44 protein-coding genes, 3 tRNA genes and 1 pseudogene (1 of these 48 running past the window's edge) are annotated in these 57,495 nt (G+C 68.4%); 16 read left to right on the top strand and 32 right to left on the bottom strand.

The features are described 5' to 3' along the window. From GWK18_RS03750 to GWK18_RS03690, 13 genes are all read right to left on the bottom strand, one after another. The coding region (locus GWK18_RS03750) for an MFS transporter (protein WP_209280896.1) at positions 1-1,177 on the bottom strand (1,177 nt) is incomplete at its 3' end. Next, complete coding sequence (locus GWK18_RS03745) at positions 1,174-1,653, bottom strand: MaoC/PaaZ C-terminal domain-containing protein (RefSeq protein WP_166833310.1); 480 nt, start codon at positions 1,651-1,653, stop codon at positions 1,174-1,176. The genes GWK18_RS03750 and GWK18_RS03745, both read right to left, overlap by 4 nt. Beyond that, positions 1,650-2,099 carry a MaoC family dehydratase N-terminal domain-containing protein gene (locus GWK18_RS03740; RefSeq protein WP_166833308.1) on the bottom strand — a complete coding sequence of 150 codons (450 nt, stop codon included), beginning with the start codon at positions 2,097-2,099 and terminating at the stop codon, positions 1,650-1,652. The genes GWK18_RS03745 and GWK18_RS03740 overlap by 4 nt, the downstream gene beginning before the upstream one ends. A gap of 95 nt (positions 2,100-2,194) precedes the next feature. Continuing rightward, positions 2,195-2,268: transfer RNA gene (locus GWK18_RS03735), tRNA-Met, on the bottom strand. A 63-nt stretch (positions 2,269-2,331) separates the two neighbouring features. Then, positions 2,332-2,403: transfer RNA gene (locus tag GWK18_RS03730), tRNA-Thr, on the bottom strand. Positions 2,404-2,520: 117 nt separating this feature from the next. Then, positions 2,521-3,045 (bottom strand): hypothetical protein, encoded by a 525-nt coding sequence (locus GWK18_RS03725; RefSeq protein WP_166833306.1) that lies wholly within the window; start codon positions 3,043-3,045, stop codon positions 2,521-2,523. Between the two features lie 107 nt (positions 3,046-3,152). Further along, positions 3,153-5,702, bottom strand: coding sequence for a phosphotransferase (locus GWK18_RS03720; RefSeq protein ID WP_166833304.1), 2,550 nt, complete (start codon positions 5,700-5,702; stop codon positions 3,153-3,155). Positions 5,703-5,707: 5 nt separating this feature from the next. After that, the gene (locus GWK18_RS03715; protein WP_166833302.1) at positions 5,708-7,549 is read right to left on the bottom strand and encodes an ABC transporter ATP-binding protein; all 1,842 of its coding nucleotides are present in this window, start codon (positions 7,547-7,549) and stop codon (positions 5,708-5,710) included. After that, the gene (locus GWK18_RS03710; protein WP_348535826.1) at positions 7,546-9,999 is read right to left on the bottom strand and encodes a glycosyltransferase family 4 protein; all 2,454 of its coding nucleotides are present in this window, start codon (positions 9,997-9,999) and stop codon (positions 7,546-7,548) included. Before GWK18_RS03710 ends, GWK18_RS03715 begins: the two co-directional genes overlap by 4 nt. Before the next feature lie 20 nt (positions 10,000-10,019). Beyond that, positions 10,020-11,231, bottom strand: coding sequence for a glycosyltransferase (locus GWK18_RS03705; protein WP_166833298.1), 1,212 nt, complete (start codon positions 11,229-11,231; stop codon positions 10,020-10,022). A 236-nt stretch (positions 11,232-11,467) separates the two neighbouring features. Then, the gene (locus tag GWK18_RS03700; RefSeq protein WP_166833296.1) at positions 11,468-12,178 is read right to left on the bottom strand and encodes a response regulator transcription factor; all 711 of its coding nucleotides are present in this window, start codon (positions 12,176-12,178) and stop codon (positions 11,468-11,470) included. A gap of 25 nt (positions 12,179-12,203) precedes the next feature. Then, positions 12,204-13,757: a HAMP domain-containing sensor histidine kinase gene (locus tag GWK18_RS03695; protein ID WP_166833294.1), complete on the bottom strand. Its 1,554-nt coding sequence runs from the start codon at positions 13,755-13,757 to the stop codon at positions 12,204-12,206. A 90-nt stretch (positions 13,758-13,847) separates the two neighbouring features. Further along, the gene (locus tag GWK18_RS03690) at positions 13,848-15,815 is read right to left on the bottom strand and encodes a DEAD/DEAH box helicase (RefSeq protein ID WP_166833292.1); all 1,968 of its coding nucleotides are present in this window, start codon (positions 15,813-15,815) and stop codon (positions 13,848-13,850) included. Positions 15,816-16,194: 379 nt separating this feature from the next. On the opposite strand from GWK18_RS03690, the gene GWK18_RS03685 reads away from it, so the two are divergent. Together GWK18_RS03685 and GWK18_RS03680 are read left to right on the top strand one after the other, a co-directional pair. After that, positions 16,195-17,154, top strand: a complete 960-nt coding sequence (locus GWK18_RS03685; RefSeq protein ID WP_166833290.1) for a hypothetical protein — start codon at positions 16,195-16,197, stop codon at positions 17,152-17,154. Positions 17,155-17,266: 112 nt separating this feature from the next. Then, complete coding sequence (locus tag GWK18_RS03680; RefSeq protein ID WP_166833288.1) at positions 17,267-18,037, top strand: VIT family protein; 771 nt, start codon at positions 17,267-17,269, stop codon at positions 18,035-18,037. Positions 18,038-18,112: 75 nt separating this feature from the next. Here GWK18_RS03680 and trxA read toward each other — a convergent pair whose 3' ends face one another. The 3 genes from trxA to GWK18_RS03665 all read right to left on the bottom strand — a co-directional run bounded on the left by trxA (position 18,113) and on the right by GWK18_RS03665 (position 19,271). Then, positions 18,113-18,487: a thioredoxin gene (trxA, locus tag GWK18_RS03675; protein ID WP_166833286.1), complete on the bottom strand. Its 375-nt coding sequence runs from the start codon at positions 18,485-18,487 to the stop codon at positions 18,113-18,115. A 180-nt stretch (positions 18,488-18,667) separates the two neighbouring features. Then, positions 18,668-18,749, bottom strand: a tRNA-Tyr gene (locus tag GWK18_RS03670). Positions 18,750-18,863: 114 nt separating this feature from the next. Next, positions 18,864-19,271, bottom strand: coding sequence for a hypothetical protein (locus tag GWK18_RS03665; protein ID WP_166833285.1), 408 nt, complete (start codon positions 19,269-19,271; stop codon positions 18,864-18,866). 218 nt (positions 19,272-19,489) lie between these two features. On the opposite strand from GWK18_RS03665, the gene GWK18_RS03660 reads away from it, so the two are divergent. Beyond that, positions 19,490-19,981 (top strand): YajQ family cyclic di-GMP-binding protein, encoded by a 492-nt coding sequence (locus tag GWK18_RS03660; RefSeq protein ID WP_123823428.1) that lies wholly within the window; start codon positions 19,490-19,492, stop codon positions 19,979-19,981. A 22-nt stretch (positions 19,982-20,003) separates the two neighbouring features. Here the strand turns inward: GWK18_RS03660 and htpX are convergent, their stop codons facing one another. Together htpX and GWK18_RS03650 are read right to left on the bottom strand one after the other, a co-directional pair. After that, positions 20,004-20,897, bottom strand: coding sequence for a zinc metalloprotease HtpX (htpX, locus tag GWK18_RS03655; RefSeq protein WP_166833284.1), 894 nt, complete (start codon positions 20,895-20,897; stop codon positions 20,004-20,006). A gap of 13 nt (positions 20,898-20,910) precedes the next feature. After that, on the bottom strand, positions 20,911-23,139 hold the full coding sequence (locus GWK18_RS03650; RefSeq protein ID WP_166833282.1) for a sigma-70 family RNA polymerase sigma factor: 2,229 nt from the start codon (positions 23,137-23,139) through the stop codon (positions 20,911-20,913). A gap of 321 nt (positions 23,140-23,460) precedes the next feature. Here GWK18_RS03650 and GWK18_RS03645 point away from each other — a divergent pair, with 321 nt between their 5' ends. Together GWK18_RS03645 and GWK18_RS03640 are read left to right on the top strand one after the other, a co-directional pair. Beyond that, positions 23,461-23,940 (top strand): Fur family transcriptional regulator, encoded by a 480-nt coding sequence (locus GWK18_RS03645; RefSeq protein WP_199732493.1) that lies wholly within the window; start codon positions 23,461-23,463, stop codon positions 23,938-23,940. Positions 23,941-23,995: 55 nt separating this feature from the next. Further along, positions 23,996-25,498, top strand: coding sequence for a catalase (locus tag GWK18_RS03640; RefSeq protein ID WP_166833390.1), 1,503 nt, complete (start codon positions 23,996-23,998; stop codon positions 25,496-25,498). Positions 25,499-25,516: 18 nt separating this feature from the next. Here the strand turns inward: GWK18_RS03640 and GWK18_RS03635 are convergent, their stop codons facing one another. Continuing rightward, a complete protein-coding gene (locus GWK18_RS03635) occupies positions 25,517-27,121 on the bottom strand; it encodes an SseB family protein (RefSeq protein ID WP_166833280.1) in 1,605 nt (534 codons plus the stop codon). 62 nt (positions 27,122-27,183) lie between these two features. Between GWK18_RS03635 and GWK18_RS03630 the strand changes: the two genes are divergently transcribed. Together GWK18_RS03630 and rarD are read left to right on the top strand one after the other, a co-directional pair. Continuing rightward, entirely contained in the window at positions 27,184-28,740 is a 1,557-nt protein-coding gene (locus GWK18_RS03630) for a DUF6882 domain-containing protein (RefSeq protein ID WP_166833279.1), read from the top strand. 15 nt (positions 28,741-28,755) lie between these two features. Further along, entirely contained in the window at positions 28,756-29,688 is a 933-nt protein-coding gene (gene rarD, locus GWK18_RS03625; protein ID WP_245192802.1) for an EamA family transporter RarD, read from the top strand. Positions 29,689-29,793: 105 nt separating this feature from the next. On the opposite strand, the gene GWK18_RS03620 is transcribed toward rarD, so the two are convergent. The 5 genes from GWK18_RS03620 to GWK18_RS03600 all read right to left on the bottom strand — a co-directional run bounded on the left by GWK18_RS03620 (position 29,794) and on the right by GWK18_RS03600 (position 34,882). Next, positions 29,794-29,907: a methionine/alanine import family NSS transporter small subunit gene (locus tag GWK18_RS03620; protein ID WP_123823434.1), complete on the bottom strand. Its 114-nt coding sequence runs from the start codon at positions 29,905-29,907 to the stop codon at positions 29,794-29,796. Further along, positions 29,904-31,622, bottom strand: coding sequence for a sodium-dependent transporter (locus tag GWK18_RS03615; protein ID WP_348535825.1), 1,719 nt, complete (start codon positions 31,620-31,622; stop codon positions 29,904-29,906). Before GWK18_RS03615 ends, GWK18_RS03620 begins: the two co-directional genes overlap by 4 nt. A 122-nt stretch (positions 31,623-31,744) precedes the next feature. Then, on the bottom strand, positions 31,745-32,734 hold the full coding sequence (locus GWK18_RS03610; protein ID WP_166833384.1) for a polyprenyl synthetase family protein: 990 nt from the start codon (positions 32,732-32,734) through the stop codon (positions 31,745-31,747). A 91-nt stretch (positions 32,735-32,825) separates the two neighbouring features. Further along, entirely contained in the window at positions 32,826-34,154 is a 1,329-nt protein-coding gene (locus GWK18_RS03605) for a geranylgeranyl reductase family protein (RefSeq protein WP_166833277.1), read from the bottom strand. Further along, positions 34,151-34,882: a demethylmenaquinone methyltransferase gene (locus GWK18_RS03600; protein WP_166833275.1), complete on the bottom strand. Its 732-nt coding sequence runs from the start codon at positions 34,880-34,882 to the stop codon at positions 34,151-34,153. Before GWK18_RS03600 ends, GWK18_RS03605 begins: the two co-directional genes overlap by 4 nt. Before the next feature lie 133 nt (positions 34,883-35,015). On the opposite strand from GWK18_RS03600, the gene GWK18_RS03595 reads away from it, so the two are divergent. The 6 genes from GWK18_RS03595 (at position 35,016) to GWK18_RS03570 (ending at position 41,625) form a co-directional block, all read left to right on the top strand. Beyond that, positions 35,016-36,518 (top strand): isochorismate synthase, encoded by a 1,503-nt coding sequence (locus GWK18_RS03595; protein ID WP_166833273.1) that lies wholly within the window; start codon positions 35,016-35,018, stop codon positions 36,516-36,518. A 222-nt stretch (positions 36,519-36,740) separates the two neighbouring features. After that, positions 36,741-37,520, top strand: coding sequence for an ABC transporter substrate-binding protein (locus tag GWK18_RS03590; protein WP_166833271.1), 780 nt, complete (start codon positions 36,741-36,743; stop codon positions 37,518-37,520). After that, complete coding sequence (locus GWK18_RS03585; RefSeq protein WP_348535824.1) at positions 37,517-38,305, top strand: ABC transporter substrate-binding protein; 789 nt, start codon at positions 37,517-37,519, stop codon at positions 38,303-38,305. The genes GWK18_RS03590 and GWK18_RS03585 overlap by 4 nt, the downstream gene beginning before the upstream one ends. Positions 38,306-38,421: 116 nt before the next feature. Beyond that, a complete protein-coding gene (locus tag GWK18_RS03580; protein WP_166833269.1) occupies positions 38,422-39,219 on the top strand; it encodes an amino acid ABC transporter permease in 798 nt (265 codons plus the stop codon). Between the two features lie 78 nt (positions 39,220-39,297). Then, on the top strand, positions 39,298-40,041 hold the full coding sequence (locus tag GWK18_RS03575; RefSeq protein WP_166833380.1) for an amino acid ABC transporter ATP-binding protein: 744 nt from the start codon (positions 39,298-39,300) through the stop codon (positions 40,039-40,041). Between the two features lie 198 nt (positions 40,042-40,239). Further along, the gene (locus tag GWK18_RS03570) at positions 40,240-41,625 is read left to right on the top strand and encodes an aromatic acid/H+ symport family MFS transporter (protein WP_166833267.1); all 1,386 of its coding nucleotides are present in this window, start codon (positions 40,240-40,242) and stop codon (positions 41,623-41,625) included. A 144-nt stretch (positions 41,626-41,769) separates the two neighbouring features. Here the strand turns inward: GWK18_RS03570 and menD are convergent. From menD to GWK18_RS03555, 3 genes and pseudogenes are all read right to left on the bottom strand, one after another. Further along, a pseudogene (gene menD / locus GWK18_RS03565) lies at positions 41,770-43,458 on the bottom strand (2-succinyl-5-enolpyruvyl-6-hydroxy-3-cyclohexene-1-carboxylic-acid synthase); the annotation flags it as partial. A gap of 147 nt (positions 43,459-43,605) precedes the next feature. Beyond that, positions 43,606-45,789: a PhoX family phosphatase gene (locus GWK18_RS03560; RefSeq protein WP_166833265.1), complete on the bottom strand. Its 2,184-nt coding sequence runs from the start codon at positions 45,787-45,789 to the stop codon at positions 43,606-43,608. Positions 45,790-45,939: 150 nt separating this feature from the next. Next, a complete protein-coding gene (locus GWK18_RS03555) occupies positions 45,940-46,977 on the bottom strand; it encodes an o-succinylbenzoate synthase (RefSeq protein WP_166833263.1) in 1,038 nt (345 codons plus the stop codon). 233 nt (positions 46,978-47,210) lie between these two features. Between GWK18_RS03555 and GWK18_RS13390 the strand changes: the two genes are divergently transcribed. After that, positions 47,211-48,476, top strand: a complete 1,266-nt coding sequence (locus GWK18_RS13390) for a phosphatase PAP2 family protein (protein WP_166833261.1) — start codon at positions 47,211-47,213, stop codon at positions 48,474-48,476. Here GWK18_RS13390 and GWK18_RS03545 read toward each other — a convergent pair. Continuing rightward, a complete protein-coding gene (locus GWK18_RS03545) occupies positions 48,415-49,293 on the bottom strand; it encodes an MBL fold metallo-hydrolase (RefSeq protein ID WP_123823445.1) in 879 nt (292 codons plus the stop codon). The genes GWK18_RS13390 and GWK18_RS03545 overlap by 62 nt on opposite strands. 62 nt (positions 49,294-49,355) lie before the next feature. Here GWK18_RS03545 and gluQRS point away from each other — a divergent pair, with 62 nt between their 5' ends. Next, the gene (gene gluQRS, locus GWK18_RS03540) at positions 49,356-50,327 is read left to right on the top strand and encodes a tRNA glutamyl-Q(34) synthetase GluQRS (protein ID WP_166833259.1); all 972 of its coding nucleotides are present in this window, start codon (positions 49,356-49,358) and stop codon (positions 50,325-50,327) included. 21 nt (positions 50,328-50,348) lie between these two features. Beyond that, positions 50,349-52,067 (top strand): sodium/proline symporter PutP, encoded by a 1,719-nt coding sequence (putP, locus tag GWK18_RS03535; protein ID WP_166833257.1) that lies wholly within the window; start codon positions 50,349-50,351, stop codon positions 52,065-52,067. 73 nt (positions 52,068-52,140) lie between these two features. Here the strand turns inward: putP and GWK18_RS03530 are convergent, their stop codons facing one another. From GWK18_RS03530 to GWK18_RS03515, 4 genes are all read right to left on the bottom strand, one after another. Further along, the gene (locus GWK18_RS03530; RefSeq protein WP_123823448.1) at positions 52,141-53,148 is read right to left on the bottom strand and encodes an L-lactate dehydrogenase; all 1,008 of its coding nucleotides are present in this window, start codon (positions 53,146-53,148) and stop codon (positions 52,141-52,143) included. Positions 53,149-53,318: 170 nt separating this feature from the next. Beyond that, complete coding sequence (locus tag GWK18_RS03525) at positions 53,319-54,278, bottom strand: CoA ester lyase (RefSeq protein ID WP_123823449.1); 960 nt, start codon at positions 54,276-54,278, stop codon at positions 53,319-53,321. Positions 54,279-54,693: 415 nt separating this feature from the next. Next, the gene (gene hrpB, locus GWK18_RS03520) at positions 54,694-57,321 is read right to left on the bottom strand and encodes an ATP-dependent helicase HrpB (RefSeq protein WP_166833255.1); all 2,628 of its coding nucleotides are present in this window, start codon (positions 57,319-57,321) and stop codon (positions 54,694-54,696) included. Continuing rightward, on the bottom strand, positions 57,318-57,495 hold the 3' end of the coding sequence (locus tag GWK18_RS03515) for a serine hydrolase (RefSeq protein WP_123823451.1). 701 nt of this gene lie beyond the right edge of the window; the window shows 178 of its 879 coding nt (coding positions 702-879); its start codon lies beyond the right edge, outside the window; the stop codon is at positions 57,318-57,320. Before GWK18_RS03515 ends, hrpB begins: the two co-directional genes overlap by 4 nt.

The raw sequence follows: 57,495 nt of genomic DNA, 5'->3' as shown, positions 1-57,495 counted from the left end.
AGGGGGGGCGGGCGGACGAGGCGGGGCCGCCGGCGCCCGCCAACATCCCGACGGGGAACCCCAGCGAGGCCCCGAGGCCCCACAGGAACAAGGAAATCAGGCCGACCGTGACGGAGGGCGAGAAGGCGAACACCGCCAGCCCCACCAGGGCCAGGGCGCAGGCCACCCGGAGCACCGGGATCCGCCCGAACCGGTCGATGAGCCAGGTGCCGCTCATCCGGCCCGTGGTCATGGCGGCCACGAAGATGCCGTATCCGACCGCACCCACCGATTCCTCTGCCCCGTAGCCCTCGGTCAGGGCCAGCGCCACCCAGTCGTTGGCCGCGCCCTCGGTCAGGGCCATGCCGAGCACGAAGATCCCGACCAGAACGGTCCGCGGGTCCTTCCACGCTTCCAGGACGGACACGGGTTTACCGGGACTCCTCTCGGAGTTCCCGGGAGCGTCACTGCCCGCGGTGGTGATGGGCCGTCCGCCCTCAGCCGGGCCCGCTGCGTCGTCGTCGGATCGCGGTGGAACCGCAGGGAGTGTCCCGGTGATGACGGGAATCTGCGAGGTGATCGGTTGGACCTCACGATGGTGTGGGTCGGTGGCGCGGTCGTCGCCCTGGAGTGCGGGCAGCGCGAACCACACGAGCGCGAACATGACGCAGGCGACCAGGCCGACGTGCCACAGCAACGGAACCTGCCCCGCGGCCGCCAGCGAACCGACCCCCGCGCCCAGCACGGTGCCGATCGAGAAGAACCCGTGCATCATCGGCATGATCGAACGTCCGAGGCCGACTTCCAGGGCCGTCCCCTCGACATTGGCGGCCACGTTCCAGGTGGCCGACCCGAGCCCGAAGAGCAGGAGCCCGACGACCGTGACCGGCAGGGACTGAAGGACCGTCACACCCGTGCCGAGCACGAACAGCCCCACGGTGACCATGGCCGAGAACAACGCAAGTGTGCGCCGCGCTCCGAGCTGCAGAACGATCAGCCCCGACGCCGACACGGACGCGAAGGCCGCGACGGTCTGGGTCAGCAGCAGGGCGCCCAACGCCGCGGGCCCCAGGTCGAGGGAGTCGGCGATCGTGGGGATCCGCGTCAGCCAGGCCGAGATGGCCAGCCCGGAGGCCAGATAGATCGCGAAGACCGCGACGGTCCACGAACGCAAGGAGCGCCCGCGGGCCGGGGTCATCGGCAGACCACCACGGCCTGTGCCTTGACCAGCACCTTGAGGGCGGGGGCCGCGTCACGTGCCACGCCGGGATCGGAGAGGTCCGGGGCGGTGACCGTGAGGTCGATCCGGGCCGTCCTGGCCTCAGGGTCCAGGGCTCCGACCTTTGCGGAGATGCTCAGCGTGGTCGAGGGTTCGACCTCCGCGCCGAAGGCATTGGGAACGACGACGGGCTTGGTGAACCGGGTCTGGACGTCGGTGACGGCCGCGGGATCCCCGGCCCAGTCGACGACGACCTGCATGGCCGCGCCCATGGTCAGCATCCCGTGGGCGATGACGTTGGGCAGCCCCACCGACGTCGCGAACGGTTCGTTCCAGTGGATGGGGTTGAAATCCCCGGAGGCGGCCGCGTAACGCACCAGGTCGGCACGGGACAGCTCGACCGTCCTGGTGGCCACTTCCTGGCCCTTCTCGAGTGACTCGAATTCCACGTTCACTGGTCCTCTCCCCTCACGAGCAGCGAAGACAGCGCGGTGGACACCGGCTGCCCTTCCGGGTCGACGATTTCCGTGCGGAAGGTGACCATGCCACCCGTACCCACGGCCCGGACGGTGTCCACCGTGGTGGCGGCCGTCAGTTCGTCGCCGGCCACGATCGCGCGATGGTGGGTGAAGCGCTGGTCGGCGTGGACCACACGTGAGAAGTCGATCCCGGCCTCCGGGTCCGCCACGACCGCGGCCTCGGCCTTCTGCGCCACGATGATCGCGAACGTGGGAGGTGCCACCAGGTCGGCGTGGCCGGCGGCCCGCGCGGCGTCGAGGTCGCTGTGAACGGGCGCCTGCGCGTGGACCGCGGCGGCAAAAGCGCGGACGGCCTCGCGGGAGACCTGGTAGGGGGCGATGGACGGATACGTCCGGCCCAGGACATCGGGGTTCACGCTCACAAGGCGCTCCTCTCAGTGTGGTCAACTACCTGCCGGACTCACACGAGGAAAGCCCGCGATCCTGGTGTTTCAAAGGATCACGGGCTTTCGGTCCGTAGCGGTGGACGGGCTCGATCCGTCGACCTCACGATTATGAGTCGTGCGCTCTAACCAGCTGAGCTACACCGCCAGGATGGATGGGGAAACCCGCGGGATCACGCTGAAAATGTGAACCGCGGGCCCTCATCACGAGAGCCCCGACCGGGAATCGATCCCGGGACCTCCATCTTACCAAGATGGCGCTCTACCACTGAGCTATCGGGGCAACGCGGAATACTGTAACAGGGGTTCTCCGCGTTGCAAAAACCGTGGCAGCCGGTGACGGGCACCGGGCGAACCGGCCTGACATCACCCGCACATGCGGCCCGTTTTCCACGTCAGTTCAGTCATCGTCCCAGTCGTCCGCATCGTCTCCCTCGGAGTCGTCGTCACCGTCCCCTTCGAGCTCCACGTCGCCATGGGCACCGTCGTCGACGGAACCCTGCTGAGGAACGGGTGCCGGGGCGGGCTGTACGGGGACCGGGACCTGAGTGGGTGCAGCGGCCTCCGCCGGGGCCGGCACCGGCTGTGGATTCGTGACCGCGGGCGGTTGCGCGGCGGCCGCGTTGTCGCCCACACCGGCGTCCGCAGCCACCGGGGATTCCGTGACCGGCGGTTGCGTGGCCTGGGAGTCGTCCTCGCGATCCGCTTGGGAACTGGACTCCCCCGAGGCGTTCTGCGCTGCTCCCGAGGTCTCCTCGCCCGGGGTCTCGACCGTCCCGCTGGGGCTGGGCGAGGACGCGCCACCGTCCACCACGACCCCTTCGCGCAGGACCTCTTGCCGTGGTTCACCGGAGGCGGCATTCCACAGCAGCAACGCCAGGACACCGACGACTACCAGACCGAGTGTGGACCAGACAACTTTCATGGTTCACATGGTCATGCCCGTACATAAGATGCGTATGAGAAACCGGCTCTCGCCCCAATGGTTCCTGGCCGTTCTGGTGGGGTCGTGATCCGCCGGACACGTTCAGCTCACACGGGTTGCTCTGCCAACCACTCCCGGGCCAGAGCGGCCCACCTCGGTCGAAACGCGTACACACACCCCAGCCGCAACCGGGTCGACGCGCGGTAGACCTCGAACCTGTCACCTCGGACGCCGAGTTCTTCGGCCGTCTCCGTCACGGCCCCTTGGCCGTAGGCACAGAGCGCCGGGCTCAAGACCCCCTGACGCCGATGCCACTCGAAGTGCACACTCAGGTTGGCCAGGTCCAGTGCGGGCTCCCCCGCCGCAGCGGTGTCAAAATCGAGCAGGCCGACATGGGGGCCGTCGACGATCACCTGTTTCTCGTGAAGATCGCGGTGCAGCACTCCCCCTGCCTGCCGCGGGGCGTTGTGCACCAAGGCCTCCGTGACGCGGTCCAAAGTTTCCCGCACAGACCTCCGGGCTCCACCTGACGCCCCGGGGAAGGCCTCCAACCGGGCCACCCAGTCGGCCAGGACCGATGCTTCGTCCTGTGCCGTGAACTGCGGGAGTGTGGGACAGTCGGCACCGCCGCGGACCAAGTCCGGCCACCGCCGTGCCCAGGAACGGATCCCGGCCCGGTAGGCCGAGTCCTGTCCTCGCAGTCCTAGTTCGTGGAGGCTCCGCCCCGGCAACACGGAGAACTCCACTCGGTCCGGTGCCACCGAGAGCACGCGAGGCACCGGGAAACCCGCAGCGCTGCCCATGCGGTGGAGCTCTTCGGAAGGCCTCGCCACGGCCTCGGCTCTGCCCTCCGGCAGGAGTTTGACGTAGCTGTTCGCCAGCTCCACCACCGCCCGGCGTCCACTGCGATGCACCACCAGCCGTCCCGTGTCGGCAAGGGCCTCCAGCCCGGGCAGACGAGGATCCACTCCGAACGGTTGCACGCGCCAGGTGAGTTCCGCACGACCGTTGTCTGCGCGTGCGGAAGCGGCCCGGATCCTTCCGGCGGAATCCACGAGTTCGGCACTCAACCGTCCGTCGGCCTTCGGCCAGGCGCGTTTGACCGTGAGGATCTCCCCGCACGACACGATTCGGGCGGGCACGATGCCGTCACCGTCACCGGGTCGGGCTTGCATTTCTGGATCCCTGGATGGACCGGGGCCCGGTTTCGGAAGGATGTGCTCCGTGGCGGTCATGAGGTGTTGCAGGTCCGAGCGCCACGTGGGTGAGCAGTTCCTGAACGGGGACATCACCCGCATGAGCAGGTGGAATCCGGCCCAGGCTCGGATCTGCCGATCATCGGGTGCGGACGAACCCCTGGCACGCACCCGGGCCCGGTAACCGTCCAGGACGTACTGGTTCAGCTCGGAAAGCCCCTCCCACACCCGGTCCTCGGCCGAGCCGTTGAGCACGCGGGTCTGTACCTCTGCGGAGATCAGGTTTCCCAAGTCATCGGCGGGGTCTCCCGTACGGATTCGGTCCAGATCTGTGATGACGACCGGGTGGCCACGAGGCCCTGACGGCCCACCCGTGTCAGCCGGGTCAGCCCGGCCGGTCAATGCCGCCAGACCGGGCAAATCCACGAGGACCTGGTCCGTCGAGAAGTCACCGTGCAACAGAGCACTCCGGGTGCCAGGCAAGTGACTCCTTGCGGGGTCACGCTCCTCGCGACCGTCGGGCACTGGGGCCAGCAGGGCGAGCGTGCGGGTGGCGAGGGTGTCGAACCGACGCGTCGCCGCCAGGTCCAGCGCCCGTAGGTCCGCGCTCATCGCCGCCAGTTTGGCCCCCGGGTCAATCGGGGGACCGAGTTCACTGGCATCCCACGCTCCGGCGTCACCGGTCCCCTCTCCGGGTCCCTGGCCCACCAGGTCCCGTGCACCGTGCAGGTCAGCGAGCGCACGCCCCGCCAACGTGCCCGCCCGTCCGGCAGCCGTCCCGGAGAGGGAGGACAGGTCACCGTCGCCGAACCAGTGGTAACTACGCACCCGGGGGTCGGCTTTCGCCCACGAGGTGGGGGCTTCGGTCAGCACGGGGATCCCTGCGGCGGCCAGTCGTTCGAGCACAGCTCCGGAGGCTCCAGCGGGTTCCACGCAGATCTTGGTCACCAGCCTCTGCTGGTTCGATCCGATCGACAGCACCAGCCTGCGCTGCGGGTTGAACCGCAGGACGTGAGCCGGCGAGCAGTCGCTGCCCACGTCGCGTGCGTCGTCGGGGAGGACCGTACGCAGTACCTCGCCGAGTTTGAGATCGGCCGTCGGCAGTCCCACCGCGATCACGTGCCCGGGGTGCCCGGGAACTGTTTGGACGTGCATCAAGGGCTCGTCGGGGCCCGTGACGACAGCTGCCGCCCTCTGCCTGGCCTTCTCCACTTTGCCTGCGGGGGCCGGCGCGTAGGTCCCCGCCCACAAGGTCTGACAGCGTCGAGTTCCAGACTCGGTGCCGATACCGACGTCGACCCGCAGGACCGCGGAGACCCCCGGTTTGAACCGGAGGTAGCTCGAGCTCAGGTCCTCGGCCGTGACGCCCACGGGAAAGGCGGTGCCCTCGAAGAGAGACACCAGGCGTTCGGGATCCAGGAGCCATGTCATCCCGGGCAGGTCGGCTCCGGCGTCGGGCATGTCCCTCACCCCCGCACCTCCCGCCGGTCGCGGGCCTGTTGTTGCGCGACCCAAGCGGCGAAGACTCCGTCGTCGGCGGACAACAGGTCCTGGGGTGTGCCGTCGAGCAGAATGGCACCGTCTTGAACCCACAGCACCCGGTCCGAAGCCAGCGCCATGCCGGCGTCGTGGGTCACGGCAAGAGACGTACGACCAAGGATCAACCCACCGATGGCGTCCACCACCGCGGTGGTCGACTGGGGGTCCAGACCCGTGGTGGCCTCGTCCAGCACCACGATCGGTGCGTCCCGCAGCAGTGCGCGGGCAATCGCGATGCGCTGGCGTTGCCCACCGGAGAGCGTGGACCCGCGTTCAGCCACCACCGTGTCGTACCCGTCGGGGAAGCCGACCACGAATTCGTGGGCCTGAGCCGCGCGGGCGGCGGCCTCCACCTCGGCGTCCGTTGCGTCGTCGCGGCCCATGCGGATGTTCTCGCGGATGCTGCCGTGGAACAGGACGGAGTCCTGCAGGAGCAGCGCCACGTTCGACCGGACGGATGCCAGGGACAGTAGCCGAAGGTCCTGCCCGTCGATCGCAACGGAGCCATGCACCGGGTCCAGGGTCCGCACCAGCAGCGAGACCAACGTGGACTTGCCCGAACCGGAGGGCCCGATCACGCTCACGTGTTGCCCAGCGGGAATGACCAGGTCGATGTCCCGCAGCACCAAGCGGTGCTCGGTGTCGGCCGGATCGCCGTAGGACACGTCGACAGCCCGGAAGGAGATGTCACCGCGGACGTTCTCCAGTTCGACGCAGTCCCGGCCGTCGCGAATCTCCGGGGTGACGTCCAGAAGGTCGGCAATCCGCTCACCCGAGGCGGACGCGCGGGCGATCCGGCCCGTGTACTTGGCCATGTCCCGCAGCGGCTTCATGCAGGTCTTGAGGTACGTGGTGAACAGCACCAGGTCACCCAACGTCATGTGCCCGTGCATGACCCGTAGGCCTCCGCCGACCAGAACGATCGCGGTGGCCACGCCGACGATGACGTCCGTGGACCGTTCCAGTCCCGCGGCCAGGCGGCGGGACTTCACGCCCTGGGTCAGGGCCAGCCGGTTGGATGCGTCGAAGGAGGCAGCCATGCGCTTTTCGAGGCCGTAGGCCTGGACCACGCGGATGGCACCCAGGGCCTCGTGTGCCGTGTTGGCCAGCGCACCTTCTCCCTGACGGGTCCTCCTCGAGGCCTCCGTGATTCGTCCGGAGGAGCCCCTGCCCATGAGCCAGAAGACCAGAATCGCGCCCACGACCACCAGTGCCAGCATCCAGTCCAGGAACAGCATGACGATGCACATGGCCACCAAGGTGATCACGTTGGCCAGCAGCGGCAGCCCGGCGGTGACCGCAACCTCCTGAAGCTTGCCGATGTCCGAGACGATGCGCTGCACGGTGTCCCCGGCGCGGGACCCGGAATGGAAGCGGTCGGACAACGCCTGGACGTGCCGGAACAGCCGCCCGCGCAGCACCGTCGACACCCGAGAACCCACCAGTGTGAAGGCCACGGTGGCCAGGTAGTTGGTGAGCGCCCGGAAGCCCACGATGCACACCGTGGCCAACCCGGCGGCCACCAAGAGTTGCCAGGAGGCCTCCGGGATCCACGGGTCGACGGCGTCCCCGCCCGCGCCGAGGGACCGTGTCACGGCATCGATCACGATCTTGAGCGGCCAGGGTTCCAGCACTCGGAAGGCGACCTCCAGCAGCAGGGCGAGCACCCCACCGCAGACGAGCCAGCGGTGCTCCCCCAGATGGGGTCGGATGAGCCCCAGGGACCGACCCAGTGCCGATGTGGAGGACCGAGGCGCCGCGCCACTCATGCCGCTGTCACCGGGTCGAGTTCCGTGCCCGACAGGATCCTGTCCAGCACCCGAGACCAGGAGCGCTCCGCCTCGGCCGTGCGACGAGCGGCACGCCCCATGGAACGACGACGGGTCGGGTCGCTGACCAGGCCGTCGATCGCCTCCGCCAGAGCCGCGGGGTCCGACGGCTCGACGAGCACTCCCGTGACGCCGTCATTCACGATTCCGGGAATCTGGCCCACGGCGGAGGCCACCACGGGCAGCGCCGCGGCGCAGTACTCGTAGACCTTGAGGGGTGAGAAGTACTGGTCCGAACTGTGTTCGGTACGGGGGTAGGGGGCGACTGCGATCGCGCAGTCACCCAGGCAGTCCGGGATGTCGTCCGGAGCCACCGCGCCCGTGAAATCCACGTCCACGCCCAAGGAGGAAGCCAGCTCCGCCAGGGCAGCACGTTGCGGGCCGTCTCCCACCAGGCGCAGGCGCCAATCCGTGGCAGCCAGGGAACGGGCTCGCACCAGGTGTTCCACACCGTGCCACGGCTTCAACGTGCCCACGAACACCACCACGGGCGGGGCCTCCGCGGGTCCCTCCCCAGCCGTCGAGCCGCGCAGGACGTCCTGACGGGAATCACAGGTCGGTCGGATGCGGTCCACGTTGACCCCGTTGGGCACCACCAGGATCCGCTCCCGCCAACCGTTCTCGGAGGCCTCGGGAGCCGGGCACGCGGCCGCGGTTGTTGCAACCCAGCGCGCAACGGGCTCGGACACGCACGCGACCCGGCTGGCAGCGCGGACCTGCTGTGCCAAGGTGATCCGGGCGCCGTCGTCGTCCACCAGGTCCCGGTGCAGGCGTTGCTCGTCGATCAGGGGGGAATTGACCTCCAAGTAGCCCGGGATGCCCAGGAGGCCGGTGATCGTGGACAGCGCCGTGGAGAACAGGGAATACCGCTCGTAGACGGCGTCGGCACCATCGGCCACGACCCGCTCCGCGATGGCTCGAGAGGCCTCAGCCTGGGCGCGTTCTCGTTCGGCCACACGGTGCGTGCGATCGTGCTCGAGGTCGGTGTCCGGCACGGCGGGTGGGACGGGCACGTGTACGACGTCGAGGTCGGCCAGATCGGGTGGCACGTCCTCCCCCACTCGGGTGGTGTAGACCGTGACCCGCGCTCCCAGGGTTCGCCAGCACCGGATGATCTCCTGGACGTGGACGGAGGCCCCTTTGGTGCCGAACACCGGGATGCCGGGGTCGGCGCTCACGTAGGCCACGCGAAGTCGCGGAGGCAGAAGTGCACGCAACGTCCCGGCCTGGGCCCTCGAGTCGAAGGTGGTCTCCACCAGGACCCGTGCGGAGGCTGTGGTCCCCCGCCGGTCCCATCCCGGGTCGGCCACCGTGGCGAAGGCTTCGGCCAGGCCCGCAACGTCCCCGGGCTCCAGCAGGATCCCGGTCGGTGAGGTCACGGACGATCCGTTGCGGACCACCTCGGGAATCCCGGTGACCGCCGTGGCCACGACCGGAACGCCGATGGCCATGGCTTCCAACAGGACGGTCGGCAGGCCGTCGGCGTTCCCGTCGGCACCGACCACGCACGGTGCGGCGAAGACGTCCGCCTCGCGCAGGAGTTCGACGATCTCGCGCTGGGTCCGCGGGCCCAGGAATTCGACGACGTCCTCGACGCTGCGCACGCGGGCGAGGTTCCGCAGGTCCTGCTCCAGCTCACCGCCCCCGGCGATACTCACCCGCAGGGGCAGGCCGCGCCCGTGGGCCCGGGCAGCGGCTTCGATCAGGACGTCGAATCCTTTCTTCTCGACCAGGCGTCCCACACCGACGACGTGCAATCGACCGCCGGGCGGGCTCGGTTCCCGGTAGGGGAAGCGACCCAGTTCCAAGCCGTTGTGCACCAGGTGCACGTGCTCGGTACGGCCCGGAAAGGTGGCGTCCAGGAACCGTCGGTTGTACTCGGAAATCGTGACCACGTGGTCGGCGTGCCGCAGCGTGCGCTCCAGACGCGTGTGGCTCACGGACTCGTGGAACAGGTCCTTGGCGTGGGTGGTCACGGAGAACGGGACCCCGGTCAATCTGGACGCGATCTCCGCGACCTGAGCCGAGATGTTGGCGAAATGGCAGTGCAGATGGGTGATTCCCCGCTCGGTGATCAGTGTGGCCAGTTCGATGCCCTGGTGGACCACGGTGGGATCGGCGTCGGAGAGTTCGGGCAACAGTGCCGCCAGGTTCTTCGCGAAACCGGGTACCGCCCCCTGGGCGCGGAGCACGACCTCCCAGGCTTCCGTCGCCTTGAACGGACGTGGTACGTAGGTCAGTGGGGCTTGGACACGGGCCAGTTCCGGGTGGAACCGGGGATCCGTGGAGTGGCGGAGGGCAAAAATCTCGATGTCCTCCCCCTGTGCCTCCCGCGCCAGGATTTCGGTGACCACGAAGGTCTCCGAGAACCGTGGGTAGACCTTCAGCACGTATCCGATCCTGTGGCCGGTCATGCCCGCCCCGCCCACGCCGGGGTCCGGTCGGTGTCGCCCGAGGAGGACCCGGGGTCGGCGAGCAGGTCCGCCGCCAGTCGGCCCACCGCACGGAGGCCCTGCAGGTCGAGGTCGCGCCGCAACCGCACGGTCCCGACCGCCGAAGCCACCCAACGAGCCAATCGTTCGGGGCTGACGTCTCCGGCCCGGAGGACGTCCACGGCCCCACGCGCGGCCAACGCCCGGGCCCGGATCAGTTGTTCACGTCGGGGTCGCTCGCGGGGCACGATCAACGCGGGAGTGTTGGTGGTCAGGATTTCTGCCGTGGAGTTGTAGCCGCCCATGGAGATCACGGCATCCGCCGAGACCACCTCCACCAGGGCGTCAGGAACGGACCTGACCACGGTCGTGTTCCGGGCCGCAGCAGCCGTGATCCGGCTGACCGCCGACGTCGGCATCTGCGGGCCCGTGATGACCAGGTGGTGAAAGCCGTGGGGCAGCCGCAGGGAGGCTGCGGCGCAGAGCAGGTCAGCGCCGTCGAAGCCGCCGCCGGCCATCGAGACGACATAGGGCCTGGTCACCCCTTGGGTGCGTTCCCCCGTGGGCCGCCCGGCCGCCAGGTACCCGGTGTGGCGGACCAGGTCACGAAGTCCCTCCGGGACCTCACCGGTGGCCACCGGATCATGGACGTCGGGGTCGCCGTACACCCAGATCTGGTCGTACACCTCGCGCAGTCGCCCGAGGGGTCCTGCCGCAGACCATTCCCGAGCAGCGACGGCCGGGTCGTCCAGAACCTCTCGCAGCCCCAACACGATGCGGGTCTGTGGGAAGGCTTCGCGGAGACTGCGCAGGGGCTGTTCCAACTCGCGGTCCACGCCCCAGACGTGTCGGTCCACCACCATCAGGTGAGGCCGGAAGCCCAACAACGCTGCGTGCAGCATGCTCGAGCGCAACCGGGTGACGTGCTCCATGCCGACGTTGAGGTGGCGTGGCCCGTACCCGTGTCTGCCTTTGGCCACGCCGGGAAGGACCACCCAGTCGAACCCGGCGGGTTTCTGGTGACTCGTGGCGTGGTCCACGCCGGTGAGCAGGAGTCCCGTGACGGTCCGGCCCGTCATCGTGGGCAGATCGCGGGCCAAAGCGTGAGCCAGCGCCAAGTTGCGCCGCGTGTGACCGAGCCCCTGGGAATCGTGCGAGTAGAACACCACCCGCAATTCGTCCGTGCTCATCATCGGCCTCCCTGGGTCACCCGTCCGTCACGTGAGCGGGGACCCGTCGAGGGGTTCACCGATCACGTGCTGTTGAATGACTCCACTGTGTTCGTCCTGGATGATGAGGGTATGAGGCGTTCATGAGGAGATTCTCATGGAACCTGCCTGTCACCGGCCCAACCGTGACCGGCGTTCGTCGTCGTCATTGGCCGCCGAGGATCCGGGCGCAGAGCAACCCCGGAACTGCCTGAGGGTCAGACCTCCGCCAAGCGGTATCCCACTCCGCGAACGGTCACGAAGCGCTCAGCACCGAGTTTGTTGCGCAGGTATCGGATGTAGACGTCCACCACGTTGGAGGACCCGTCGAAGTCGTACCCCCACACCTTGTTGAGCAACTGGTCACGGGTCAGGACCTGTCCACCGTTCTCCAGGAAGACCCGGGCAATGCTGAATTCTCGGGCTGACAGCTCGATCGGTTCCTCATGCCCTGACACCGTGTCCTGGCCGTCCGCATCGTCGGTGGGTGCTGTGACGAAGGCGCACCGCATTCCGATGTCCAGGCGCAACGTCCCGTAGCTCAGTTGGTCCTCGACGGTCGGCGGCGCGGTGCTGCGCAGCCGTGCCTTGACCCTGGCCAGCAGTTCCTGGAATCGGAAGGGCTTGGCCAGGTAATCGTCCGCACCCTTGTCGAGCCCGTGGACCGTGTCCTCGACGGAGTCCCGCGCGGTGCACATGATCACGGGCACCGTCGAACCCATGTCGCGCAACATCGAGAGGACCTTGAACCCGTCCATGCCCGGCAGTCCGACGTCCAGGATCAACAGGTCGAATTCGCCGGTCGAGGCGTAGTCCAGTGCGCTCACCCCGTCTTCCACCACCGATGTGGTGAAGCCGGAGGCGCGCAGACCCTTCTGGATGAAGCGCGAGATTCGTTCCTCGTCCTCGGCAATGAGGATGCTGGCCATCACCCGTTCCTTCCTGTCCGATCATTCATGAGCTTCGCCCGTCTCCTGCCCGTTCGCGGTCGGCCTCCGAGGACGCCACCGCCGGCAGCCACAATGTGAACGTGGATCCCACGCCGGGTTCCGATCGCAGCCGAACCGCGCCCCCGTGGCCCTCTGCGATGGCCGAGACGATGGCCAGTCCGAGCCCGGATCCCTCCACGCTGCGGCCTGTGACGGCGCGACCGAAGCGTTCGAAGATGCGTTTCTGGTCGGCTCGGGCAATCCCCACGCCGGTGTCCCTGACCCAGAGTTCCAGGAAGCGTCCGGTCCTGGACCTGGTCTGCTGCCGTACGTCGTCCGGGGCCGCCGACCATGCGGCCCCCAGAACGATGTGGTCGCCGCTGGCGGAGAACTTGACGGCATTGGCCGCCAGTTGGATCACGGCCTGCGCCAGGCGTTGACGGTCGGCCACGACGACTCCGTCGGGCACGGCGTCCAGCCGCCATTGCCGGTCACCGAGCGCACGGACCCGGTCCATCATCGTTTCCAGGAATTCCCGGATGTCAACCGGCTCGGGACGGATGAAGTCCGCACGCTGGGACTTGGCCAGCAGCAGGAGGTCCTCGACCAGTCGGTTCATCCGTTCGATCTCGTCCAGGAGCATGCCCCGTGTCTCCTCCACGTCCGCCGGATCCACGGCATCCATGAGCTCCAGGTTGCCGTGCAGGATCGTCAGAGGTGTTCGCAGTTCATGCGCCGCGTCGTCGAGGAACTGCCGTTGCTGGTCGAACCCGTCCTCGATCCTGTCCAGCATGTAGTTGAAGTGCTGGGCCAGCTGTCCGACGTCGGAATCGGCCTTGGTCACCGGCACCCGCCGTTCGAGGTCCTCGGCGGTGATTTTCTGTGCTGCTTCCCTGAGCCGGGTGATGGGTGCCGTGATGCGACCGACCAGGAAGTACGAGATCAGGCTGCCCAGGATCAACATGACCGCCGATATACCGGTGAACCGCCACCACGAGTCGTAGACGGCTGCGCGCTGCGTGCTCAGATCGGTGCCGATCACCAGGAAGGCATCGCGGTCATCGGTGGGCAGAGAAACATCGATCACCCCGATCCGAAGTGTCTGTCCGTCGAGTTCGTGATCGAAGATCACGGTCTGTTCGGACTTGGCTCTTTGCTTGACGGCGGTCACACGGTCGGGGTGGTCGAGTTGCAGGCGGGGTTCCCCCAGGTATTCGTAGGCCGGCTGACCGTCCAGGATGACCATGAAGTTCTCGTGCTCACCCGGAACCGTGGTGGTCATGAACGTGTAGAGCAGTTGATCCGCATCCGTGAACGGTTCGCCCTGCCGCGGTCCCGACCCGTGAACCGCGCTGGTGTCGGGTGCCACCGGGCCGCTCTCGGCCAGACGCTGCAACTCGCTGACCTCCTGCTCGATGTCCCGTTGGATGCCCTCCTCGAGGTCCACCAGGCGCAGATAGTGCGTGATGCCACCCACCAGGGTGAGGGTCAAAGCCATGGACACGATGGTCGTGGCCAGCACGCGGGAACGGACGGAATGCAGTTCCGTCCGCACCGTGGTCCACCGTGACCCAGCCATGGCCTCCAGGGTAGATGTAACGGATGAGACGACGATGAGGCCCCCGGCACCGTTTTCCCGGGCCGGGGGCCTCATCCGTGCAGCATCGGCTCAGTAGCTCTTCTTGAACCTCGGCTTGCGCTTGTCGCGTCCCTCACCGAATCCGTCGTTGCGGCGGGGGCCCTGCTTGCCCTTGAATCCACGGCCGCCCGAACGCGGCGGACGGTCGCCGTAGCCACCGCTGCGGGGACGTCCGGCACCGCCGGCTCCGCCACCGGACTTGGGTCCGCGGTCCAGGCGGATGTCGAGGCGCTGCCCGTTGATCTTGATCTCACCCAGGCGCTGGAGGTCGTCCCGGCTCAGGTCGTCCGGGAGGCCGATCAGGCTGAAGGACGGGCGGATCTCGATCGCGCCGACGTCGCTGCCGTTCAGGCCGCCTTCGTTGGTCAGCGCACCGACGATCGCCCCGGGTGCCGCGTGGTGCTTGTGCCCCACGGCCACCCAATACGTGGCCTTGCCTTCCTCGGAGCGCGGTGCGCGCGAACGGCCACCGCGCTCGCCGCCCTCGCGGTCGTCACGACGACGGTCGCGGTCCTTGCGCTTGGGCAGTTCGGGCAGTTCCTCGGCCAGGAAGGGGCGACCGTCCTGGGCGATTACGGCCAGGGCCGCGGCCACCTCGACGGGGTCGACGTCGTGTTCCGAGACGTAGTCCTCCACGAGCCCACGGAACAGGGAGAGGTCCTCACCCTCGATGGCATCCGTGATGCCCTGCGCGAAGGTCTGCCGGCGCGTGGCGTTGACGTCCTCCACAGTGGGCATGGGCATCTGCTCCACGGGCTGGCGGGTGGTGCGCTCGATCGCGCGCAGCAGGTACTTCTCACGCGGGGTCATGAACAACACGGCGTCACCGGTGCGCCCCGCGCGGCCGGTCCGACCGATGCGGTGGACGTAGGACTCGGTGTCGTGGGGGATGTCGTAGTTGACCACCAAGGAGATGCGTTCGACGTCCAGTCCTCGGGCGGCGACGTCGGTGGCCACCAGGATGTCGATCTTGCCTTCACGCAGCTGGTCCACGGTCTTTTCGCGCAGTTGCTGCGGGATGTCACCGTTGATGGCGGCCGCTGCGTGGCCACGGGCACGCAGCTTCTCCGCCACTTCCTCCGTGGCAGCCTTGGTGCGCACGAACACGATGATGCCGTCGTGCTCCTCGACCTCCAGCAAGCGGGTCATGGCCTCGAGCTTGTGCGGTCCCATGACCTGCAGGTAGCGCTGCCGGATGTTCTTGGCCGTGGCCGTCTTGGCCTTGACCGTGATCTCTTCGGGGTTGCGCAGGTACTGCTGGGCGATCTTGCGGATCGCGGGCGGCATGGTCGCGGAGAACAGGGCCACCTGCTTCTCCACGGGGGTCTGGGACAGGATGGTCTCCACGTCCTCGGCGAAACCCATGCGCAGCATCTCGTCGGCCTCGTCCAGGACCACGTACTGCAAGTCTTCGAGGTCCAGGGACCCGCGCTTGAGGTGGTCGATCACTCGCCCGGGGGTGCCCACGACAACCTGCGCGCCGCGGCGCAGCCCGGAGAGCTGGGGGCCGTAAGAGGACCCGCCGTAGACCGGCAGGACGGTGAAGTTCTCCAGGTTCACGGCGTAGGAGCTGAAGGCCTCCGCGACCTGCAGGGCGAGTTCACGTGTGGGTGCCAGGACCAGGACCTTGGTCGAGGTGCTGGGCCCGTTGAGGTCCGCGAGTTCGGCCAGCCGGGACAGTGCGGGGACGGCGAACGCGGCCGTCTTGCCGGTACCGGTCTGGGCCAGTCCGACGACGTCGCGACCTTCCAGCAGCAACGGGATGGTCGCTTCCTGGATGGGCGAGGGCTTCTCGTACCCGATGCCCTCGAGTGCCGAGAGCACCCGTCCGTCGATACCGAGGTCGGCAAAGGTCGGACCTGCGTTCTCCGTCTCCGCGGAGCCACCTTCGGGAGCCGAGTTCTCGGTCGAGCGGTCGTCTGACCCGGAGTCGTTGGTCGCGGGCTCCGTTGATACAGCGTTCTCGGAGGTGGTGGTTTCGTCGTTCGGGCTGGTCAAAGCGCAGGCTCCTCAGGGTTCACAGAGCACACGACACAACCGCTGGCGGTTGGACGGTGATCCTCATGGCTCCGGTGATCCCTCGGTGCGGCCCCGCGGGTGAGCGGTTCCGAAGTCATGGGCCGCGGGCCGAACCCGTCGTCTCGAGCGACGTACGGGAGGTGGCAACGACAGAACTGGGTGGGGTTTCCCCACCAGCCACCGGCGGCACAATGCGGCCGGTGCACGATTGATCCAGGGAGATCCAGGGAATGGACCGGAATGAATAGTCCCAGCCTATCGCAGGGGCACCTGCCTGGGCACAAGTCGTGACGGCGGACACCGCGAATACCTTGGGCCACGGCGCTGAGCCGTCGGTGGCCGGTGCCATGATGAGGACATGTTCTTGCCCGTGCCCCACGCCGACCGACGGTGGACACCGGGCACTCCACTGGACCTGGGCGCGACCATGGGGGTGCTCACCCGGGGCGATTCCCACCCCACGGCGCGCATCGACCACGACGGCGCTCTCTGGATCACCACTCGCACGGGCGACGATCCCCTGACCGCGCGCTTCTCCCGAGTGGGGCCGGGAACCGAGCTGAACCGGGACGTCCACGTGCAGGCCTGGGGGCTCGGTGCGGAGGCCTTCATGGCGGAGGCGCCCCGCTGGGCGGGTGAGGGCGACGACTGGACCGGTCTTCGTCACGGCTCGTCCTGGGACCTCTTGCCCGAGTCGCTTCGACGCGCGCGGAGCCGACACCCGGGCGTGCGCCTCATCGCGACGGGACGCCTGGTGGAAACCCTGGTGAATGCCGTCCTGGAACAACGCGTGACGGGCGGGGAGGCGGTCCGGGCACAGCGGTGGCTGGCCCGCGCGCACGGTGACCCCGCACCCGGCCCGGTACCTGAGGGCATGCGGGTCTTTCCCTCCGCAGCCACGATCCGACGGATTCCGTCGTGGGCCTGGCACCGCGCCGGAGTCGATCCGGCCAGATCCCGAACCATCCAGAACGTCGTCGAACGCGCCGCCGGGCTCGACCGGTGGAACACGGTCGCGCTGGGCCCGGACCTGCAACGCGCCGTCGGGTCCATCCCCGGGGTGGGCCCGTGGACCCTCGCGCAGACCCTGCAGATCACGCACGGGGACCCGGACTCGGTGAGCGTGTACGACTACCACCTGGCCCACCACGTCACGGAGTTCTTCGACGGCCACCGGGGCGAGGACGCGCGGATGCTCGAACTCCTGGAACCCTGGAGCGGCCACCGGCAACGTGTGGTGCGGCTGCTGTATCTCTCGGGGTGGCGCCCGCAGGCCAAGGGCCCGCGACTCAGCCCGGAGGACCGGCGGCACATGTGAGCCGAACGGCGCGTTCAACGCCACGTCGCACCTGAATCTGCCCACCTTTTCTCGAAGTCAGCCAAGCCTTTCCTGGCTGGAAACCCCTGAATTTCGGGCCTTTAATGAAGTCATGACACCGGCATCCAGCAGAAATCCGGACACCAGCCCGGACATCTTTCGAACCCAGCAGCAACGCATCCACTCCGAACCCCAGGCCGGAAACTACAACGAGCACCTCAACAAGCTGCGCGCCGCCGTCCTGGGCGCCAACGACGGCATCGTCTCCGTCGCCGCCACGGTCGTGGGCGTGGCCGGCGCAACCGCTGACCGCGGTTCGATCTTCCTGGTCGCCGCGGCAGCCGTGTCCGCCGGAGCGTTGTCGATGGCCTTGGGCGAATACGTCTCGGTGTCCTCCCAGAAGGACTCCCAACAGGCATTGATCGACCTGGAGACCCGAGAACTCCAGGACATGCCCGAGGAGGAATTCGAGGAACTCGTCGAAATCCTTCGGGAAAAGGGCATGTCACGGGACACAGCCCGTTCCGCAGCCCGTGAGCTGACTCAGAAGAACGCTCTCAAAGCGCATCTGGATTTCGAGCTGGGCCTGGACGAGGAGGACATCCCCTCCCCCATGGGCGCCGCCATCGCCTCGGCACTGGCGTTCTTCGTGGGCTCCATGCTGCCCACCCTGGCGATCCTGCTTCCTCCGGCCCAGATCGCGATCCCCGTCACCTTCGGCGTCGTCCTGGTCGCCCTGGCCCTCACGGGGTGGCTCGGGGCACGGCTCGGTGGGTCCCCGCACCGTCTGCGCGCCGCAACGCGACTCGTCGTCGGTGGCGCACTGGCGCTGGCCGCGACTTTCGCGATCGGCACCCTGCTCGGCACGGGAGCGGTCGGCTGATCCCGGCCTGACAGACGTGTGCTCCCGGGCGTCCGTGCGGACACCCGGGAGTACAGGCTTGGAGCCGAGGTCAGCTCATTCGGCGGATTCCGCCTGCTGTTCCGCGACCTGCTGACGAACCTCGTCCATGTCCAGACCCTTGACCGCGTCGACGACCTGTTCGAGCGCGGATTCCGGCAGGGCCCCGGCCTGTGAGAAGACCAGAATCCCTTCCCGGAACGCCATGAGCGTGGGAATCGACGAGATCTGTGCCGAGGCCGCGAGCATCTGCTGGTCCTCCGTGTCGACCTTGCCGAAGACGACGTCGCCGTGCTTCTCGGAGGCGGCTTCGAAGGTGGGGGCGAACTGCTTGCACGGACCGCACCAGTCTGCCCACCAGTCGAGCAGAACGATGTCGTTCTCCGTGATGGTCTGCTGCAGGTTCTCCTGGGTGATTTCAACCGTAGCCATGCGGCCACCCTACGGACGTTGCCGGTCGGTGTCAGCGGCGTTCACCCGTGGTGGAAGCGGCGGTGGACACGGCCCCGTAGCGGCCTCGGCCAGGTGCGCCGGACCATGACCACGAACCACGGCCATGAAAAAGGTCCCGGAACCGTGGAGGTTCCGGGACCTGGTCCTGAAGGACGCGAGTGGCAGATGAGGGATTCGAACCCCCGTAGGCAATGCCAGCTGATTTACAGTCAGCCCCCTTTGGCCGCTCGGGTAATCTGCCGAACACCGTCCGATGGTTCCCCACCGGAACAGGAGCGCCCCCGTGACGGGAGCGGTACAACCCTACTGAAAGACGCTGGCGGTGCCAAATCGCGCGCTCGGGCTGAGCACCGGTCTAGGCCGCGAATGCTCGCGACTGAATCTGCGCGAAGAACCCGAGAGCCTGGTCGATCGTGATCTCACCGCGGGTTACCGCCAGATCGAGTTCCTCCGCAACCCCCGCCAGGCGTGCGGTCACGGAGGGTTCCTGGGCCTGCGGCGCTGTGGGCTCCGCCCAGAGCGCATCCTGGTCGGGGCTGGCCGCCGGCGGTCGCACCGCGTTTTCCACCGCGACGGCGGGGGTGGCTCCGACCCCGGACATGAGGGCAGCAGCCAGTACGGTGCCGGCGGCGGCCTTGCCGGTACGGGTGGCCTGGCGGTTCAGTTGGGAAACTCCGGCGGAGATCCGCGATCTCCGCGCATTCCGGGGCACAGGGGCAGGACGGGGTTCCGACGACGAACTCTTCGACGACGATGTGCTCATACCCTGCAGTTTGCCCGCTTCGTCTGTGTGAATCCTGCCGTTCGCATCACAAATCGGTCACACCTCTAGACTGGCGAATGAACACGCGGATGACCGCTCATGGGAGTCGGGCGCCGGCACCCACCATGACCGTCCGTTACGAACCCGCGCGGTGTGCTCCTCTCTCCGGCTCATCCGGCCGTGACGAGCAGACCCGAATGACGACAAAGGAGTACCCAGTGGCCAGCGATTCGACGTTCGACGTTGTCAGCAAGGTGGACAAGCAGGAGGTCTCCAACGCCCTGAACCAGGCCCAGAAGGAGATTGCCCAGCGCTACGACTTCCGTGGCGTTGGTGCGGACATCGATTACTCCGGCGAGAAGATCCTGATCAAGGCCAACTCGGAAGAGCGCGCTTTGGCCGTCCTCGACGTGTTCCAGTCCAAGCTCGTCAAGCGTGGCATCTCCCTGAAGTCACTGGACGCGGGTGACCCGTACGCCTCCGGCAAGGAGTTCCGGATCGAGTCCTCCATCAAGGAGGGCATTGCGCAGGACCAGGCCAAGAAGATCACCAAGCTCATCCGGGACGAAGGACCCAAGTCCGTCAAGGCAACCATCCAGGGTGATGAGCTGCGCGTCTCCTCCAAGTCCCGGGACGACCTTCAGGACACGATCTCCATGCTCAAGTCTGCCGACGTGGAGGTCGACCTGCAGTTCGTCAACTTCCGCTGACCGTTCCCGGGGCCCGGCCGGTTCAGGGCCGGGCGTCCCCGCCGCCGGCCATGTTCTGCAGCCGGGCGATCCGGTCCGCAGTCGGCGGGTGCGTGCGGAACAAATTCGCCATTCCGCGCCCGGAGAACGGGTTGGCGATCATCATGGAGGACGTGTTGACCACCCGCTGGTCGTTCGGGTTCAACGGTTGGGCGCTGACGCCGTTCTCGATCTTCTGGAGCGCACTGGCCAACGCCAACGGGTCACCCGTGAGTTGGGCGCCGTCCTCGTCTGCGTCGTACTCGCGGGTCCGTGAAATGGCCAGCTGAATAACGGTGGCGGCCATGGGGGCCAGCAGCGCAATGGCCAGTCCCGCCAGGGGGTTTCCACGGTTGTCCCCGCCACCACGGCCACCGAAGATCGCGGCGAACTGCAGCATCTGGGCGGCCGAAGTGATGATGCCGGCCACGGCCGCGGCCACCGAGGACGTCAGGATGTCCCGGTTGTAGACGTGCATGAGTTCGTGGCCGAGCACGCCCCGCAGTTCACGCTCCTCGAGCAACTGCAGGATCCCTTCCGTACAGCACACGGCGGCATTCTGCGGATTCCGACCCGTGGCAAACGCATTCGGGCTCATGGTGGGCGACACGTAGAGCCGTGGCATCGGCTGACCCGCTTGCTGGGAGAGTTCCCGAACGGTCCGGTACAGGCCGGGCGCCTGCTGTTCGGACACAGGGACGGCACGCATGGACGCGAGCGCGATCTTGTCGCTGTTCCAGTAGCTGTACGCCGTCGTACCCAGCCCGATCAGGGCGAACACCCCGATGAACACCGAGTTGTTGGCCGCCACGGCCACGCCGTACCCGATGGCCAGGAGCAACAACCACATGCCACCAAGCAGGGTGACGGTTTTCAGACCATTGAAATGCCGGTGCATTCAGCACTCACCTTCAGCCAATCAGCACCCAACCGTACGGGGTGAGGACCCAGTACCCGCCGGTATCCGAACCGCTGGTCGGGTCACTGGTCGGGTCGGTGGAGTCCCCACCGGTGGTGTCGCGGGTGGACGTGTCCGTGCCGGATGTGTCCGTACCCGACGAATCCGTGGACCCGTCCGTCGGCTCGGAGGCGTCGGTGGTCGGCAACGGACTCGGGGAGGGCTCCGTCGTGGGAGCGGGTTCAGTCGTCTCCGTCGGATCCTGGGTCTGCGGCCCGGGCTCGTCGGTGGGCAGCTGGGTCTCCGGGGTGTCGACGCGCGTCGAGTCGCCCCCGTCAGTCGGGACACCTGCGGGATCCGAGGTCTGCGGAACGCGGTCGTCCTCCCCCGTTCCGGGGTCCGTGGGTGCCGGTTCCGTGGAAGTCGGCTCTGCGGGCTCAGCCGGCACTTCTTCGGACTGGTCCGGGGTTGGCGCGGTCGGCACCGTCTCGGGGGTGTCGTCCACAGCGGGCGGGACGGTGGTGCCGGCGTGACCGGTCCCCGGTGGGGTCCCCGAGCCCTCGGGCGCCTGCTGGCGGGGTGCCTCCGGCACCCGGACCGTCGCGGGGTCTTGTTGGTCGGCCGAACGCGGCAGCACACCGTTGGCGGTCGCACCCGAATCGTTCTGCGCGGGGGCGGCCGCCTGGCTCTCCGGGCTCCGAGCGAGTGGGGGGTCAGCGGGGACGTTGCGGAATGCACTCATGCCGACAGACGGTCCTGTGGCCTCTGAAGCTTCGGTCGAACGCGCGGTGGGCCCGGACAGCTCGTTGCTGCGCTCCAGGCCGACGCGCACGGTCTCCGAACTCTCGGAGTCGTCCGTGGGCGTGCTCGAGGCGCGATCCGCGCTGTCCGACGAGGTGGCTCCGGCGGTCTCAGCCGCCTCCGTGGCCTCTGCCGGTCCGTCATGGGCCGGGAACGGAAGTCCACCGAGTGTGGTGGAACCGTTGGTCCCGTCGTCCCTCACGAGCGTGTTGAACCCGACACCGACCAGCGCGACGACGGCGGAGGCCGCCACCGCACCCACAACGACCTTGAGTCCGACTCCGGCTCCAACGACGCCCGCGACAGTTCCCGCGTTGGCACCGGACCCGGCCGAGGAGGCGTCGCCCGACGCCTGGTCGGCCGAGGATGGCGGGTCGTCGACGACACCCTCGAAGAGGGACGGTCCGTGCGACGAATCGGCTGCCGCGGCGGTGGCCGTCGGGTCGATCGCCACCCCGCCCGTGGAGCCGGTTGTCCCGGCGGCGTTCTGCGTTCCTTGGGCCGCCCCGGATGCGACCGCAGCGGCTCCCGTGCCACCGCCCGAGACCATGAGCGCGGCCAGGACCTTGGATTCGGTGCCCCACAGGGGCAGTGCCGCCAGCGCGGGGAGCAGCCAGGTCCGCATTCCCACGCCGGTCTCCTGCAGTTGCAGGTACTCGGCCGTGCACCGCGGGCAGGAGTCCAGGTGCTGCTGCACCTCTCGTCGCGCCCGAGACCCGAGGCTCCCCCGGGCGAAGGCACCGAGGTCTGCGGCGATCTCCGGGCACTGGCTCGTGGCGGCCGAGGACACCTGCGCCTGCAGATAGGCGGCCTGGAGGCCTCCCCTTGCCCGCTTGTTCAGCGCCGACACCGCATTCGGTGTCATGCCCAGGACCTCGGCAATCGCCTGCGGTTTCATACCCTCGACCTCGGCGTGCCACAGCACGGCCTGCCAGCGTTCCGGCAACGAGGCGTACGCACCGGCGACGGCGACGGCGTCGCACTGCCGGACCACGACGTCGTCGAATTCCTCTGCACCGTCGAGTTCGCTGTGCTCACCGACCGGCTGCACGCGTGTCGAGGCGACCCCGTGGTCAACGGCCAGGCGGCCGATGGTGGTCACCAGGTAGCTGCGCAGGAACTTCTGCGGGCCCCCGCCCTTGCGGATGACGGACAGAACTCTGGTGAAGGCCTCGGAGACCAGGTCCTCGGCGTCCTGCACGTTGCGGGTGTGCATGCGGGCGACATTGAGAGCAGTGGAACGGTGGCGTTGGTAGAGCACGCCGTAGGAGGTCTCGTCACCGGCGCGCACTGCATCCAGCAGTTCCTCGTCCTCGAGCGGACCGTCTGCCGCTGGAGCCTGCTCCCCCGTGCCGTCGACATCGGGTACGCCCTGTGCCCCACCGTCGAGGAGTTCGTCGGCGAGGTCCGTGTCCTGCTCGGGACCGGGGCGGCCGGTCACAGGATCGTTCGAGTGCTGCGGGACGATGGTTGGCCTCCTACTGGCCGTCGGCCGGCTGGTGAGGTGTTGGTGGGTCGCACGAACATCAGCGGCAGCGAGGTGGTTCGCCGACGATGGTCGGCATGCACGTGTGGGAGTTGCGTCTACTCTGGTGTGGCACGCAATCCCGAAAATTCTACGCGCCGGGGTGCCGCAGGCCAAGAGCCGTCTGATTAGTACAGACGACACTCAGGGGACACCGGTGAAAGTCTCGGGGCAGGTTGTTGTGAACTACTCAGATCTTTGGTTAGCGTGAATCACATGCAGCGATCCACGACGGTAATGGCAGGCACAGCGGGCGGGACGAGGCCGCGCCCGCTCCTGGCCGCCGACGAGTGGGCATTGCAGTTGCGCGGACACGGTCGTCGGGTGACCAAACAACGGCTTGCCGTCCTGGGCGCCACCGATCGCCATCCACACTCGTCCGCAGACGAGATCACGCGGTGGGTGCGCGAAGACCTGCCGTCGATCACACCCCAGTCGGTGTACGTGGTCCTGTCGGACCTCACCGAGCTGGACCTGGTGCGGAAATTCGAACCACCGGCCGGCCCGGCACTGTACGAAACCCGCACGGGCGACAACCACCATCACGCGTACTGCATACGGTGCGGCCGGGTGGAGGACGTCGACTGCTCGGTGGGTGCCGCTCCGTGCCTTGTTCCTTCCCAGGACCACGGGATGACGTTGCTGTCCGCTGAGGTCCTTTACCGAGGCCTGTGCGAGAGGTGCCAAGCCACCGCCGCAGCCGAACCACAACCGTGAATTCATGAGGAGGACGAACATGTCAGAGATGTCAGGAAAGTCCGAACAGCCAGAGATGTCAGGGCAGGACGTTCGCAACATCGGCGAGCGCCCCACCGGGACCTTCACCACGGACCAACAGGGACGGGCCGTCCCGTCGGACAACCATTCGCTCACGGTGGGCGGCCCCGACGGGGTCATCTCCCTGACCGACACCTACGTGGTGGAGAAGCTTGCGGCCTTCGACCGCGAACGTGTGCCCGAGCGCGTGGTCCACGCAAAGGGCGGCGGGGCGTTCGGCGAACTCGAGATCACCGAGGACGTCTCGCAGTACACCCGCGCCGCCGTGTTCCAGCCCGGGACCAAGACCCCCATGCTCGCCCGCTTCTCGACGGTGGCCGGCGAACAGGGGTCCCCTGATACCTGGCGCGATCCCCGCGGTTTCGCCCTGAAGTTCTACACGACCGAAGGAAACCTGGACATCGTCGGGAACAACACCCCGATCTTCTTCGTCCGCGACGGGATCAAGTTCCCGGACTTCATCCACTCCCAGAAGCGCCTGCCCGGTTCCGGCCTGCGTGACCACAACATGCAGTGGGACTTCTGGACCCATCACCCGGAGTCCTCCCACCAGGTCACCTACCTCATGGGTGACCGCGGTATTCCCAAGAACTGGCGCCACATGAACGGGTACGGTTCACACACCTACCAGTGGATCAACGCCCAGGGCGAGCGGTTCTGGGTCAAGTACCACTTCGTCTCCAACCAGGGCGTGGAGGGTCTGACGCAGGAGGAGGCCGACCAACTGGCCGGTCAGGACGCCGATGCCCACCGCCGGGACCTGTACGACGCGATCGAACGCGGAGAGTTCCCGTCCTGGGACGTCTACGTCCAGGTCATGCCGTACGAAGACGGAAAGACGTACAAGGTCAACCCGTTCGACGTCACCAAGACGATCTCCAAGAAGGATTACCCGCGCATCAAGGTGGGCAGGTTCACGCTGAACCAGAACCCGTTGAACTTCTTCGCCCAGATCGAGCAGGCGGCCTTCTCCCCGGGGAACACGGTCCCGGGGGTGGCGATCTCCCCGGACAAGATGCTCATGACGCGTGTGTTCTCCTACCCGGACACCCACCGCCACCGCATCGGGGCGAACTTCGCGGATCTTCCGGTCAACTATCCGCACTTCGCCGAGCAGAACTCCTACTCGCAAGACGGGCCCATGCGCTACACGTTCAAGTCCCCGGCGGTCCCGGTGTACGCCGAGAACTCCAAGGGCGGGCCGCACGCCGACCCGGCGCGGGCCAACGAGGACATGTACTGGCAGTCCGACGGTGAGATGGTCCGTGCCGCAGCCACCGTACGCGGGCCCGAGGACGACGAGAAACGTCAGGCCTCCGAGCTCTACTCCGAGGTCATGTCCGCCGAGCAGCAGGACATGCTGGTCAGCAACGTGGCCGGGCACATCGGCGACGTGACCGACGACGGGATCCGCGAACGCGCGTTCCAGTACTGGGAGAACATCAACCCGGAGCTGGGTTCCCGGGTCCGCCAGAAGTGGGCGGAAAGCCAGGGCTGACGGCCGACACCCGCTCGGTCAACCGCGCGGGAACCCCGAACCGGGATCGACCTCGGGCTGACCCGGGTCTGCATCGAGCAGGCCCGGGTCGCTGCTCAGCATCCCGGGATCGGTGTCCACGTCCAGACCGCCGGCCATGGGCGGCAGCGGCACGCCGTCCTCGACGTTCTGCGCGGACGAACGCTCCACGGATTCCAGCACGTCCCGGATGTCCTCGCTGCTGAACGAGGCGACCGGTGGCCGCGCGTTCAGACAGACCTGGCGGGCACCCGTGCCCAGTGCGTAGCGCAGGACGTCGCGGGCCGGGGCGGAACGAATCGCAAGGCCGGGGTCCAGCGCAGCGACTTCGGCGGCCGAGGTGAACAGCAGCAGGGTGTCGGCCACCTGTCCTTCCTCCGGTTTCGCCCACACGGGTTCGACATCGGAGGTCGTGGCTGCCGCCGGAGCCGCACCTTCGGGTTCGTTTGCGGAACCATCAGCCGCCCGGTCCCCGTTGCCGGTCACGGGACGCACACCCAGGAGCAGCACGCTGTTGGGTCCGACCATTCCGGAGAGCACCTGCGGCACGCTGCCGATGGTCAGCCCGTTCTTGGCGACGTCGTTGCGGGGTGAGGACAGGAGCCAGTCGATCTGCTCGCGGGGGATCCGGCAGGACGCGGCTCCCGCGTCGATGATGAGATGGTCGTACTGTCGGTCCTCACCCACCAGCTCCAGGATCGCCGTGGCCCGCTGCCGCAGGAACACGGGGTCGCCCTCCTGGCCGGAGCGGTCGAACATGTTGCGCGCCTCGCGCTGGGCCGTGTAGGCCGCCAGGGACCGTGTGCCGTCGGCCTCCGCGAAGCTCTGCAACCGGATCACGGAATCTCCCGTGATCTCCTGGTTGGGCCCACGGACGAGGTCCGATCCCGTGGCGTCCACCAGGAGGTCCCCGGCGGTGCACTGCCGGAGCACCTCGATGAGCCCTTCTTCGGAGGGCGCAGCGGCGAACTCGGCCACGGCCTCCCGCAGCCGCGGGTTGACCGTGCCGTCGGGGTCGGCCTCCTGCTCGGTTCCCGGGGGCAGAACCGGAATGACCTGGTCGCTGTCTCCGGCCATTGCCGACAGCCAGGTGGGAACCCTCGCCTCGGTCCGCGGAAAGGCCTCGAGATGTTCGATGCCCTCCTCGATTCCGTACGGGCCTTCCTCTCCGAGGGTGGGCGGACGCTCGTCGAAATTGTGCTGGGCGGCGAAGGAATACGTCGGTCGGGGCCACCCCTCGGCGGTCACGGTGACCACCGTGGACAGCCAGGTGCCGCGGCCCGGGCGGTAGGCCAGGGACTGGAGCCGACTGATCCGGCGCAGGATCGGGCTGCCGGGTTTGATGGGCCCCACGGTGCCGGGCAGGGTGTGTTCGCCACGGTGTTCCGTGATGCGCAGCCACACACGCCCGCCCTGTGGTTTGAGGTCAACGTCCATCCGGTCCCACCCCAGCTGGGCGTTGAGGACCTCGAGGACCCAGTTGCCGACGGACCGGAGCTCGTCCTGGAGGGCTTCGGCGACCTGCTCACTGCTCAGCAGATCTGCTGCGTGCCCTCCGGCACGATTGCGGGATCGCTTGCCGGGCTCCTGCTGTGGCTGAGTCATGTGAACAAGCCTATCCGGCAGGCTGTCCACGGGTTCCATCAGCCGTTGCTAGCCTGGAGGTTATGACGACTTCACTGCAGGAACTGATCGACGACTCGATCTTCATTTCGACCGAACATCAGGCCCGTCTGGCCGAATTGAGCCAGGGCGTCGAGTGGGACGTGGACTTCTCCGTTCCGTCCTTCACCCTGCAGTCCGATCCGCCCGTCGTGCTGACCCCGCACCTGCTGGGCACCGACTCCGCCGAGCGCGGCTCCTGGGTGTGGTCCTGGCAGGAACTGGGCCACTTCCCCTCCGAGGTCGTGGCCGCTGCCGTCCAGTCCCGCGAATCAGGAGCGCGGGCCGACGTCGACGAACTCATCACCGATGAACTGCCCACCCAGGACGGCCTGGCCCGTCAGTTGACACTGGCCACCAAGTCCCTGACCGGCGTGTGGGCGCACTACCCGGCCCGCGTGGGCAAGCAGGTCACCGCCTGGCTCCTGTTGGAGGGCCCCGAGCTCGAGCTCGAACCGATCTCCCTGGAAACCATGATGCGCGTGATCGCCGAGGCCCTCCAGACCGGGACCGCGGTTGACCACAACCGGGCATTGGACTCCTACGCCAAGCTCCGCGGGATGCACATCGAGTGGGACACCGACGCCACGTGCGTGATCTCCACCCGCGACGGCGCCCAGCGGTTCTGGTTCGAGGACCACCAGGTCTCCGGGGTGGAGCCGGCCGAGTCCACCGTGGGCGAGGACGAACTCGCCCGCCTGGAGCAGGAGGCCCGGACCCGCCGCGAGGCCCTGGCCGCCGACCGTTCCGACGCGCAGCAGATCGCCGAACAGCAGGCCGCTCAGGACACCGCGGCCCGAGAGGCCGAGGAGGCCACGCGCCGTGAGGCGACGGCAGCCGCTGACAGCCCCGCCGAGTCCGTTTCGGTGGCCCCGGAGGCCGCGGGCGCTGCGGAAGCCGGGGAGGGTGACGAGGCAACGGCGACGCAGGCCCCGACCCAGGACGGCCAGGAGCCGCTGCCCGCCGAGCTGTCCCGCGAGGACCTGGAGGCACCCGTACCGGGTACCGCTTCCGAGGATCTGCCCTACGACCAGGAGCCGCGCCGCGACATCGCCCCCGGCGAGGTCACGACCACCACGGTGCCCTCCCTCTCTCCCGAGACCGACGACGACGCCCGGCGCGACCATGCACGGACCGCCGAGCAGGCCGCAACGGCGGACCGCGAGGACCACCGTTCGCCCGGCGTCGTTTCCCCGGAGGAGTACGCGGCCCGCACCGAATCTGCGGAGCCGCGGGACACGGAACGCCCCGAGGTGCGGCAGCCGCGCGTCGAGGAGCCTGCCACGGCTCGCCCCGTCCAGGACGAGGCCGTCGAACCGGTCACCGGACCCGTGGGCACGGTCGAGGAGCCGGGCGCTGCGCAGGCCCCGGCAGATCGCGAGCCCGCCACTGCCGGAACCGGAGCAGACCAGAGCCCGGCAGCGCCCGGTTCCGCGAAGCCCGCGGACGACGCTCGGGCCACGGACGATCAGCCCGCTGACGCCCAGACCGCCCGCGAGGACCACGAGCAGGAGGACGAGCCGCGCAAGAAGGGCTTTTTCAGCCGCTTTTTCGGGCTGTGATCGGGCAGTGACCGTTTGAGCACGCCCGAACCGGTGCGCCCAGGAGGCGACGACCGGCGCGGGTTGGTCTTCGGCGCGAGCGCCTACGGACTGTGGGGGCTGCTGCCCCTGTACTTCGTGGCGCTCGTGCCCGCCGGAGCCTGGGAGATCGTGTCCCTGCGCGTGATCTTCGCGCTGGGCCTCTGCCTGGTCCTGTTGGCCGTCTTCGGGCAGTTCGGCCGGTTCCTGGCGGCCTTCACCCAACCGAAGGCGCTCGGGCTCTTTCTCCTGTCCGGGGTGCTGATCGGGTGCAACTGGCTGCTGTACACGATCGCGACCACCACGGGCCACACGCTGGAAGCCTCCCTGGGTTACTTCATCAATCCCATCGTGGCCATCGCCCTGGGGGTCCTGGTCCTGCGGGAGAAACTCAGGCCTCTCCAATGGGGTGCGGTGGGCCTGGGGCTGGCCGCCGTGGTCGTGATGTCCGTCTTCTACGGTCAGGTTCCGTGGCTGTCCCTCGGACTCGCGTTCTCCTTCGGACTCTACGGTTTGACCAAGTCGATGCTGCGCGGCAGCTGGCCCGCGCTGGTGTCCTTGACCATGGAAACGCTGGCCATCATGCCTCCGGCCGCTTTGATCGTCGCCGGGCTGGCGCGTGGCGACCAGCTGACGCTGACGGGCCACGGGACCACGCACACGCTGTTGCTCGCGGCCTCCGGTGTGGTCACGGTCGTGCCCCTGCTGCTCTTCGGACTGGCGGCCGCCCGTCTACCGTTGAGCACCGTGGGGATGCTGCAGTACATCGCACCGATCCTGCAGTTCCTCCTGGCCGTGCTGTACCTGCACGAGGCCATGCCGCTGGAACGCTGGCTGGGATTCGGGATCGTGTGGGCCGCCGTCGTCCTCCTGGTCGTGGATGCCTACGGCCGCGGCCGTGCGCAACGACGGCGGGCGCGGGGCGCCTGAGGTCGTCCCCGGTGGTCCACAGAAACGGCTCGGGCCGGGCACCCTGTTGGGTGCCCGGCCCGAGCCGTTGTCATGAGTGGTGCGGATCAGTGGTCCGGTGCGGTCCTACTCGTCGCCGCTTTCGTCCGGCTGGCGCCGCAGGTTCAGGATGGAGGCGATCAACCCGCCCCACACCGTCACCCCGGCCACGACCAGCATCACGATTGCTTCGGTGCTCATCGGGTTCCCTCCTCGACTGCGTTCGTGCGGGCGTCGTCGGACTCCACCCAGGGCTCGGAAGCGCGCTCCCGGTGCTCGTGCGGGTCGTGCCAGGGGGTCCCGTCACGTACCACGGAACTCGTGATCGTGGGGGTCACCCCGGTGCTCAGGTACTTCTGGTCCAACCCCGGGTCCAGCACCGCCAGTGCGGGCGAAGACTGGGCCCCACGGGAACGCTTGGACCACGGGATCTTCGAGACGATCAGGGAAATCACCACCAGGGAAATGGCCATGCCCCAACCGAAGGTCACCACGAACCAGGTGGGGAACCCACCGTAGCCCTCGGAGAGCACCGTGGTGATCTGCCCGATGATCGAGTAGCCCAGGACCACGACGGCCACACCGCCGATGAAGATCATCCAGGTGCGGCCGACCTTGAAGGCCGAGACGGCGTTGAGGTGGTCGCGCAAGCCCGGGAGCGCTGTCAAGCCGGCGCTGAGGGTGATCACCGCAGCCAGGGACGCGGCCATGATGCCGAAGTTGTTGACGAAGGCGTCCGTGACGTCCAGGAGGTTCAGGCCCGTCGTCGTCGGGAACAGCAGCAAGGAGGCCACGGCCAACGGGACGACGACGGCGATGGTGCCCGCCAACCGTCCCAGACCCAGCTTGTCCTGGACGCCCGCGATGATGACCTCCACGATCGAGATCAACGAGGTGAAGCCCGCGAAGGTCAGTGCCCCGAAGAACAGCACACCGAGCAGGGCACCCATGGGCGCCTCGGAGATGATCGTGGGGAAGGCGATGAAGGCCAGGCCGATGCCGCCGCTGACGACCTCGGAAACCTCGGCCCCCGATGCCGTGGCCATGAAGCCCAGCGCCGCGAAGACGCCGATGCCGGCCAGGATCTCGAAGGAGGAGTTGGCGAAGCCGACGACGAGTGCCGTGCTGGTCAGGTCCGAACGCCGCTTGAGGTAGGAGGCGTAGGTGACCATGATGCCGAAGCCCACGGACAGGGAGAAGAAGATCTGCCCGTACGCGGCCATCCACACCGCACTGTTGCCCAGAGCCGACCAGTCCGGGGTGAACAGGGCGTTGAGACCGGCACCGGCACCGTCCAGGGTCAGCGCCATGACCACCATGACGGCGAACATGACCACCAGCAGCGGGATGAAGACCACGTTGAAGCGGCCGATGCCGCGCTGCACACCCAGGGCCATGACCACCAGCAGGATGACCCAGACGAGAGCCAGACCCAGGAGCACCTGCGGGACGAAGTCGAAGCTCGGGGCGACGGTGTCGGCGACCTGCAGGTACTGGCCCATGAAGAAGCCCTCGGGGTCATCCCCCCAGGCCTTGGTCACGGAGAAGATCGTGTAGGAACCGGCCCACGCGATGATCACCGCGTAGTAAGCGGCGATCACGAAACAGATGCACAACTGCCACCAGCCGAGGAACTCGGCCTTCGGATGCAGGCGCCGATAGGACAGCGGTGCGGAGGCCCGGTAGCGATGTCCCACCGCGTAGTCGAGCATGAGCAGCGGGAGACCCGCCGTCAGCAGCGCGATCAGGTAGGGAATCATGAAGGCCCCGCCGCCGTTTTCGTAGGCGACGTACGGGAAACGCCAGATGTTTCCCAGGCCGATGGCGGAGCCCATGGCGGCCAGGATGAAGACGGTTCGGTTGGAAAAGACCTCACGCTGTTGCGCAGCGGGAGGTGCGGATGTGTTTGAGGACACGGGTCCACCTCGTGGTGCTCAGAGGGTGCCTGGCGCGAAAGGCCCGGCGGTGGTTGCGAATGGTTCCGCGGGTCCGGTGAGGGTGGCCGGAGGGACGGTTTGAGGGTTCAGGCTACCCGGGCTTATGCGGATCGATGCACCATGCCGCGCGCGAAGCTCTGCAAGGCGCGTTTGGCGGTGGATTCCGGCAGAGGCGCCAGGGCGGCTTCCGCCTGGTTGACCCAGGACTCGGCGACCTCCCACGCCCCGTCGATGGCGGGATGCCCGGCCAATGCCTCGACCGCACGGGCGAGATCTTCGTCCGCGGTCAGGTCACCGTCCACGAGTGCGAGCACTTCCTGGGCGGAGGTGTCGCCCCCGGCAGCCATGCGTCGCAGCACGAGGACGGGCAGGGTGGGGACGCCTTCACGCAGGTCGGTACCGGGGGTCTTCCCGGTCTGAGCTGCCGTGGACGTGATGTCGATGACGTCGTCGGCCAGTTGGAAGGCCACGCCGATCTTCTCACCGTAGTTCTCCAGGACCTCGATGACCTCGGGGGTCGCACCGGCCAGGGTCGAGCCGTAGACCCCGCACGCTGCGATCAGCGAACCGGTCTTGCCGGCCAGAACCTGGATGTAGTGCTCCAGGGCGTCGGTGCCCTCGGGCGGGCCGGAGGTCTCCTGCAACTGGCCGGTGACCAGGCGTTCGAACGCGTTGGCCTGGATCTGGTAAGCCCGCTGGGACAGCGTGGCCACCAGCGCGGAGGCCCGCGCGAAGATCAGGTCCCCGGTGAGGATCGCGACGTTGTTGCCCCACACGGTGTGGGCCGCATCCACCCCGCGGCGCACGGGTGCGGAGTCCATGACGTCGTCGTGGTACAGCGAGGCCAGATGCGTCAGTTCGACCACGACGGCGGCGTCGATCACGTCGTCGTTGATCCCGCCTCCGATGGCACCGGCGAGCACCGTGAGCAGCGGCCGCACGCGCTTCCCTCCCGCTTTGAGCAGGTGGGAGGCCGTGACCTCGATGAGGGGGTCCGAGCTGCGCACTTCTTCGGCCAGACGGGTCTCGATCCGGTCCAGGGCGGCCAGAACCTGGGCACCGAACTCGGGATCGGCCGCGATGACCTCCATGCCCGCGGGAAGCGCGGAATCACCACCGGTGGCGACGGTCTCGCCCGCGGGGGCGTGGGCGTCGTCGTGCCGTTGGGGGGCGGAGGAGGAATCAGTCACGGTTCTCCACTTTACTGGTTTCGGGGGATTCTTTTGCCGCGGGCCGGATGTTGGAGGTCGGCGGGGTGAGCGCGTCCAGGACGGCGACGGCCCGATCCTGCCAGGTGCGCGGCGGATGATCGGTCAGCTCCGTCATGGTCTGCACCACGAAGCGCATCAGCGGTGGCACGGCCATCCCGGTGGCCAGGGCCGCTTTCATGACCCGGGGGTGCCCGATGGCCTCCGCCAGAACCCTCCCCTGTGTGAAGTGCGCACCCCACTCGTTCCGCAGGCGGTGTGGGTAACGGGCGAGTACGGCATCACGTTGGGCCGGCCCGTTGGCCCCGGCCGCCTCCACGACGTGTTCAGCGGCGTACCGGGCGGACTCCATCGCGTTGGAAATCCCCTCCCCGTTGAAGGCCGAGACCAGGCCGGCCGAGTCACCCAGCAGGAGCATCCCGGGGACCCAGTGCGGCGTGCGGTTGAAGGCCATCGGCAAGGCGGCGGAGAGCACCTTGCCCCGGACGTGGTCGGGATCGAAGGTCCACTCGGGCGGCATGGACGACGCCCAGTCGGCCAGCACCTTGCGGTAGTCCAGTTTCCCGAACGCGGGCGAGGTGTCCAGGATCCCGAGTCCGACGTTCGCGGTCCCGTCGCCCGCGCCGAAGACCCATCCGTACCCGGGCAACAGACCACCGCGGGGGTCCGACCCGTCCGTGAGTTCCAGCCAGCCCTCCATCCAGTCCAGGTCACTGCGGGGGGACTCGTAGTACGCACGGACCGCCACACCCATGGGGCGATCCTTGCGGCGGTGCAGTCCGGCCGACACGGCGGTGCGGGAGGACACCCCGTCGCAGGCCAGCACCAGGTCCGCACGGTGCTCCTCCATCTCTCCGGTGCGTCGCCCGTCGCCGTCCAGGACGGCCGCGGTCGCCCCGACCACACGACCGTCGTCGTCACGCAGCACGCCCGTGACGGAGCGGTGTTCACGGATCGCGGCCCCCGCGGAGCGTGCGTGCTCGGCCAGGTGCTGGTCGAAGCCTGCCCGCGAGCGCACCAGACCGTAGGAGGGGAAGTCGGTGAGTTCGGGCCAGGGCAGTTCGATCGCCCGGCCGCGGGCACGGATCCGCAGCCCCTGGTTGCGGGCGTAGCCCAGCTCGGGGCCGTGGGGCAGGCCGATGAGTTGCATCTCCCGGACGGCGCGCGGGGTCAGCCCGTCACCGCAGACCTTCTCCCGCGGGTAGGCGGTCTTCTCCAGGACGGTGACCTCCATGCCCTGGGAGGCCAGCCAGTAGGCAGCGGTGGCTCCCGCCGGCCCACCGCCTGCGATCAGGACCTTCACGCCAGCTTGATCTCCGGTGCACCGTAGGCGGGGTTCTCCCCCTTGATCCCCCGGTGCACGGCCACGATGCCGCCCGAGAGGTTGCGGTACTGGACGTTCTCCCACCCGGCGGCGGCGATGTCCTTGGCCAGGCCATCCTGGTCGGGCCAGGCCTCGATCGACTCGGCCAGGTACTCGTAGGCCTCCGGGTTGGAGGAGACCTTCTTGGCCATGCCGGGAAGGGCCTTGACCAGGTACTCGGCGTAGACCTTGCGGAAGGCCTTGTTGGTAGGCGTGGAGAACTCGGCGATGACCAGGCGGCCGCCGGGCTTGGTGACGCGGTACATCTCGTGCAGGGCGCGGTGGTACCCCTCCACGTTGCGCAGTCCGTAGGAGATCGTGACGGCGTCGAAGGAGTCGTCGGCGAACGGGAGCATGGTCGCATCGGCCTGTACGAACTCGATGTCCGGGCGGCGGGAACGTCCGACCTGCAGCATGCCGAGGGACAGGTCGGCGGCGACGACCTTCACGCCCGCGTCCGCGAACGGCTCGGAGGACTTGCCCGTCCCGGCTGCCAGATCCAGCACGAATTCACCGGGAACGGCCCCCACCGCCTCCGTCACGGCCTTCCGCCAGCCGCGGGTCTGGCCGAGGGACAGGACGTCGTTGGTCAGGTCGTACCGCGGGGCCACCTGGTCGAACATGGCGGTGACGGCATCTTTGCGCTTGTTCAGGTCTGCTCGGTTCACGCTGCCATTGTGGCACTGATCGAACGGCGGCATTGATGCCGCATCGATGCGGCACCGATGCGGCATTGATCTGGACGCCGACCGCGACGGCAGGCGTGATCGAGCCGCCTTCCCCCGGCCTACACTGGCCGGGATGCCCACTTCCGATCCGTTCACCACTCCCGAGGACGCCACGAGTTCCCCGGTCACCGCGTCCCCGGCCGCCGCTCTTCGCTCGAGCCTGACCGTCGACCTCGCCGAGGTTGCCGCCCACCCGGGTTCGCCCGTCACCGCCGACTTCGCGGCCAACCCTGACCTCCGACGACTGCTGACCGCGGACGACGCGAGCGTGTGGACCATCGGCGGCCTGGGGCTCATCGGCTTCGGGCGGGCGGCGAACGTGGTGGTCACCGGAGACGACCGATTCACCGGCGCTCGCGCGTGGTGGGACGAACTCACGGCGGGTCTGAGCATCGTGGACCCGCTCTCCCGCTCGGCCACCGGCCCCGTGGCTTTCGGGGCCTTCGCCTTCGCGCGCACGTCCACCGCCGCCTCCGGGCTGGTCCTGCCGGAACTGGTGATCGGCCACGACCACGACGGCGCTTGGGTCACCCTGGTCTCCACGGCGCCCGAGCTGACCATCGCCGACGTGGCGGAGGCCTGGAACCGGCTGGTCCCGACGGTCCTGCCCGCAGGCGCCCCCGAAGCCCTCGCCCCGGACGCGGACACGACCTCAGGACCGGGCTCAGACCCGGACTCACGCTCGGGCTCGAACCCCCACGCGGTCGAGGACGAGGCCGCAGCCCGGACATGGTGCGCCTCCGTGGAGGAGGGTGTCCAACTCATCCGGGACGGACAACTCGAGAAGCTGGTCCTGGCCCGCGCCGTGACCGTGGAGGGTGACGGGCAGCCGTTGGACCTGACGCGGGCGCTGCGCCGTCTGGCCGCCGACTACGACACCTGCTGGACCTACTGCGTACGGATCGCCGACCACGAGGACCGGCACGCCGACACACTCTTCGGCGCCACCCCGGAGCGCCTGGTCCGCGTCCTGGACGGCACGTTGCACGCCCGTGTCCTGGCCGGGACCCTGGACCGTGCCTCGGCCCCCGAGGGGATCCCGGGGTCGGAGTGGGCCCGGCGCAACCTCTTCGAGGACCCCAAGCAGAGGGCCGAGCACGAGTTCGCGATCGGTTCCCTCCTGGGCTCCGTGGCCGCCTACACGGAGGAGGTGGAATCCTCCACGGACCCGTTCGTGCTGGAGCTGCCCAACGTGTGGCACCTCGCCTCGGACGTCTCGGCCGATCTCACCCCGGGCCCGGACGGCACCGTGCCCTCGGCCTTGGAACTGGTGGAAGCCGTCCATCCCACCGCCGCCGTGTGCGGCACGCCGACCCACGAGGCGGCCGAGGCCATCGCCCGCCTGGAGGGTCTGGACCGAGGCCTCTACGCGGGACCCGTCGGTTGGCTGGACTCCCGCCACAACGGGGACTTCGGCATCGCCCTGCGCGGAGGGGTCCGACGCACCGCGGACACGGCACAGGTCTACGCGGGCTGCGGCGTCGTCGAAGCATCCGTTCCCGCGGAGGAACTGGCCGAGACTCGAGCCAAACTGCGACCGGTACTCAACGCCTTGGGCGTCACGCCACGATCCTGACGTGGGAGAAACCCTGTCACGCGGGAGTCACAGTCGCCCCGTGACATCCGCGTAACGGCACGGCGCGTACCATTAACGCGATCGTTGTACCGCTTGACCACCACGACGGGCCCCACGCCCGAGGTCGTTCGGGCGACGACCCCCTCCGGCAGGCGCTCCCGCCCGGCGCGCTCCGGCCCGGGCCTGTCCCTTGCCCACACCACACCGACCTCGAGGTATCCCATGAGAACCCGCCACTCCTCCACACTGTTCGCGGCCGCGGGGGCCACCGCCCTGGTCTTGGCCGGCTGCACCTCCACGACCGGGGAAGCCCAGTCCGAGTCCGGGGTCCCCCTGGTCGAGGATGGTGCCCTGACCGTGTGCGCCAACACCCCGTACCAGCCGTTCGAGTTCGAACGCGACGGCGAGGTCGTCGGCTTCGACATGGATCTCGCCGACGAGATCGCGGCCGACCTGGGTGTGGAGAAGAAGGTCATCCAGACGGGCTTCGAGGGCATCGAGTCCGGCGCGGACCTGTCCACCAACAAGTGCGACGTCGCGATCTCCGGTATCACCATCACGGACGCCCGTAAGTCGGCCATGAGCTTCTCCGAGCCGTACTTCGACGACGAACTGGGCCTCTTGGTCCCCAAGGATTCGGACATCAAGTCCTTCGACGACATCGGCGACTCCACCGTGGCCGTGCAGCAGGCGACCACGGGCCAGACCTACGCCGAGGACAACGACCTGAACTTCGAGCAGCAGGAGGACGTCGAACTCATGCTGCAGAAGCTCGAGACCGGTGGCGTGGACGCCGTCATCGGCAATGTCTCCGTACTGGGCACCCGTGCCGCCGACAACCCCGACCTGGAGCTCGTCGACCAGCAGTCCAACGGCGAACAGCTGGGCGTGGGAGTGCGCACGGACAACACCCAGATGCTCGACGCCGTGAACTCCACGATCGAGCGCGTCAACGAGGACGGCACGATGGAGACCATGCGCAAGGAGTGGATGGGCCTGTGAACGCGATCAATTCCCGCGTGTTCCTCGGTGCCGCCGCGACCGGCATGCTGATCCTCACCGGCTGCACCTCCACCACCGGTGATGGCGAGGACGGCTCACTGCAGACCATCAACGAAGGCCAGCTCACGGTCTGCTCGGAATCCAACTACCCCCCGTTCGAGTCCGAGAAGGACGGCGAAATGGTGGGCCTGGACATGGACCTGGCAGCGGAGATCGCCAAGGACAACGACCTCGAGGTACACAACGTGACCCTGCCGTTCGAGACCATGGTCTCCGGCGCAGCACTGGACACCCAGCAGTGCGACATCGTCACGTCGGCCCTGACGATCACCGACGAACGCAAGTCCGTCATGGACTTCTCCGAGCCGTACTTCGACAACCAGCTCGGCCTGGTGGTCAAGAAGGGTTCGGACATCGAATCCGTCCAGGACGCGATCGACTCCGAGGCCCGCGTGGGCGTCATGCAGCAGACCACCGGCGATTCCAAGGCCAAGGAACTGGGCCTGAACTCGGTGCAGTTCGAGGACGTCCTGATGTTCCAGGACCTCGAATCCGGCGGCGTGGACGCCGTGCTGGACGACCTGGTCCCGATCGCCCAGCACTCCGAGGAGTACCCGGACTTCGTGGTGGTCGAGGAGGTTCCAGCCGACGACCAGTTCGGAGTGGCCGTTCGCAAGGGTGACACCGCGATGCTCGAGGCCGTGAACTCGACGATCGAGCGGGTCAAGGACGACGGGACCATGGACGAGATCACCGAGAAGTGGATCCCGGTCAACGACCAGTGATGACTGCCTCGTGTGGCGTCCACGCCCATCTGCCGCCGTGGACGCCACACTGGCAAGGGCGCCATCCGTAAGCAGCAAGTGCCGGCAAGAGCAGCAAGAGAAGGAAACCATCCGACATGGCAATGACCGCCCGCAAGAGGGCCCAGATCTCACGGGGAGTCCAGTACGGACTGCTGGCCGTGATCGTGGTGGCCCTGGTGTTCATCGCGGACTGGAACACCCTGATCTCGCGCGCTCTCAACCCGTCCGTGATGGCCCAGCAGTTCCCGGAAATCGTCACGGTGGCGCTCAAGAACACGCTCATCTACACGGCCTTGGGCTTTGCCGCCGGCATGTCCGGCGGCATCCTGCTGGCCCTCATGCGCCTGTCCTCGGTGGCCCCCTACCGGTGGATCGCGACGCTCTACATCGAACTCTTCCGCGGGGTCCCGGCCCTGCTGGTCTTCCTGGCACTGGGCTTCGGTGTCCCCCTGGCCTTCCAGGTGCGGTTCAACAACCTGGTCACCGTCATGCTGGCCCTCGGGTTGGTCTCGGCGGCCTACATCGCCGAGTCCCTGCGCGCCGGCCTGCAGGCGGTGCCGAAGGGCCAGTACGAGGCCGCCCGTTCCCTGGGCATGAGCCACGCCCGCGCGATGTTCACGATCATCATTCCCCAGGCCCTGCGCATCGTCCTGCCGCCCCTGACCAACGAAGTCATCCTGCTGGCCAAGGACTCCTCGCTGGTCTACCTGCTGGGCATGACCGTGTCCCAGTACGAGCTGACCAAGTTCGGTCGAGAGGCGATCTCCGGCACGGGTGCCGGCCTCACCCCGTTGGTCCTGGCCGGTGTCTGCTACCTGATCATCACCATTCCGTTGGGCCTGCTGGCCCGGTACTTCGAGCAGCGCGCCGACGCCCGCTCGGCACGCAAGTAGGAGCAAGCCGTGAACAAGTCGACTTCCACCTCCACCTCGGCCGCGCCGGTCGGTGAGGCGCACCCCGCCTCCGTCACGATCGACGGACTCCACAAGTCCTATGGCTCGCTGGACGTCCTCAAGGGGATCTCGCTCGACGTCGCCCCCGGCGAGGTCGTGTGCCTGATCGGCCCGTCGGGTTCCGGCAAGTCCACGCTGCTGCGTTGTGTCAACCTCTTGGAGACCCCGCAGAAGGGCGTGATCCGGGTCGGCGATGTCGAGGTGACGGATCCCGACGTCGACATCGACGCCGTGCGCCGCCGCGTGGGCATGGTCTTCCAACAGTTCAACCTGTTCCCCAACATGTCCGTGCTGAGCAACCTGACCATCGCCCAGCGCAAGGTGTTGGGCCGCTCCGATGCAGAGGCCAAGAAGGTCGCCCTGCACAACCTGGACCGCGTGGGACTCTCGGACAAGGCAGACAACGCGCCGGGACAGCTTTCGGGTGGACAGCAGCAGCGCGTGGCGATCGCGCGTTCCCTGTCCATGGACCCGGAACTCATGCTCTTCGACGAGCCGACCTCCGCCCTGGACCCGGAGACCGTGGGTGACGTCCTGGCGATCATGCGCGATCTGGCCAGGGAGGGCATGACCATGCTGGTGGTCACCCACGAGATGAGCTTTGCCCGCGACGTGGCCGATCGGGTCGCGTTCATGGACGGCGGAGTCGTGGTGGAAGAGGGCCCTGCCCATGAGGTCATCGGCGCGCCGCAGCACGAACGTACCAAGACCTTCCTGTCCCGCGTGCTGAACCCGACCGCCGTCGATCACCCCGAGAGCTGACCCGGCACAGCTTCCAGCGGTGTGTGCCCAACCCGCACCACAGAAGACCGCCAAACCTATGAATCACCCGCAACCTATAGGTGATTTATGCTTAATCAGACCCTGGCGAATGACCGGGCGTTCCCCCAATATGAGCTGAATCACATCCCTGTCACGATCGAGAGCACCCCTCCTGCTGATCGAAAGGACCTGGCAGAGATGTCCACCATCAATACCCTCGTGACAGAGGACCGCCGGTTGGAGATGAAAACCGCGGTATGGGTCGCGACGATCGCGTGCCTCGCGCTGATCTTCGACGGCTTTGACCTCGTCGTCTACGGCACCGTGATGCCGACCCTGCTCAACGACCCGTCCCAGATCGGTCAGCTGACCCCCAGCACGGCCGGGACCCTGGGATCCCTTGCCCTGATCGGCGTGCTGCTGGGCTCCTTCGCCTCCGGGTTCATCGGTGACATTCTCGGGCGCAAGAAGATGCTGATGATCGGCATCGCCTGGTTCTCGATCGGCATGGCCGTCACCGCGCTGACCGGCACGGTCTTCACCTTCGGTCTGATGCGTTTCGTCACCGGCCTGGGCCTGGGCCTGGTGATCGCCACGGCCGGCCCGACCATCGCGGAGTTCGCACCCAAGGACAAGCGCGGACTGTTCAACGCCATCGTCTACTCGGGTGTCCCGGCGGGCGGCATGTTCGCCTCCCTGTGCGGCATCTCCCTGGGCGAGATGATCGGGTGGCGCGGCCTGTTCCTGATCGGGGCGACCCCGATCCTGTTCCTGGTCCCGTTGGCTGCCATGAAGTTGCCTGAGTCGCCCCGCTGGCTGCTCTCCCGCGGTCAGGAAGAACGCGCCATCGAGATCGCCCGGGAAACCGGCGTCCCGCTCGAGGACGAACTGGCCGTCCGCCGCGCCACCACGGTGCCCAAGCGCACGGGTTACCTGGCATTGTTCACCCGGGAGTTCGGCCTGGCCACCCTGTTGATGGCCACGATGTCCTTCGCCGGGCTCCTGCTGACCTACGGCATGAACACCTGGCTGCCGCGGATCATGGAGTCCTACGGCTACGCGGACCAGAAGCTCTGGTTCCCGTTCGTGCTCAACGGTGCGGCCGTGGTCGGTGGCCTGATTGCCGCCCGCGCGGCGGACCGCAACGGCAAGCCGCAGAACATGATCGCCACGACCTTCGCGTTGGCTGCCATCTCGCTGGTCCTGATGACGTTCCAGTTCCCGCTGAGCTTGTTGTTCCTGTTCATCGGTGTGGCCGACATCGGCATCCTGGGCACCCAGGTGCTCGTCTACGGCTTCCAGTCGAACTACTACACCTCCGAATCCCGCGGTGCCGGTGTGGCCGCCTGCGCCACCATCGGCCGGGCCGGCGGCGTGTTCGGCCCGCTGATCGGTGGGTGGCTCGTGGCGGCGGGGCTGGGTGCCACCGAACAGTTCTACGCCTTCGCGGCCGTGGCGCTGGTGGGCGCCGTGGTCACCTTCCTGGTCCCGCGCAAGCACAACACCTACCTGATCGAACGCGAGGCGGTCGCCCGCGCCAAGGAGCAGGTGGCCCGGGACAAGGAACGCCAGCCCGTGGCCTGAGCGCCGCTGCTTCGAGTGTCACTGAGCTGAAATCAGCCGAGCCCGCTCGCACACGGTCCGGGGCTGGTTCGTCGACGTCGACGAACCAGCCCCGGACCGTGTGCGTTCAGAAGCTGGGGCCGGACCCCGGAAGACTGTGCGACCTCACAACTTCCCAATTTCTCCCGCGATCGCGGCGTGCAGATCCCGCAGGCTCTCCCGCGAGGCCGCCACGAGAATCACGGAAGTCCCCTTGACTGGCGCGGACAGCGCGTCACGCAACCCCGCAAGATCCGAGACCGCGGTTGCCGGGACCCCGTACGAAGCGCACAGGGCGCGGAGGCCGACTTCGGGCCGGGTTCCGAAGAACCGTTCCACCGTTGCCGACCATGCCGGTTCCTCCCCGAGCGCTCCGTGCTCGAGGGTCGAGAAGATCCCCCCGCCGCGGTCGTCGAGCACCACGAGCTGGAGGTCGGGGCGGTGCTCCGCGGCCAGGTGCAGAAGTGATCCCGCATCGTGTAGAAAGGTCAGGTCCCCGAGCAGCACGCGCACGGGCGAACCCGTTGCCAATGCGGCACCGGCTGCGGTCGCAATCGTCCCGTCGATGCCGGCCAGACCGCGGTTCGCCAGGACGGTGAGCGGGCCGCGCGCGGGCTCGGCCGCAAGGTCGAGGTCCCGCACGGGATTGGAGGAACCCGCCACCAGCACCGACGCATGACGGGCTGCGGTCCGCCAGACCTCCCGAGCCACCACGGGCCCGGGGAGGTGACCCGGTACGGTCCGCCGGGAGAGTTCGGCGGCGAGTGACTCCTCGGCACGAGCCGCCAGGTCCTGCCAGGCCGGCAACCAATCCGCTCCGCCGGACCCGGTGAACTCCAGGACCTCGTCCGAGGTGCGCAGCACGGTCTCCCGACGACGGCCGTCGTCGTACCACGCCACCGGACGCGGCTGCCAGGCCGCGGTGTGCACGTCGGGGCGTGCCAGCAGGCGACCGACCGGCCTGGACAGGGTGGGGCGCCCCACGAGCAGGACGCGTTCGATGCCGGCCCCGAGCTCGGACTCCAGGAGGAGCCGGTACGGGCCCACCGCGTTGGGACCGTACCGGGCGTTCGAAGAGGGTTCGGCGAACAGCGGGAGGCCCAGGAACTCGGCCAGTTCGGCCGCCGCGGGACCCGCGCCGTCGCCGGCCAGGACGACGCTCCGAGCGACTCTGGTGGGTGGTTTCGACGCGGCCCAGACACCGGAGGGGACGTCCACGGCGAAGGACGGCGTGGGGCCCGGACCGGAGCACCGGGACCTTTCGTCGGGTGCCGTCCGGGACTGGACGCCCTCCCCCAGCGGTGGTTGCAGCGGTTCCCGCAGGGCCACGTTGACGTGCACGGGGCCCGGTGGAGTTCCTCCGTCACCCGTGAGTGCGGCCACCACCGATTCGAATGCCCGAGCCACCGCGGCCGTCGTCTCGCGCTCCCCCGACCCCGGTTCCACCACGACGTCGACGGCGGCCCGCACGTGATCCGAGAAGATCCCCGGCTGCCGCGTGGTCTGGTTGGCCCCCGTGCCCCGCAACTCCGGCGGCCGGTCGGCGGTGAGCAGAACCAGCGGCACCTCTGCGTGGTCTGCCTCCATCACGGCGGGCAGGAGATTGCCCACGGCGGTGCCCGACGTGGTTACGACGACGGCGGGCGCCCCCGTCGCGCGGGCAGCACCGAGTGCGTGGAATCCCGCCGAGCGTTCGTCGAGACGCACGTGGGTCGCCAGGTCACCGCCGTCGCGGGAGGCAGCGGCGTACACGAACGGGGCCGACCGGGATCCGGGTGCGAAGAAGAACTGCCGGGCACCGGCACCGACCAGTTGGTCGAGAACGGCGGGGGGGGGGGGGGGGGGGGGGGGGGGTTCCCCCCCCCCCCCCCCCCCCCCCCCCCCCCCCCCCCGTTCTCACACGTTCCGACCTCTCAGCCCTCCCGGGCAGGGTAGGGCTGATCAGGGCCGGACAATCGGGGCTCAGTCCTCCGCGTAGGTGCGCGGAGCCTTGCGGGCCTTGTTCCGCAGTTCCTCCGTGGCCTTGCCCCGGTAGCTCTCCTGCTTCGGTCCGCGCGGCCCGTTGCCCTTGCCCTTGCCCTTGCCCTTGCCCTTGCCGAACGGGTCCTTCCCCTTCTTGACGGGGAACACCTGGACCACGGACGGACGGGCGAACCCGAACTGACCTTCGCCCTCGCGGGTGGGCAGCACGTAGTCGGGGAAGTAGGAACGGGGCTCCTCGAAGGAACCGTCCTCCCCGGGGTGCTGGACGGAGACGTAGACCATGTCGTCCTTGTCGTGGATGACCGGTCCGCAGGTCTCGGCGTCCTGGGGAACCGAGAGGAACTGCTGGGTCCGGCCCCGGTTCTCACCGGTGAGTTCCACCCGGAACAGACCGTCGTTGAACCCGATCGTGCTCGGTGCGCCGTCGGTCGAGATCCACAGGTTCCCCTGCGAGTCGAAGGCCAGGTTGTCCGGGCAGGAGATCGGCGAGACCTTGTCCGTGGGGAATCCCGCGAAGTACGCGGTGGAGTCCTTGGCGGGGTCACCGCAGACCATGAGGATGTCCCACTGGAACGTGGTTCCGGCGCTGTTCGGATCGTCCTCGGTGAGCTCGATGACGTGGCCGTCGCGGTTGTTGGTCCGCGGGTTGGCCTCGTCGGCGCCGGCCTTGCCGGGTTCGCCGCGCTTGGTGTTGTTGGTGCAGGCAACGTAGACCTTGCCGGTGTGCGGGTTCGGTTCCACGTCCTCGGGGCGATCCATCTTGGTGGCCCCGGCCTTGTCGGACGCCAGGCGGGTGAACACGAGCACCTCGTCCACCGCCATGCCCTCGACCTTGGACTCGCCGTCGACCACAAGGGGCAGCCATTCGCCCTTGCCGTCGAAAGCGCCGTCGGCGGGCCGCCGGCCCGATCCGTCGATCTCACCCTCCGAGTTGCCCGTGAACTTGGCCACGTACAGGTCCCCGGAGGACAGCAGCGTCATGTTGTGGGCGCGGTCGCCCTCCACGTACTTGTCCTCGGCCACGAACTTGTACAGGTACTCGAAGCGTTCGTCGTCGCCCGAATACGCGACCACGGTCCCGTCACCGGCCACGTAGACGTTGGCGCCTTCGTGCTTGAAGCGCCCCAGGGCGGTGTGCTTGACGGGCGTGGAGGACGGATCGGACGGATCGATCTCCACGACGTAGCCGAACCGGTTGACCTCGTTCTCGTACCCTTCGTTGTTGCCGTCCCATCGCGGGTCCACCAGGTCCCAGCGGCGCTCGGGGGGCTCGGTGGGCAGGCCGTACCGCGTGTTCTCCGTGGTCTCGGGGCCGGAGAGCACGTTCTGGATGTTCTCCTCACCCGACAGGACCGTGCCCCACGGGGTCACGCCACCCGAGCAGTTGTTCTGGGTACCCAGGACCGTCTTGCCCTCCGGGTCGGCGACGGTCTTGAGCAGGTCGGAGCCGGCCGCCGGGCCGTCCACCGTGAACGGGGTGTCGGCGGTGATGCGGCGGTTCCGCGCGCCTCCCCGGACGTACGTCCACGGCTTTCCGGCGCCCTCGCGGGTGATCTCCACGACCGCCATGCCGTGGGCGGCGATGGCCACGGCGGCGGTGTGCTCCAGGTCCTCACGCTGATCGGCGGGGAACATCAGGTTCTCGTTGGTGTACTCGTGGTTGCACACGAGCACGCCGGTGGTGCCGTCGGCGTCGGGGATGATGTCCAGGTAGTCGTTGTTGAACCCGAATTGCTTGGCCTGGGCCTCCGGGGTCTGGTTCCTGGGATCGAATTCCGGCGCGTCGTTGAACAAGGGGTCACCCCAGCGAACGATGGGCGACCAACCGTATCCGGCCGGGACGTTGAGATCGTCCACCGTTGCCGCGACGGACTCGATCGGCTCGAAGTCCAGGGCCCCGTGGCTCGCTCCCCAGTAGGCGAAGGTGGCCTGGGCCTCGGTCCGGGTTCCCGTCACGGTGACGCCCACGGTGACCGCGGCGGCAGCCCCGAGCCCCAGTGCGGCGCGGCGCGACATGGCCGTGGAGGCAACCTCCCGGAAGCTCTGGTTGGAGGAGGTGTTGCACAGTGGCTTGGTGCACTGTGAGCCGCATTTCAAGGCACAGGTCAGCGGACTCCGCTTCCCGTTCGTGTGACCGAGCATGGGCAATAGCATCCGGTTCATGGTTCCCCTTCGTCCGTGCCCTGGCGGTTGAGCCGGGCACCTCCCGTTGACAGGACTTGTCACGACGGCGCCCATAAAAGTCCCCCGCGGTGAGGTGAAACCCCACACCGCACCAACCGCAGGTGAACAACGGGCAACCATCACCACTGGTCAGCGGGCGGAGCCATGCTCCATCAACTCGTGCACGCGGCGCACGCGATCGACCCACCAGTCCCTCCGAGGCCCTTCCAGCAGAACCGGGTCGGGGTGCACGGAATCCGGGTCGAACGCATCCACCCTCAACTCCCCGTTCACGGGCCGCAGCGGGAAAGCGGTGACGTCCTCGGCCAGAAGCGCGCCCGTTCCCAGGCCGCAGGCGTACGGCAGGTTCGGCAAAGCGGCCGCCAGGGCGACCCCGGCACGCAGCCCCACGCTGGTGTCCAGGGCAGAGCTCACGACAGCGGGCAGCCCGGCCTGCTCCACCACGGACAGTGCACGGCGGACCCCACCCAGGGGGGCTACCTTCACCACCACCAGGTCCGCAGCGCCCGCCCGGGCCACCGCGATCGGGTCCTCCGCTTTCCGCACGGACTCGTCCGCTGCAATGGGCACCGGCACTCCCCTGCTGTGCAGTTGCTCACGGACGGCGTACAGCCCGTCGATCCCTGCGGCCGGCTGCTCGGCGTACTCAAGGTCGTGCCGAGCCAGGCGCAGCAAGCCTTCGACGGCCTCCGGCACGGTCCACCCCTGGTTGGCATCGACCCGGATCTTGGCCCCGGGGAGTTCTGCCCGGACGGCGGCCACCCGCGCATCGTCGTCCTCGAGGGTCTGCCCGGCCTCGGCGACCTTAACCTTGACGGCCTCGATCCCGTGCCCGTAGCCCTCCAGGACCTTCGGCACCCGTGCCGCCTCGACGGCCGGGACGGTGGCGTTGACCGGGACCGACGCGCGGACCGGCTCCGGAAAGCCGGACCAGGCCGCTTCCAGACAGGCCCGGTACCAGGCCAGTGCCTCGGCGTCGTCGTACTCGGGGAACGGCGCGAACTCGCCCCACCCTGCGGGACCGTGGATCAGCACCGCCTCCCGCTCGGTCACACCACGGAACCTGACCGTCAAGGGAATGCGCACGACGACGGCGCAGTCCAGGACGTCTTCGAGCCCGACGGGAGGAAGGCCGGGAGAAGGGGTAACGGTGGGCAGGTCGGTCATGAGCACACCCTATGCCGGACTCCACCGCGATCTTGCCCAGGCCCTCTTCAGCTGGCACACAGACAACGCCGTCGACAAGGCTCGGGATTCAGGTTGTACCGAGCCTGGCCTGTCAGACTGTTGCGAACGAATTTCCCAGTGCCAGTTTCCCGACGACCTCCGCACCAACCGTGCAAGGTCGCAGACCCCAGGGTTCGCACCGACCACCGGAGAGCCCGAACCGGAGGAAGTCAGTGACGTACATTCCCGCCGAGAGAGACCCCGACGGCGAGTCGAACGCGGATCGCAACCGTGAGCAGCCGACGGAGGCCATTCACACCACCCGATCGGCGCATACCAACGACCGGACGGACACGATCAGTGCCTCCTCCGACCCCTCCGTGACGCGCCCCATGCCCTCGGTCAAGGACGGTGGCAGGCGCTACGACCTCTCCCCGGATCCTGCCACCGCACCCATCGAGACCGCGCCGTGGCAGGACACCGCTCCCACGGCGCGGCAGGAACCAACACCCGCGCCGGCTCCCCGCGACGACGTGGCCCGCACGGGTGCCACGTCCCGCCCCGGTCCGTACACCGCCCCCGGCCGGGGCCCCGGCGACGGATCCGGTGGGTACCCCGCCCAGACGGCCGGACCGGGGGCCTACCCGGCCACGGCACAGCAGGCAGCGCCCCGTGTGCCGAGCCGGGATCTCACCTTCGGGATCTTCATGGGCCAGTTGTTGCGGGCGGTATTCCTGCTGGCGGCAGCAGTCGGCGTCGCCTACTACGCGCTGCGGACCGTTCCCGGACAGTGGGCCGACGAACTGGCCCTGCAGGAGGGTGAGAAGGCGCTGGCCACGCTGTCGACGTCATGGGCGCCGTGGATCGATATGCTCCCGGTCATCGTGTGCGTGTTCTGGGGCGTGCTGACTCTGATCTTCGCCCTGGCCGCTCGCCGTTGGAGGCCCCTGTTGGTGGGTTTGGTCAGTGGGCTCGGCGCGGTGGTCACGGTCCAACTGCTCAAGCGTGAATTCCTGCACAAGGCACAGTTGGGGATCCAGGAATCGGCCATGAACTCGCTGCCTTCGGGTCACACCGCGGCCGCGGCCGTCGCGGCGATGATCGCCGTCATGGTCGCTCCCGCGCGGGGACGCACGGTCGTCGCCTTCCTGGGAGCGCTCACCACCACCCTGGCCGGAGTGGCAACGGTGCTGAATTCTTGGCACCGTCCGATGGACGCCGTGGTCTCCATTCTGGTGGTGGCCTGCTGGGGCATCCTGGGTGCGTTGCTGTTGCGCTGTCTGATCCGACCGGAGCGCTGGCGCGCCAGCCGCGCCCTGGGCAGCTTGATCCTGGGGATCCTGGCGCTGGCCGCCGCAGCCGCGGGCATGGCGGCCATGCAAACGGTGGCGATCGACGGCCTGGCCCTTGCAACGGGCGGTGCCGCGATTCTGGGTGTCAGTCTGGTGTGTGCTCACCAGACTGCGCGAGCGCTTCGGCCTCGGCATCGAGCAGGCTGAGCCGGTCCAGCAGGATGCGGGAGGCCCCGGCGCCGTAGGGCAATCGGAACATGGAGGCGGTGACCGGGCCCGATGACCCTTCTGCGGGCTCCTGTGCCTGCATGGCTCGGATCCGTTCGACCGCTCCGGCCATGGTCGCGGCCATGACACGTACGTCGGCGTGGTCCACGGGCAGTCCGTGTCCGGGGACCACCACGCGGTACCGCTCCAGATCGGCCAGTTGCTCCAGGGCCCCCACCCAGTCCTCGGGGAACGAGTCCTCGAAGGACGGGTCGGCGCCCTGTTCCACGACGTCCCCGGCGAAGACGACGTCGTCGACACCCACCAGCACGTCGTTGTCCGTGTGACCCCGCCCCAGGGAGAAGACCAGAGCCTGTCGGTCGCCCAGGTCGATGCGGGTCAGGGCCGGGCGGCGGCCGGTTCCGGGCAGGTGGCGGGTGGGGACCACGATGCGCGTGTCCAGGCCGGTGCCCTCCCCCATTTCGGGTTCCAGCACCCCCACGAAAGACCTCTGGTAGTCGCCGTAGGTCTCGATGGCCTGGGCCGCAGCGCGGTGTGCCCAGAAGTCCGTGGCACCCGCTCGTTGGAAGACCGCGTTGCCCATGTAGTGGTCGAAATGCGCGTGGGTGTTCAGCACGACCAGTGGCAGCTGGGTGACCTTGCGGACCGTCTCCAGAATGGCGCGCCCCTGGCGGGGGCCGGCGCCCGTGTCGATCACCAGGGCACGTCCCTGCCCCACGATCAAACCGGAGTTCAGTCTCCAGTTCTCCGTGGTGATGACGTGGACGTCGCGTCCGACCTCGTTGATGGTGATCACCGTGACAGGGTACGGCACGGCCCCCGAGCACAGGATCTGTGAACTGACGTACGGTGTGGGCCATGACCGAGATCACCCGCGCCCCCGGCCCGGACTCCCGTCCGGGATGTGGTGTGGGGCGATACGCACCGTCCCCCTCCGGTGACCTTCACATCGGGAATCTCCGGACCGCCGTCCTGGCGTGGGCCTTCGCCCGCGCCGCCGGAAAAGGTTTCGTGTTACGCATCGAAGATCTGGACCGTGTGCGTGCGGGGGCCCGCGAACGTCAGCTCGCCGACCTCGAGGCCGTCGGACTCGACTGGGACCCGCCGGTGGTGGTGCAGTCCGATCGCGAACCGGAGCACCGCGCCGTCGTCGCGGACCTGACGCGGCGCGGACTGACCTACGAGTGCTTCTGCACCCGCCGCGAGATCCAGGCGGAAATCGCAGCGGCAGGCGGCGCACCGCACGGGGCACCGGGCGCCTACCCGGGCACCTGCCGGGACCTTTCCGCCGCCGAACGGGAGCGACGACGCCGCGACCGGCCACCGGCCGTCCGCCTCCGGGCCCAGGCGCAGGAGGTCACCGTGGTGGACCGGTTCGCGGGCCAGGTGACCGGAACCGTGGACGACATGGTGCTGCTGCGCAACGACGGGCGCCCCGCCTACAACTTGGGGGTCGTGGTCGACGACGCCCACCAGGGTGTCGACCAGGTGGTTCGCGGCGACGACCTGCTGCTGTCCGCACCCCGGCAGGCACATCTCGCGGACCTGTTGTCCCTGCCCCGGGTCACATACATCCACGTCCCCCTGGTCGTCAACGCAGAGGGTGCGCGTTTGGCAAAGCGCGACGGAGCTGTAACCCTGGAGGACCTACAAGCGGCGGGATTCGGCGTGCCGGACGTCATGGGGTGGATCGGTCGGTCCCTCGGGCTCCCCGGCTCCGTCGCCACGGCATCGGATGTCCTGGACTCATTCACTCTGCTCGATCTCACGGGCGGCCCGTGGGTCTTCCACCCTCCCGGAAAACTCTCGGACTCCGGCGTCCAGCCGTAGACCGACGACGAAAGGAATCACATGGTTGACTTCGGCTCAGGCTTCTGGTGGATGCTTGCCGCCATCGGCCTGTACTTCGCCGCGATGCTGGGCGTGGGTGTCTGGGCATCTCTGAAGACCCAGGACAAGGACGACTACATGATCGGCGGGCGCAACTTGCCGCCTGCCGTGGCGGCCCTGTCCGCGGGAGCATCTGACATGTCCGGCTGGCTGCTCATGGGTCTTCCGGGCGCCCTTTACATGGGTGGCATGGTCCAGGCCTGGATTGCGATCGGCCTGACCGTGGGTGCGTGGGTCAACTGGAAGATCGTGGCCCCGCGACTGCGCGTCTTCACGGAGAAGTACGGAAACTCCATCACGCTGCCGTCGTTCCTCGGCAACCGTCTGGTCCGCGGAGGCCGCGCGCTGCGCATCGTGTCCGGTCTGGTCATCCTGGTCTTCTTCACGTTCTACATCTCCTCCGGAATGGTGGCCGGAGGTAACTTCGCGACCTCGGCCTTCGGTGCCGCTTTGGAACAGACCGCGGGGTGGGACAGCGACACCACGTATCTGGTCGGCATGTGCGTGATCGCCGGTGTGACGATCTTCTACACCCTGATCGGCGGGTTCCTGGGCGCGACCTACACCGACTTCTTCCAGGGCGCACTGATGTTCCTGGCCCTGCTCACGGTCCCCGTGGTGGTCCTGTTCATGGTGGGGGACCCCGGGCGCATCGTCGAGAGGGTGGACCAGGTCCACCCCGGTGCGTGGAACCTGTTCGACTTCGACGCCGCCGGTGGACTGATCGTGGTCATCTCCCTGATCGCCTGGGGCCTGGGTTACTTCGGCCAGCCCCACATCCTGGTCCGGTTCATGGCGCTGAGCTCGCACGACGACGCCGTGGCGGGGCGCCGTGTGGGCGTCGGTTGGATGCTGCTGTGCGTGCTCGGTGCCATGTTCACCGCGCTGTTCGCCATTCCACTGGTCGATTCCGGCCGCCTGGCGCTGACCAACGAGGAGACGGCGGAGACCGTGTTCCTGGACTCGGCCATCGGCCTGTTCCCTGCGTTCCTGGCGGGGTTGGTCCTGGCAGCCGTGCTCGCGGCCATCATGTCGACCGTGGCGTCCCAGCTTGTGGTGACGGCGTCGGCGCTCGTGGAGGACCTGGCGCTGCTGTTCCGCAAGGAGACGCTGTCCCCGAAGGCTTCGCTCTGGCTCAGCCGCGCCGGGGTTTTCGTCGTCGCCCTGGTGGCCATGGCCATGGCCTTCAACCCCTCCGAATCGATCCTGAACCTGGTCGGTTTCGCCTGGGCCGGGTTCGGCGCCGCGTTCGGCCCGATCACCCTGCTCGCCCTGTACTGGCGCAAGCTCACGGGCGTGGGGGCCATTGCCGCCATGATCACGGGTGCCGCGGTGGTGTTCATCTGGCCGAACACCCCCTGGTCGGACCTGTACGAATTGGCTCCGGGCTTCATCGCAGCCACCGTGGCCGCCGTCGTGGTCTCGTTGATCACCTACCGCGCGGATCCCGGCGTGGATCAGCACTTCGACGACGCCGTGGCCATGTCCCACCGGGGCCTGCCCGCTGACTCGGAGCCCGCCTCCGAGTCAACAACCGAGAGCGCAATCGGACCCGCCTCCGGGAGCGCCGCGTCTGGTGCTGCGTCGTCAGCCTCCTCGACGGCAAGATCGGGCGATTCCGCCGCCACCAACTCCGGGGCGGCCTCGACCGATCTCCCCTGGGCCAAGCCCCAGGCGTGATCAGGAGCTCCAACCAAAAAAGGCGGGCGACCGGTCGTAACCGGTCGCCCGCCTCTTTTGCGTCCCGGGGTGGTCAGAAGCCCAGGGAGTTGAGGGAGGACTTGAGCGCCTCCGCGGAGTTCTTGAGCTGCTGGATCTCGCCGTCGGACATGGGCACGGGCAGCTGCTGCAGGACACCCGCGCGGCCGACCACGGAGGGCACGGAGAGCGCCACTCCGCTGATGCCCTGGTAGTCGTCCAGGATGGTGGAGACGGGCATGACCGCGTGGTGGTCGGCCAGAATGGCCTGGCAGATGGAGCCACCCGCCATACCGATCGCGTAGTTGGTGGCGCCCTTGCCCGCGATCACGGAGTACGCGGCGTGCATGACCTCGTCGGCGATCTTCTCCCGGACCTCTTGCGGGAAGGCCAGTTCCCCGTTCTCCCCCCGCCAGTCGACCAGGGGCACGGTGCCGATGTTGGCGATGGACCACAGCGGGAACTCGGTGTCACCGTGCTCGCCGACGATCATGGCGTGCACCGAGGTCGGGGAAACACCGGCTTCCTCGGCCAGGCGCAGGCGAAGGCGGGAGGTGTCCAGAACCGTGCCCGAGGACATGACCCGTTCCTTTGGCAGGCCCGAGAGTTCGCGGAACACGCTGGTCAGCACGTCACACGGGTTGGTGACCAGAACGTAGATGGCATCCGGAGCGGCTTCGAGCAGTTTGGGCGTCAGGGCACGCAGAATGTCCACGTTGGCCCCGGCCAGCTCCAGGCGCGGCTGTCCCGGCTTCTGCTTGGCGCCGGCGGTGATGACCACGATGTCCGACCCGTTGAGGATGGAGACGTCATCCGATCCCGTGACAACGGTGGACGGAGAGAACATGGCACCGTGGGACAGGTCGGCGGCCTCCGCGCGGACCTTGTCCCCAGCGACGTCGTAGATCGCGATCTCGCGGGCGATGCCGCGGATCTGGCAGAAGTAGGCCAAGGACGAGCCCACGGCACCGGCGCCGACGATGCCGATCTTGGAGCGTCGATCGGACTGCGTGCCCGTGGACCAGCTGGACGGTGCGGTTGCTACGGCATTCGGCTCGGACATCAGGTCCCCTTCGTTGAGGTCGAGGTCGTCGGCTCGTGTGCCGACATCGCGGGCTTTCCACCCGACGCGCATCAGTTTCCAACAACATCGCAACGGGCGGCAAGGTATTGCCGCCCGTTGCCGATATTTCCCCAATCATTTCCTTGGGTTCATGTGAGGTTGGTTGCGAATCAGCAGTGGTAGGTGTCCGTGGGTGCCTCGAAATGGACGTCATAGCCCTGCGGAACGGACAGCCCGAAGGCCTGCGCCAGCCCCAGGATCTTGTTGGCGCGGGCCACCCTCGGCAGGTCGGACCCGTTGCGGATCTCCCCGCCCGCGGCGGTGAACTCGGTGAGGAATTCGCTGGCCCAGGTCATCTCCTGGAGCGACGGGGACAGGCCTTCGTTGACGGTCGCGGCCTGTTCCGGCATCAGGCACAGCTTGCCGGTCATACCGAACTCGGCGGTCACGGCGGCGGCCTCGGCCAGCTTGGCCCCGAGCGCCCCGACCGACGGGCCGTCGATGGGTCCGGGAAGGTTGGCCGCGCGGGAGGCGATCGTGAACTGCGAGCGCGTGTACGCCAGGGTCAGCGGGTTGTCCCCGAAGCCCGTGTCCCGCCGGTAGTCGCCCAGACCGAAGCCCAGGCGGTAGGTGGAGCGGGCGGCGGCGATCGACGGCAGCGCCTGGACACCCCGTGCGGTTTCCACCAGGGCGACGATCTTCACGTCCTGCAAGGCTTCTGCGGTTCGGGTCACGTGCTCGGGGCTTTCGACCATGGCGAGCATGACGCCGTCGAGCCCCGGGACGCCCGCGAGTGCTGCCAGGTCCTCGGCCCACCACGGTGTGCCGAAGCCGTTGATGCGCACCCATCCGCGGCGCCGGTGGCCGGACTCGTCCAGACCGGAGAGCCAGTCGACCACGGCCTGCCGGGCCTGGTCCTTGCCCGCCGGCGCCACGGAGTCCTCGATGTCGTAGACGACGACATCGGCGTCGCTGGCCGCTGCGGGTGCGAAGCGGTCGGGCTGTGCCCCGTTGACCAGGAGCCAGGAGCGGGCGAGTTCCGGGCCGATCGCGGGACGGGTGGGAGCCTGCCCGGTTGCTTGGGTGTCGGTCTCGGTCCAGGTGGGGGTTTCGGTGGCTGTTGCGCTCATGTCGATCGTTCCTTCGTGTTGGGGCTCGAGTCCGTGAGCCCGTTGTGAGCTCCGCCGGGTGACCTTCGATCCCCTCGGCCATCCGACCGTCATCGGCCGGGGTGCCAACGGCCCGTGACGGGCAAGCGGTGGCGGGCGTGAACCCGTTCGAGGGGAGCGCCGGATCATCCGGCCGGAGAGAGAAACCTCAGGGTCTGAGCACTGTCCGTGGGCGTGCTCCCGGACCCGGGAGGTTCTGCCCCGCGAGGCCCGGAATCCGCGAGTGTGCGGACGAGCCTGCCTGACGCCGAGGCGCTGCCGTGAGAACCAATCCGATGCGTGAACTCACCGCGGGGCTTGCAAACGATGGGGACTACACTACCCCAGAAACAGTGACCCAGACCACATTCATCCAACCGCCGGACCGGCGGAGGGATCACATGCGGGACTTCGTTCGCGCCGTGGCCGGGGCCGACCACGGGTCCTCGGGCCAGGGGTGTTTGGGATAGCGGCCTCGCATCTCAGCCCGGACCTGGGCGTACGGCCCCTCCCAAAAGGACCGGAGGTCCGCGGTGATGGCCAGTTCCCGGCCGGCCGGGGAGAGCAAGTGGAACAGGACGGGGACACGGCCATTGAGGACCCCCGGCGATTCCGCGAGCCCGAAGCACTCCTGCAGCTTCACGCGGACCACGGGCTGATCGCCGTCCCAGTGCACGCGGTGGGACGCCCCGGAGGGAACCTGGATCCGTTCGGGCACGAGTTCCTCGAACCGCGTGGCCTCCGGCCAGGGCAGGAGGCGGCGCAGTGCGCTCTGCAGGTCAATGCGGGACACACTCGCGCCGCGGGCCACGGCTGCGATCTCCGGGGCCAGCCATTCGTCCAGCCGTGCGGTGAGGCTCTGGTCGTCCACCGCGGGCCAGGGGTCCCCGAGATGCTTGTGTGCTGCCGCAAGGCGGGCCCGTAGCTGCGCGGTCCCGTCCGACCAGGGCAGGACGTCCAGGCCCTGGGTACGCAGCGCCGTTCGAATGGCGGGTTGGGCCTGTTCCGGGTCGGGCCTGACCGGGGTGCTCGAGAGTTCGATGGCGCCCACGGCCTTGACGCGGCGTGCCGTGGCCTTGCCGTCGGCGAAGCGCACTCTGACCTCGTCCACGACCAGGGACCCACCGACGGCGACGGCGACCTCTTGGGTCAGCGGTGCAGCCGACCGGATCATGGCACCCGTCCCGGCCGCGGCTCTGCCCGTTGCCCGGGAGACCTCGGCCACCGCGAGCCAGTCATGGTGGCGCAGCGCCGAATCGCTCGGCAGGCCCGCCCTGGTCCCGCCCGCGAACAGGTAGGAGTCCCCGTCCCTGCGCGCGATCCATTCGGGGCGAGCCAGGGCGACGACGGCGGCGTCCGGGTTCGTCGCCAGTGCCTCTGCGGCCGCCGCGTCGAGCGGACGGACGGACGCGTCCTGGTCATCGAACCGGCCACTCAGTCGTGCCAACCGGTCCGCTTCACGCCGCCAGGCTCGGGCATCGCCCGCGCCGCGTGTCCTCCCGGCGTCACTCCTCCGTAGGTGGGTGAGCAGACCGGTCAGGTCCCCACCCGTGGGACGGTGGTCGCTGGCCAGGACCGCCACCACCTCGGCCGCGGTCCGTCGACCCACCAGGTGGGCGCCGTCGAGCAGCGCTCGGGCCGACCGCGGGTCCGCGGGTACCCCAGCCAGCCTGTGGCCCAGAGGGGTCGCGCGACCGTCGTCGTCGACCGCACCCAGGCCTCGCAGGGCCCCCTCGGCTTCCCGTGCGGCCCGTTCCGGCAAGGGATCGGGCAAGCTCAACCCGACGCCGCGCGGCGTGCCCCACACGGCCAGCGTCAACATCGCGTCCGTCAGGTCACCCGTGGCGATCTCGGGAGCCGACTGTTCGGGCATGGCCGCCCACGTACGCTCGTCATGGCAGCGGACCACCTGCCCCGGCCCCAAGCGGGCGGCGCGTCCCGCACGTTGGTCCGCCGAGGCCTTGGACGCCGCGACCGTGACCAGCCCGGACATGCCGCGCACCGTGTCTCGCCGAGGCACCCGCGACAATCCGGAATCCACGACCATCCGCACGCCGGGCACCGTCAAGGAGGACTCGGCCAGTGCCGTGGACACGACGATTCGCGCTCGTTCGTTCGGTCCGCGGCCGGACACCGCGCGGTCCTGGGAGCGCGAGTCGATCCGCCCGTGCAGTTCGAGAACCTCCACGGCCTCCGCGTCCACGGTTGCGCGGATCCGTTCGGCCACCCGGGCGACCTCCCAGGCACCCGGGAGGAACACGAGAACATCCGAATCACCGAGCCCGCCCCCGGCCCCTCGCCTGGCCCTGACCGTCGTGTCCGCGACGTGATCCAGGAAGCCTCGGGTCACGCCCCGTTCGTCGATCCGGGGCCCGTCGTACGGGGCCCACCGGGTCTCCAAGGGGTGCAGTACGGAAGGGCAGGTCACGACGGCGGCCGGTTCCCCGGCGTCGTCGGGCAGGGATGCCGCGAAGCGGTCCGTGTCCAGCGTGGCCGACATGACCACGAGTTTGAGTTCCGGTCTCAGTTGCCGGACTTCGGCCAACATGCCGAGCAGGAGGTCGGTGTCCAGGCTGCGTTCGTGGACCTCGTCCAGGACCACCGCGGAGATTCCCGGGAGGTCGGGGTCCGCCAGAGCGCGGAGCAGCAGGATCCCGGGGGTCACGAACTCGACCACCGTGGCCGACCCGGTTTCCCGCTGACCGCGGACCGTGAACCCCACCCGGTCCCCCACCGCGGTTGCGCTGAGGTGCGCCAGCCGGGAGGCCGCGGCGCGAGCCGCCACGCGCCGCGGCTGCGTCACGACGACGCGCCCCGGCAGGTTCGCGCCCGCGGTGTCCGTATGGGCGCTGCCCAGCAGGTTGGCCACCAGGGGCGGGAGGTAGGTCGTCTTGCCGGTTCCGGGTGGCGCCTGGACGATCACGGCTCCATTGCCCAACACCCTGCCGAACTCCTCCGCAATCGCGGTCACGGGCAGGCCCGCACCGATGCGGGCGAGGTCGAAGGGCAGGGGAAGGTCGGTCACGGGTTCAGTGTGGCAGGCGACTGTCGCAAGGCTTGCACGACCTCGGCCGCGATGCGCCCGACGGCGGCGTGGGCAAGTGGCTGCTCCTGAGCTGCACGCGCCGACCGGGTCAAGACGCTGATCACCACTGGGGACTCACCGGGGTGAGTGACCACTCCAGCTTCATGTCGGTAC

The sequence above is a fragment of the Kocuria sp. JC486 genome, from assembly GCF_011602805.1.
GTDB classification, from domain to species: domain Bacteria; phylum Actinomycetota; class Actinomycetes; order Actinomycetales; family Micrococcaceae; genus Kocuria; species Kocuria soli.
The sequence above is the reverse complement of the archived record's forward strand: the minus strand, read 5'-3'. Positions and strand labels throughout refer to the sequence as shown.

Excerpts from the sequence above, each read along its gene's own strand:
- GWK18_RS03725 (WP_166833306.1), bottom strand. The coding sequence starts at position 3,045 with ATGAAAGTTGTCTGGTCCACACTCGGTCTGGTAGTCGTCGGTGTCCTG.
- GWK18_RS03720 (WP_166833304.1), bottom strand. The coding sequence starts at position 5,702 with ATGCCCGACGCCGGAGCCGACCTGCCCGGGATGACATGGCTCCTGGAT.
- GWK18_RS03715 (WP_166833302.1), bottom strand. The coding sequence starts at position 7,549 with ATGAGTGGCGCGGCGCCTCGGTCCTCCACATCGGCACTGGGTCGGTCC.
- GWK18_RS03705 (WP_166833298.1), bottom strand. The coding sequence starts at position 11,231 with ATGAGCACGGACGAATTGCGGGTGGTGTTCTACTCGCACGATTCCCAG.
- GWK18_RS03700 (WP_166833296.1), bottom strand. The coding sequence starts at position 12,178 with ATGGCCAGCATCCTCATTGCCGAGGACGAGGAACGAATCTCGCGCTTC.
- GWK18_RS03695 (WP_166833294.1), bottom strand. The coding sequence starts at position 13,757 with ATGGCTGGGTCACGGTGGACCACGGTGCGGACGGAACTGCATTCCGTC.
- GWK18_RS03685 (WP_166833290.1), top strand. The coding sequence starts at position 16,195 with ATGTTCTTGCCCGTGCCCCACGCCGACCGACGGTGGACACCGGGCACT.
- GWK18_RS03680 (WP_166833288.1), top strand. The coding sequence starts at position 17,267 with ATGACACCGGCATCCAGCAGAAATCCGGACACCAGCCCGGACATCTTT.
- trxA (WP_166833286.1), bottom strand. The coding sequence starts at position 18,487 with ATGGCTACGGTTGAAATCACCCAGGAGAACCTGCAGCAGACCATCACG.
- GWK18_RS03665 (WP_166833285.1), bottom strand. The coding sequence starts at position 19,271 with ATGAGCACATCGTCGTCGAAGAGTTCGTCGTCGGAACCCCGTCCTGCC.
- htpX (WP_166833284.1), bottom strand. The coding sequence starts at position 20,897 with ATGCACCGGCATTTCAATGGTCTGAAAACCGTCACCCTGCTTGGTGGC.
- GWK18_RS03645 (WP_199732493.1), top strand. The coding sequence starts at position 23,461 with ATGGCAGGCACAGCGGGCGGGACGAGGCCGCGCCCGCTCCTGGCCGCC.
- GWK18_RS03640 (WP_166833390.1), top strand. The coding sequence starts at position 23,996 with ATGTCAGGGCAGGACGTTCGCAACATCGGCGAGCGCCCCACCGGGACC.
- GWK18_RS03635 (WP_166833280.1), bottom strand. The coding sequence starts at position 27,121 with ATGACTCAGCCACAGCAGGAGCCCGGCAAGCGATCCCGCAATCGTGCC.
- GWK18_RS03630 (WP_166833279.1), top strand. The coding sequence starts at position 27,184 with ATGACGACTTCACTGCAGGAACTGATCGACGACTCGATCTTCATTTCG.
- GWK18_RS03620 (WP_123823434.1), bottom strand. The coding sequence starts at position 29,907 with ATGAGCACCGAAGCAATCGTGATGCTGGTCGTGGCCGGGGTGACGGTG.
- GWK18_RS03610 (WP_166833384.1), bottom strand. The coding sequence starts at position 32,734 with ATGGAGGTCATCGCGGCCGATCCCGAGTTCGGTGCCCAGGTTCTGGCC.
- GWK18_RS03595 (WP_166833273.1), top strand. The coding sequence starts at position 35,016 with ATGCCCACTTCCGATCCGTTCACCACTCCCGAGGACGCCACGAGTTCC.
- GWK18_RS03590 (WP_166833271.1), top strand. The coding sequence starts at position 36,741 with ATGAGAACCCGCCACTCCTCCACACTGTTCGCGGCCGCGGGGGCCACC.
- GWK18_RS03580 (WP_166833269.1), top strand. The coding sequence starts at position 38,422 with ATGGCAATGACCGCCCGCAAGAGGGCCCAGATCTCACGGGGAGTCCAG.
- GWK18_RS03570 (WP_166833267.1), top strand. The coding sequence starts at position 40,240 with ATGTCCACCATCAATACCCTCGTGACAGAGGACCGCCGGTTGGAGATG.
- GWK18_RS03560 (WP_166833265.1), bottom strand. The coding sequence starts at position 45,789 with ATGAACCGGATGCTATTGCCCATGCTCGGTCACACGAACGGGAAGCGG.
- GWK18_RS03555 (WP_166833263.1), bottom strand. The coding sequence starts at position 46,977 with ATGACCGACCTGCCCACCGTTACCCCTTCTCCCGGCCTTCCTCCCGTC.
- gluQRS (WP_166833259.1), top strand. The coding sequence starts at position 49,356 with ATGACCGAGATCACCCGCGCCCCCGGCCCGGACTCCCGTCCGGGATGT.
- putP (WP_166833257.1), top strand. The coding sequence starts at position 50,349 with ATGGTTGACTTCGGCTCAGGCTTCTGGTGGATGCTTGCCGCCATCGGC.
- GWK18_RS03530 (WP_123823448.1), bottom strand. The coding sequence starts at position 53,148 with ATGTCCGAGCCGAATGCCGTAGCAACCGCACCGTCCAGCTGGTCCACG.
- GWK18_RS03525 (WP_123823449.1), bottom strand. The coding sequence starts at position 54,278 with ATGAGCGCAACAGCCACCGAAACCCCCACCTGGACCGAGACCGACACC.